The 57,105-nt window shown below is 61.2% G+C and carries 51 protein-coding genes; 27 read left to right on the plus strand and 24 right to left on the minus strand.

Going from position 1 to position 57,105, the window contains the following annotated elements; translation table 11 throughout:
- Positions 1–83 precede the first annotated feature (83 nt).
- The 5 genes from B348_RS0107960 to B348_RS0107980 form a co-directional block, all read right to left on the minus strand.
- Positions 84–542, minus strand: coding sequence for an N-acetyltransferase (locus B348_RS0107960; RefSeq protein WP_017735604.1), 459 nt, complete (start codon positions 540–542; stop codon positions 84–86).
- A gap of 92 nt (positions 543–634) precedes the next feature.
- A complete protein-coding gene (gene eutC / locus B348_RS0107965) occupies positions 635–1,468 on the minus strand; it encodes an ethanolamine ammonia-lyase subunit EutC (RefSeq protein ID WP_017735605.1) in 834 nt (277 codons plus the stop codon).
- On the minus strand, positions 1,465–2,859 hold the full coding sequence (locus tag B348_RS0107970) for an ethanolamine ammonia-lyase subunit EutB (protein WP_017735606.1): 1,395 nt from the start codon (positions 2,857–2,859) through the stop codon (positions 1,465–1,467). Before B348_RS0107970 ends, eutC begins: the two co-directional genes overlap by 4 nt.
- Positions 2,860–2,911: 52 nt before the next feature.
- Positions 2,912–4,345, minus strand: a complete 1,434-nt coding sequence (gene eat / locus B348_RS0107975; RefSeq protein ID WP_017735607.1) for an ethanolamine permease — start codon at positions 4,343–4,345, stop codon at positions 2,912–2,914.
- A gap of 210 nt (positions 4,346–4,555) precedes the next feature.
- The gene (locus tag B348_RS0107980; protein WP_017735608.1) at positions 4,556–6,076 is read right to left on the minus strand and encodes an aldehyde dehydrogenase family protein; all 1,521 of its coding nucleotides are present in this window, start codon (positions 6,074–6,076) and stop codon (positions 4,556–4,558) included.
- A gap of 271 nt (positions 6,077–6,347) precedes the next feature.
- Here B348_RS0107980 and B348_RS0107985 point away from each other — a divergent pair, with 271 nt between their 5' ends.
- The 6 genes from B348_RS0107985 to B348_RS0108010 all read left to right on the plus strand — a co-directional run bounded on the left by B348_RS0107985 (position 6,348) and on the right by B348_RS0108010 (position 15,579).
- Positions 6,348–8,255 carry a sigma-54-dependent Fis family transcriptional regulator gene (locus B348_RS0107985; RefSeq protein ID WP_017735609.1) on the plus strand — a complete coding sequence of 636 codons (1,908 nt, stop codon included), beginning with the start codon at positions 6,348–6,350 and terminating at the stop codon, positions 8,253–8,255.
- Between the two features lie 374 nt (positions 8,256–8,629).
- Positions 8,630–11,893, plus strand: a complete 3,264-nt coding sequence (locus tag B348_RS0107990) for a hypothetical protein (protein ID WP_157356485.1) — start codon at positions 8,630–8,632, stop codon at positions 11,891–11,893.
- A gap of 246 nt (positions 11,894–12,139) precedes the next feature.
- A complete protein-coding gene (locus B348_RS0107995; RefSeq protein ID WP_026136653.1) occupies positions 12,140–13,210 on the plus strand; it encodes a hypothetical protein in 1,071 nt (356 codons plus the stop codon).
- Positions 13,211–13,326: 116 nt separating this feature from the next.
- Positions 13,327–14,676: a UDP-N-acetylmuramate:L-alanyl-gamma-D-glutamyl-meso-diaminopimelate ligase gene (gene mpl, locus B348_RS0108000; RefSeq protein WP_026136654.1), complete on the plus strand. Its 1,350-nt coding sequence runs from the start codon at positions 13,327–13,329 to the stop codon at positions 14,674–14,676.
- On the plus strand, positions 14,673–15,302 hold the full coding sequence (ubiX, locus tag B348_RS0108005; protein ID WP_017735613.1) for a flavin prenyltransferase UbiX: 630 nt from the start codon (positions 14,673–14,675) through the stop codon (positions 15,300–15,302). Before mpl ends, ubiX begins: the two co-directional genes overlap by 4 nt.
- Positions 15,295–15,579 (plus strand): YceK/YidQ family lipoprotein, encoded by a 285-nt coding sequence (locus B348_RS0108010; protein ID WP_017735614.1) that lies wholly within the window; start codon positions 15,295–15,297, stop codon positions 15,577–15,579. The genes ubiX and B348_RS0108010 overlap by 8 nt, the downstream gene beginning before the upstream one ends.
- Positions 15,580–15,718: 139 nt before the next feature.
- Here B348_RS0108010 and B348_RS0108015 read toward each other — a convergent pair whose 3' ends face one another.
- The 3 genes from B348_RS0108015 to B348_RS0108025 all read right to left on the minus strand — a co-directional run bounded on the left by B348_RS0108015 (position 15,719) and on the right by B348_RS0108025 (position 18,669).
- The gene (locus B348_RS0108015; RefSeq protein ID WP_017735615.1) at positions 15,719–16,360 is read right to left on the minus strand and encodes an oxidoreductase; all 642 of its coding nucleotides are present in this window, start codon (positions 16,358–16,360) and stop codon (positions 15,719–15,721) included.
- Between the two features lie 29 nt (positions 16,361–16,389).
- Positions 16,390–18,108, minus strand: coding sequence for a C13 family peptidase (locus B348_RS0108020; RefSeq protein ID WP_017735616.1), 1,719 nt, complete (start codon positions 18,106–18,108; stop codon positions 16,390–16,392).
- Between the two features lie 105 nt (positions 18,109–18,213).
- A complete protein-coding gene (locus B348_RS0108025) occupies positions 18,214–18,669 on the minus strand; it encodes a MaoC family dehydratase (RefSeq protein WP_017735617.1) in 456 nt (151 codons plus the stop codon).
- 160 nt (positions 18,670–18,829) lie between these two features.
- On the opposite strand from B348_RS0108025, the gene B348_RS0108030 reads away from it, so the two are divergent.
- The 3 genes from B348_RS0108030 to B348_RS0108040 are packed head-to-tail and all read left to right on the plus strand — an operon-like array spanning position 18,830 to position 20,508.
- Positions 18,830–19,183, plus strand: a complete 354-nt coding sequence (locus B348_RS0108030) for a CidA/LrgA family protein (protein ID WP_017735618.1) — start codon at positions 18,830–18,832, stop codon at positions 19,181–19,183.
- Complete coding sequence (locus B348_RS0108035) at positions 19,180–19,896, plus strand: LrgB family protein (protein WP_017735619.1); 717 nt, start codon at positions 19,180–19,182, stop codon at positions 19,894–19,896. Before B348_RS0108030 ends, B348_RS0108035 begins: the two co-directional genes overlap by 4 nt.
- Positions 19,897–19,917: 21 nt before the next feature.
- Positions 19,918–20,508 carry an LON peptidase substrate-binding domain-containing protein gene (locus tag B348_RS0108040; RefSeq protein ID WP_017735620.1) on the plus strand — a complete coding sequence of 197 codons (591 nt, stop codon included), beginning with the start codon at positions 19,918–19,920 and terminating at the stop codon, positions 20,506–20,508.
- Here B348_RS0108040 and B348_RS0108045 read toward each other — a convergent pair.
- Complete coding sequence (locus B348_RS0108045) at positions 20,505–21,821, minus strand: bifunctional DedA family/phosphatase PAP2 family protein (RefSeq protein WP_017735621.1); 1,317 nt, start codon at positions 21,819–21,821, stop codon at positions 20,505–20,507. The genes B348_RS0108040 and B348_RS0108045 overlap by 4 nt on opposite strands.
- A 170-nt stretch (positions 21,822–21,991) precedes the next feature.
- Positions 21,992–22,675: a DNA-3-methyladenine glycosylase gene (locus tag B348_RS0108050; RefSeq protein WP_017735622.1), complete on the minus strand. Its 684-nt coding sequence runs from the start codon at positions 22,673–22,675 to the stop codon at positions 21,992–21,994.
- Between the two features lie 175 nt (positions 22,676–22,850).
- Between B348_RS0108050 and B348_RS0108055 the strand changes: the two genes are divergently transcribed.
- From B348_RS0108055 to B348_RS0108115, 13 genes are all read left to right on the plus strand, one after another.
- Complete coding sequence (locus B348_RS0108055) at positions 22,851–24,116, plus strand: glutamate-5-semialdehyde dehydrogenase (protein WP_026136655.1); 1,266 nt, start codon at positions 22,851–22,853, stop codon at positions 24,114–24,116.
- Entirely contained in the window at positions 24,116–24,760 is a 645-nt protein-coding gene (gene nadD, locus B348_RS0108060; RefSeq protein WP_017735624.1) for a nicotinate-nucleotide adenylyltransferase, read from the plus strand. The genes B348_RS0108055 and nadD overlap by 1 nt, the downstream gene beginning before the upstream one ends.
- Before the next feature lie 69 nt (positions 24,761–24,829).
- A complete protein-coding gene (rsfS, locus tag B348_RS0108065) occupies positions 24,830–25,324 on the plus strand; it encodes a ribosome silencing factor (RefSeq protein WP_003176298.1) in 495 nt (164 codons plus the stop codon).
- Positions 25,325–25,333: 9 nt separating this feature from the next.
- Positions 25,334–25,801, plus strand: a complete 468-nt coding sequence (gene rlmH, locus B348_RS0108070) for a 23S rRNA (pseudouridine(1915)-N(3))-methyltransferase RlmH (protein ID WP_003176297.1) — start codon at positions 25,334–25,336, stop codon at positions 25,799–25,801.
- A 15-nt stretch (positions 25,802–25,816) separates the two neighbouring features.
- Positions 25,817–27,715, plus strand: coding sequence for a penicillin-binding protein 2 (gene mrdA, locus B348_RS0108075; RefSeq protein ID WP_017735625.1), 1,899 nt, complete (start codon positions 25,817–25,819; stop codon positions 27,713–27,715).
- 31 nt (positions 27,716–27,746) lie between these two features.
- Entirely contained in the window at positions 27,747–28,850 is a 1,104-nt protein-coding gene (rodA, locus tag B348_RS0108080) for a rod shape-determining protein RodA (RefSeq protein WP_017735626.1), read from the plus strand.
- 17 nt (positions 28,851–28,867) lie between these two features.
- Positions 28,868–29,878 carry a lytic murein transglycosylase B gene (gene mltB / locus B348_RS0108085; protein ID WP_026136657.1) on the plus strand — a complete coding sequence of 337 codons (1,011 nt, stop codon included), beginning with the start codon at positions 28,868–28,870 and terminating at the stop codon, positions 29,876–29,878.
- Entirely contained in the window at positions 29,878–30,876 is a 999-nt protein-coding gene (locus tag B348_RS0108090; RefSeq protein ID WP_017735628.1) for a septal ring lytic transglycosylase RlpA family protein, read from the plus strand. The genes mltB and B348_RS0108090 overlap by 1 nt, the downstream gene beginning before the upstream one ends.
- Positions 30,877–31,055: 179 nt before the next feature.
- Entirely contained in the window at positions 31,056–32,213 is a 1,158-nt protein-coding gene (locus tag B348_RS0108095) for a D-alanyl-D-alanine carboxypeptidase family protein (RefSeq protein WP_017735629.1), read from the plus strand.
- An 85-nt stretch (positions 32,214–32,298) separates the two neighbouring features.
- Positions 32,299–32,574 carry a DUF493 domain-containing protein gene (locus tag B348_RS0108100; protein WP_017735630.1) on the plus strand — a complete coding sequence of 92 codons (276 nt, stop codon included), beginning with the start codon at positions 32,299–32,301 and terminating at the stop codon, positions 32,572–32,574.
- Positions 32,574–33,221, plus strand: coding sequence for a lipoyl(octanoyl) transferase LipB (lipB, locus tag B348_RS0108105; protein WP_017735631.1), 648 nt, complete (start codon positions 32,574–32,576; stop codon positions 33,219–33,221). Before B348_RS0108100 ends, lipB begins: the two co-directional genes overlap by 1 nt.
- 26 nt (positions 33,222–33,247) lie before the next feature.
- A complete protein-coding gene (gene lipA, locus B348_RS0108110; protein ID WP_017735632.1) occupies positions 33,248–34,249 on the plus strand; it encodes a lipoyl synthase in 1,002 nt (333 codons plus the stop codon).
- 150 nt (positions 34,250–34,399) lie between these two features.
- A complete protein-coding gene (locus B348_RS0108115; protein ID WP_017735633.1) occupies positions 34,400–35,317 on the plus strand; it encodes an LD-carboxypeptidase in 918 nt (305 codons plus the stop codon).
- Between the two features lie 125 nt (positions 35,318–35,442).
- Here B348_RS0108115 and B348_RS0108120 read toward each other — a convergent pair whose 3' ends face one another.
- The 5 genes from B348_RS0108120 to leuS form a co-directional block, all read right to left on the minus strand.
- A complete protein-coding gene (locus tag B348_RS0108120; RefSeq protein WP_026136658.1) occupies positions 35,443–36,768 on the minus strand; it encodes a lytic murein transglycosylase in 1,326 nt (441 codons plus the stop codon).
- 61 nt (positions 36,769–36,829) lie between these two features.
- A complete protein-coding gene (gene arfA, locus B348_RS0108125) occupies positions 36,830–36,994 on the minus strand; it encodes an alternative ribosome rescue factor ArfA (protein ID WP_003176285.1) in 165 nt (54 codons plus the stop codon).
- A 215-nt stretch (positions 36,995–37,209) separates the two neighbouring features.
- Positions 37,210–38,247: a DNA polymerase III subunit delta gene (gene holA, locus B348_RS0108130; protein ID WP_017735635.1), complete on the minus strand. Its 1,038-nt coding sequence runs from the start codon at positions 38,245–38,247 to the stop codon at positions 37,210–37,212.
- 39 nt (positions 38,248–38,286) lie between these two features.
- Positions 38,287–38,892: an LPS assembly lipoprotein LptE gene (gene lptE / locus B348_RS0108135; protein WP_017735636.1), complete on the minus strand. Its 606-nt coding sequence runs from the start codon at positions 38,890–38,892 to the stop codon at positions 38,287–38,289.
- Positions 38,893–38,981: 89 nt separating this feature from the next.
- Positions 38,982–41,588: a leucine--tRNA ligase gene (leuS, locus tag B348_RS0108140; protein ID WP_017735637.1), complete on the minus strand. Its 2,607-nt coding sequence runs from the start codon at positions 41,586–41,588 to the stop codon at positions 38,982–38,984.
- Positions 41,589–41,850: 262 nt separating this feature from the next.
- Between leuS and B348_RS0108150 the strand changes: the two genes are divergently transcribed.
- A complete protein-coding gene (locus B348_RS0108150) occupies positions 41,851–42,168 on the plus strand; it encodes a hypothetical protein (protein WP_017735638.1) in 318 nt (105 codons plus the stop codon).
- Between the two features lie 96 nt (positions 42,169–42,264).
- Positions 42,265–43,026, plus strand: coding sequence for a YdcF family protein (locus B348_RS0108155; RefSeq protein WP_017735639.1), 762 nt, complete (start codon positions 42,265–42,267; stop codon positions 43,024–43,026).
- 142 nt (positions 43,027–43,168) lie between these two features.
- Here the strand turns inward: B348_RS0108155 and lnt are convergent, their stop codons facing one another.
- The 5 genes from lnt to miaB form a co-directional block, all read right to left on the minus strand.
- Positions 43,169–44,692, minus strand: a complete 1,524-nt coding sequence (gene lnt / locus B348_RS0108160) for an apolipoprotein N-acyltransferase (protein WP_017735640.1) — start codon at positions 44,690–44,692, stop codon at positions 43,169–43,171.
- A gap of 8 nt (positions 44,693–44,700) precedes the next feature.
- The gene (locus tag B348_RS0108165) at positions 44,701–45,540 is read right to left on the minus strand and encodes an HlyC/CorC family transporter (protein ID WP_017735641.1); all 840 of its coding nucleotides are present in this window, start codon (positions 45,538–45,540) and stop codon (positions 44,701–44,703) included.
- A gap of 40 nt (positions 45,541–45,580) precedes the next feature.
- The gene (gene ybeY / locus B348_RS0108170; protein WP_017735642.1) at positions 45,581–46,039 is read right to left on the minus strand and encodes an rRNA maturation RNase YbeY; all 459 of its coding nucleotides are present in this window, start codon (positions 46,037–46,039) and stop codon (positions 45,581–45,583) included.
- Positions 46,032–47,036 carry a PhoH family protein gene (locus B348_RS0108175; RefSeq protein ID WP_017735643.1) on the minus strand — a complete coding sequence of 335 codons (1,005 nt, stop codon included), beginning with the start codon at positions 47,034–47,036 and terminating at the stop codon, positions 46,032–46,034. Before B348_RS0108175 ends, ybeY begins: the two co-directional genes overlap by 8 nt.
- A 237-nt stretch (positions 47,037–47,273) precedes the next feature.
- A complete protein-coding gene (miaB, locus tag B348_RS0108180) occupies positions 47,274–48,602 on the minus strand; it encodes a tRNA (N6-isopentenyl adenosine(37)-C2)-methylthiotransferase MiaB (protein ID WP_017735644.1) in 1,329 nt (442 codons plus the stop codon).
- Positions 48,603–48,733: 131 nt separating this feature from the next.
- Between miaB and B348_RS0108185 the strand changes: the two genes are divergently transcribed.
- Complete coding sequence (locus B348_RS0108185; protein WP_017735645.1) at positions 48,734–49,060, plus strand: DUF1820 family protein; 327 nt, start codon at positions 48,734–48,736, stop codon at positions 49,058–49,060.
- A 118-nt stretch (positions 49,061–49,178) separates the two neighbouring features.
- Here B348_RS0108185 and B348_RS0108190 read toward each other — a convergent pair whose 3' ends face one another.
- From B348_RS0108190 to B348_RS0108205, 4 genes are all read right to left on the minus strand, one after another.
- Entirely contained in the window at positions 49,179–49,733 is a 555-nt protein-coding gene (locus B348_RS0108190; protein WP_017735646.1) for a tetratricopeptide repeat protein, read from the minus strand.
- A gap of 224 nt (positions 49,734–49,957) precedes the next feature.
- Positions 49,958–51,241, minus strand: coding sequence for a glutamate-1-semialdehyde 2,1-aminomutase (gene hemL, locus B348_RS0108195; RefSeq protein WP_017735647.1), 1,284 nt, complete (start codon positions 51,239–51,241; stop codon positions 49,958–49,960).
- Between the two features lie 17 nt (positions 51,242–51,258).
- Positions 51,259–51,882 (minus strand): thiamine phosphate synthase, encoded by a 624-nt coding sequence (gene thiE, locus B348_RS0108200; protein ID WP_017735648.1) that lies wholly within the window; start codon positions 51,880–51,882, stop codon positions 51,259–51,261.
- Between the two features lie 18 nt (positions 51,883–51,900).
- Entirely contained in the window at positions 51,901–52,698 is a 798-nt protein-coding gene (locus B348_RS0108205) for a hydroxymethylpyrimidine/phosphomethylpyrimidine kinase (RefSeq protein WP_017735649.1), read from the minus strand.
- A gap of 276 nt (positions 52,699–52,974) precedes the next feature.
- Between B348_RS0108205 and B348_RS0108210 the strand changes: the two genes are divergently transcribed.
- Together B348_RS0108210 and B348_RS0108215 are read left to right on the plus strand one after the other, a co-directional pair.
- Positions 52,975–55,347 (plus strand): hybrid sensor histidine kinase/response regulator, encoded by a 2,373-nt coding sequence (locus tag B348_RS0108210; RefSeq protein ID WP_017735650.1) that lies wholly within the window; start codon positions 52,975–52,977, stop codon positions 55,345–55,347.
- Positions 55,348–55,437: 90 nt separating this feature from the next.
- Positions 55,438–57,087 (plus strand): acyl-CoA dehydrogenase family protein, encoded by a 1,650-nt coding sequence (locus tag B348_RS0108215; RefSeq protein WP_017735651.1) that lies wholly within the window; start codon positions 55,438–55,440, stop codon positions 57,085–57,087.
- Positions 57,088–57,105 lie beyond the last annotated feature (18 nt).

Genomic DNA, 57,105 nt, shown 5'->3' on the forward strand with positions numbered 1-57,105 from the left:
GGGTCTGTGAAAGGTACGCTGGCTGGCCCACCGCTATCGCAGGCAAGCCAGCTCCCACAGGGGATTTGTGGTGTTTGGGGGCTTCAGTCCTCGCTGATCGGCAGCACGTAGTTCTTGAACTCCGTGTCCTCACGAAAGCCAATCGACTCATAGGTCTTCTGCGCCACTTCATTGTCACTGCTGGTGGACACCCGCAGCCGCACGGCATGGGTTTCCTTGGCCATTTTTTTCGCCGTGCGCATCAGGTTGTCCGCCACCAATTGCCGACGGGCGTCTTCGGCCACGTAGATGTCGTTGAGAATCCACACGCGCTTGAGCGACAACGACGAAAAGCTCGGATACAGCTGGCAAAACCCGAGCAGCTTCTTGTCATCATCATCAGCCAGGGCCAGGTAGATCACCGACTCCTTGCGCCGCAGGCGCTTTTCCAGGAAGGCCCGCGACGAGTCCGGGAAGGGCAACGCCCCGTAGAATTCGCGGTATTTGACGAATAACGGGGTCAACAGGTCCAGGTGTTCCAGGGTCGCTTGAGTAATCCGCATGCCAGGCCTCAACTTCCAAATGGGGTATGACCACACAAGCGGCCGTGACTCGATGCTGCCTAATGGCGTGAAAAAGCGCAATCATGCAGCGATCAGTCATCCGGTGAACTGAGCAGGAAATTGCCTTTCATCAGGTCCGGATCATCCGATTCGATGGTCTGCACCTGCGCCTCATCCTTGAGGTTGACCCCCGACAGCTGCCGGCGACACGCCTCTCGCATCAAGTAAAGCAGGCGGTGGGCGGCCATGCCGTAGCTCAGGCCTTCGAGGCGGACGTTGGAGATGCAATTGCGATAGGCATCAGTGAGGCCGACCTTGGGGTTGTAGGTGAAATACAGGCCCAGGCTGTCCGGCGAACTGAGCCCTGGCCGTTCGCCGATCAGGATCACCACCATCTTCGCGCCGAGCAGTTGGCCAATCTCATCGGCCACGGCCACGCGGCCTTGTTCCACCAGGATCACGGGTGACAAGGACCAGCCTTCGGCGTGGGTCTGTTCTTCCATGCGTGTCAGAAACGGCAACGTGTGTTTATGCACGGCCAGCGCGGACAGGCCATCGGCTACCACCACCGCCAGATCCACCCCACCGGGATTGGCCGCCGCATGCTCACGCAGCGCCTGTGCCGACTCATCGCTCAAGCGCCGCCCCAGGTCCGGGCGTTGCAGGTAGCTGTGCCGGTCCGTCGCGGCGCTGTGCAGCAGCAGGCTGTCACGGCCGCGCTCGGCCAACTGGCCGCTGAGGCCGGCGTGGTCGAAGGGCAGGTGCACGGCATCGCGCGCCTGGGCGTGGGCGAACTGGAAGTCCAGTTGGGCATTCGTGGGAATACTGGTGCCGGTACGGCCCAGGGCAATGCGCGCCGGGGTCAGGCGGCGCAGCTCCAGCCACGGGTTCTCTGGTAGGTCGAGTTGCACGGGCGGCTCCTTCATCCCAATTGCGCCAAGGCTTGGCGAAACGCCGGTGGCAGGCTGTTGCCGAAGCGCACCTTGCCGTCGGCTTGCGTGAAGATGCCCATTTTCGCCAGCCACTGTTCAAATTCCGGCGCCGGCTTTAAACCCAAGGTTTGCCGGGCATACAAGGCGTCGTGGAACGAGGTGGTCTGGTAGTTGAGCATGATGTCGTCGGAGCCGGGGATGCCCATGATGAAGTTGATCCCGGCCACGCCGAGCAGGGTCAGCAGGGTGTCCATGTCGTCCTGGTCGGCTTCGGCATGGTTGGTGTAGCAGATGTCGCAACCCATCGGCACGCCCAGCAACTTGCCGCAGAAATGGTCTTCGAGGCCGGCGCGGATGATCTGTTTGCCGTTGTACAGGTACTCGGGGCCGATAAAACCGACCACGGTATTGACCAGGAACGGCTTGAAGTGCCGTGCCACCGCATACGCGCGGGTTTCGCAGGTTTGCTGGTCGACGCCAAAGTGCGCATTGGCCGACAGGGCGCTGCCCTGGCCGGTTTCGAAATACATCAGGTTCTGGCCGAGGGTGCCGCGATTCAGGCTCAAGCCCGCATCATAGCCTTCTTGCAGCACATTCAGGTTGATGCCGAAACTGGCGTTGGCCGCCTCGGTGCCGGCAATCGACTGAAACACCAGGTCCAGCGGCACGCCACGGTTGATCGCTTCGATGGAGGTGGTGACGTGTGTCAGCACGCAGGCCTGGGTCGGGATCTCGTAGCGCTGGATGATCGCGTCGAGCATCTCCAGCATCGCGCAGATCGAGGCGATGCTGTCGGTGGCCGGGTTGATGCCGATCATGGCGTCGCCGTTGCCGTAGAGCAGGCCGTCGAGAATGCTCGCGGCGATGCCGGCTGGTTCGTCCGTTGGATGGTTCGGTTGCAGGCGCGTGGATAAGCGCCCGCGTAGGCCCATGGTGCCGCGGAACTGGGTGACCACACGGATCTTCTGCGCCACCAGCACCAGGTCTTGCACCCGCATGATCTTGGACACGGCAGCGGCCATTTCCGGTGTCAGCCCCGGCGCCAATGCCCGTAGGCTGTGTTCGTCGGCTGCGTCACTGAGCAGCCAGTCGCGCAGGCCGCCGACGGTCAGGTGGCTGACCACGGCAAATGCCTGTTTGTCGTGGGTGTCGATGATCAGCCGGGTGACTTCATCGTTCTCATACGGAATCAGCGCTTCTTCGAGGAAGTGTTTCAACGGGATATTGGCCAGCGCCATTTGCGCCGCCACCCGCTCGCCGTCGTTCTGCGCGGCCACGCCGGCGAGGAAATCCCCGGAACGTGCGGGGCTGGCCTTGGCCATCACGTCTTTCAGGCTGTCGAAGCGGTAGGTTTGTGTACCCACCGCGTGGGAAAAGCTTGCCATACAGTGTCTCCTTGACGACGCGGGCAGCCGCCCGCGTCGAGGTTTACGGCAGTTAGTGCAAGGCGGCTTCTGCGGCCTGGATCGCCGCGAATTCCTCTTCGGGCGTGCCTGCTACCAAGTGATGCCGGCTGTAGAAAGCAAAGTAAGCAATTAATACTCCATAGATGATCGCGGCGCCAATCACCACGCGTGGATCCACCAGGAAGCCCGCCACCACGGCCACGCAGGCCAGGACCAAGGCGACGCCGGAGGTGAAGATGCCACCGGGGGTGCGGTACGGACGGTCCATTTTGGGGCGACGGATGCGCAGGGTGATGTGCGCGGCCATCATCAGTACGTAGGAAATGGTTGCGCCAAACACCGCCACCAGGATCAGCAGATCGCCCTGGCCGGTCAGCGACAGGCCAAAACCAATGATGCCGGGGATCACCAGCGCCAGTACAGGCGCTTTGCTTTTATTGGTCTGGGACAGTTTGCGCGGCAGGTAGCCAGCACGGGACAGCGCGAAGATCTGCCGCGAATAGGCGTAGATAATCGAGAAAAAGCTGGCAATCAAGCCGGCCAGGCCGACCAGGTTGACGAAACTGCCCATCCACGTCGAACCGCCGTAGGACAGCGCCAGCGCTTCAACCAGCGGGTTGCCGGATTTGACCAGCGCGTAGGTGCCTGCGCCGCCCGGTGCGATCACCAGGATCAGCAGGGCGAAACTGGTCAGCACCACAATGGCGCCAATCAAGCCGCGCGGCAGGTCGCGTTTGGGGTTCTTGGTTTCTTCCGCCGCCAACGGCACGCCTTCGACGGCGAGGAAAAACCAGATGGCATAAGGAATCGCCGCCCACACACCCACGTAGCCAAAGGGCAGGAAGGTGCTGGCGCCCTTGGCTTCGGTCACCGGTATATCCAGCAGGTTGGCGACATTGAAGTGCGGCACCATCGCCACCAGGAACACGCCGAGGGCAATCGCGGCGACGGCGGTAATCACAAACATCAGCTTCAAGGCTTCGCCGACGCCGAAGATGTGGATGCCGATAAAGATGATGTAGAACGCCAGGTAAATCATCCAGCCGCCAATGCCGAACAGCGACTCGCAATAGGCGCCGATAAACACCGCAATGGCGGCGGGGGCGATGGCGTATTCGATCAGGATCGCGGTACCGGTAAGGAACCCGCCCCACGGCCCGAATGCACTGCGGGCAAAGCCGTAGCCGCCACCCGCAGTAGGAATCATGGAGGACAATTCGGCCAGGGAAAAACACATGCACAGGTACATGGTGGCCATCAGCAATGTGGCGAGGAACATGCCGCCCCAGCCGCCTTGGGCCAGGCCGAAGTTCCAGCCGGCGTAGTCGCCGGAGATGACGTAGGCAACACCAAGGCCCACCAACAGCACCCAGCCGGCGGCGCCTTTTTTCAGTTCGCGTTGTTGGAAGTATTGGGAGTCGACTTTCTCGAAGTCGACGGAAGATCCAGTCGGTTCGCTAGGCATGGGGAAGTACCTTTCATTGTTATTGTTTTTAACTCGGCATCTGTGTGCCGAATGCATGTAAGCAAGTACTTATGAAGATCTAAATGTGGGAGCTGGCTTGCCTGCGATGAGGCCACTACAGCCAATATTTATGTTGAATGACACACCGCTATCGCAGGCAAGCCAGCTCCCACACTTGATTGCATTTCAAGTATGGGAGCGGGTTGTCAGTTAGAAGAACCCCAACGGATTAATGTCGTAGCTCACCAGCAAGTTCTTGGTCTGCTGGTAATGGTCCAACATCATCTTGTGCGTCTCACGGCCCACACCGGACTTCTTGTAACCGCCAAACGCGGCATGCGCCGGGTACAGGTGGTAGCAGTTGGTCCAGACGCGGCCCGCCTTGATCGCCCGGCCGACGCGGTAGGCGCGGTTGATGTCGCGGGTCCACACGCCGGCGCCGAGGCCGAACTCGGTGTCGTTGGCAATCGCCAGGGCTTCGGCTTCGTCCTTGAAGGTGGTGATGCTGACCACCGGGCCGAAGATTTCTTCCTGGAACACGCGCATTTCGTTGGTGCCCTTGAGCAGGGTCGGCTGGATGTAATAGCCGCCGGCCATATCGCCGCTGAGCTTCTCGACCTTACCGCCCGTCAGCAATTGCGCGCCTTCACCCTTGGCGATTTCCAGGTAGGACAGGATCTTGTCGAACTGCTGCTCGGACGCCTGGGCGCCGACCATGGTGTCGGTGTCCAGCGGGTCGCCGCGTTTGATCGCTTCGATCTTCTTCATCACCACTTTCATGAAGTCGTCGTAGATCGACTCTTCCACCAGCGCACGGGACGGGCAGGTGCACACTTCACCCTGGTTGAAGAACGCCAGCACCAAACCTTCGGCCGCTTTCTCGATAAAGGATGGCTCGGCTTTCATGATGTCGGCGAAGAAGATGTTCGGCGACTTGCCGCCCAGTTCAACGGTGGACGGAATGATGTTCTCGGCTGCCGCTTTCATGATGTGCGAACCCACCGGCGTGGAACCGGTGAACGCGATCTTGGCGATGCGCTTGCTGGTGGCCAGCGCCTCACCGGCTTCTTTGCCAAAACCGTGCACCACGTTGAGTACGCCCGGTGGCAGCAGGTCGCCGATCACTTCCAGCAGCACGTTGATGCCCAGCGGCGTTTGCTCGGCCGGCTTGAGCACCACGCAGTTGCCGGCGGCCAGGGCCGGGGCGAGTTTCCACGCGGCCATCAGCAGCGGGAAGTTCCACGGGATGATCTGGCCAACCACGCCCAGCGGCTCGTGGAAGTGGTAGGCGGCGGTATGTTCGTTGATTTCGGCGCTGCTGCCTTCCTGGGCGCGGATGCAGCCGGCGTAGTAGCGGAAGTGGTCGGCGGCCAGCGGGATGTCGGCGTTGAGGGTTTCCCGTACGGCCTTGCCGTTGTCCCAGGTTTCGGTGATGGCCAGCAGTTCGAGGTTCTGTTCGATGCGGTCGGCGATTTTCAGCAGCACCAGCGAGCGGTCCTGCACCGAGGTCTTGCCCCAGGCGTCCGCAGCGGCGTGGGCGGCGTCGAGCGCCTTGTCGATGTCTTTGGCAGTGGAGCGGGGGAATTCGGCGATAGCCTTGCCGTTGACCGGCGAGGTGTTGGTGAAATAGTTGCCATCGACCGGCGCAACGAATTCGCCACCGATGTAATTGCCGTATTTGGCCTTGAACGAAACGATGGCGCCTTCAGTACCGGGGTGTGCGTAACGCATGGTGGGTATCTCCTGGCTTTTATGTTTATTGGAGTGCAGCGCAGCAGCGCTTGATAAAGCGTAGAGCAAAGGTTGGGCCACTGCCGTGGGGGCCAGGTAAATCAAGGGCTTGGACTTTGTTGCAAGGCACTACTGTGGCAGTGCTGGTACAGGCGAAGTGACAGTTTGTGCCATAAACGGTACAGCCTGTGACTGACGGGTCTGCCTGGGATTGCATTGGTCGGGAGGCTGGGGGATGCTGGGCGTTCTCACGCAGGGAGAATAATAAGAAATGCACAACGATCATTTCAGCCGCCATGCCCAGCAAGTGTTAACGGTCACCCGTGGCCAAGAGCGTTCCCAAGGCCCCGCCAGCGACCCGTCCATCGCCCGCTCCTGGCTGCGTTGCCTTGAGGACTATCACCTCGACCCTGCGCAGACCCTCGCGCCCACGGTGCTTGAGCACGGCCGCTTGCTGGAAAGCCGCGAGCGCCTGCAACAAGTGCTGCACATCGCCGGCAGCGAGATGAACAGCCTGCACCAACAGCTCTCGGGCGCCGGCCATGCCGTGCTGCTCACGGATGCGCGCGGGGTGATCCTCAACTGTGTCACCGCGTCGTCCGAGCGCAAGATCTTCGAGCGCGCCGGGTTGTGGCTCGGTGCCGATTGGAGTGAGGCGTGCGAAGGCACCAACGGCATCGGCACCTGCCTGGTGGAGCGCCAATCCCTGACCATTCATCGCGATGAGCACTTTCGTGGCCGGCATACCGGGCTGACGTGTTCGGCGAGCCCGGTATTCGACCCTCATGGCGAACTGCTGGCGGTGCTCGATGTGTCTTCGGCGCGCGAAGCGGTATCGCGCCAGAGCCAGTTCCACACCATGGCGCTGGTGAATCTGTCAGCGAAGATGATCGAGAGTTGTTACTTTCTGCGTCATTTTGAAAACCATTGGTTATTGCGTTTTCACTTGCAGGCGGAGTCGGTGGGCCTGTTCAGCGAGGGCCTGCTGGCGTTTGACGGCGAAGGGCGCATTTGTGCGGTCAACCAGAGCGCGCTCAACCTGCTGGGACAGAGGCGTGGCGGTTTGCTGGGGCAACCGGTGGAAGCGTTTTTCGAGTGTTCGCTGGATCAATTGCTTGGCCGCGCCAGCGTCAATGCCACCGCCAGTTGGCCGTTACGTACCCGCGATGGCAGGCATCTGTTCGCCGCGTTGCGCGGCCAGGTGCCCAGCCTGCCGGCACCCGTGGCGAAGCCCGCAGCCCCGCGTTTGCCGGGGATTTGCCTGGGCGACCCGGCACTGCAAAGTGATTTTCGCAAGGCATTGCGCGTGTTCGAGCGTGATGTGCCGCTGTTGATCAAGGGTGAAACTGGCTCCGGCAAAGAAGCATTCGCCAAGGCGGTGCACCAGGCCAGTCAGCGAGCCCACAAAACTTTTGTTGCACTCAATTGCGCCGCCATTCCAGAAAGCCTGATCGAGAGTGAGTTGTTCGGCTATCGCGGTGGCAGTTTCACTGGCGCACGTAAGGAAGGCATGCCCGGCAAGTTGCAACAGGCCGATGGCGGCACATTGTTCCTCGACGAAATTGGTGACATGCCGCTGGTATTGCAGACTCGCCTGTTGAGAGTCCTGGAAGACCGCATGGTGGTGCCCATCGGCGGCGAACCCCAGGCGGTGGATGTCAGAATCATCAGCGCTACTCACCGCAATTTGCTGGAGCGCGTTCAGGCTGGCAGCTTTCGCGAGGATTTGTATTACCGGTTGAACGGCTTGGAAGTCGCCTTGCCGCCCCTGCGTGAGCGCAAGGACAAATCGCAGCTGTTGGACTTTCTACTGGGTCAAGAGGCCGGCGAGCAGACTGTCGTGTTGGCGGGCGCGGCACGTGAGGCGCTGCTTGCGTATGCCTGGCCGGGCAATGTGCGGCAATTGCGCATGGTCTTGCGTACATTGGTGGCGTTGGCTGAATGCGGACGCGTAACGTTGGATGATGTGCCCGCGTCTATCCGTGAGAGGGCTACGGCCATGGCGTGCGTCGAGGCTTCGCCCCTGCATGCGGCTGAGCGACAAACATTATTGAGCGCTCTTGAGCAGCAGCGCTGGCATATGACTCACACCGCCGAGCAACTGGGCGTCAGTCGTAATACGTTGTACCGGAAACTGCGAAAATATGGCGTTGGATTGCCTGGAACTATAAGACGTTAGTTTTCTTGTTTCGGATTCTCCTTATTGTGAGAAGGTTATTAAGATGTGTGCCGAGTAACGTGTTGCTGGCTCAGTTGGAGTGTTGGAACTTCTGTATGGGGCGTGACCACATAATGGCTTGGAATCCGAAAGATTTATTGTTGAAGTTCGGGTGCTAACTGGGTCGTCTGTTTGTTTTATGGAGTAGGGCTGTTTTATAGGGGGGGCGATACGACTCGGCAGTTTGCAGTGTTCGAATGAACGGTCGTTAGTTTCAGCGCTCATGATGATTGCATGCGCGTTGAACTTTATTGGCTTTTGACATGATCTGTCTGTCGCACGCGCTTTCCATTTGGCGCGAGGACGAGCCGCTCATTAAAGCTGTGAGGTGTTGCATGACTGTGATTAATCGTGGTTTAGCCTATGTCGGGTCTAATAATAACTATCCCAATCAGTTGAAATACGAAGCGAAAAGCGCATTGCCTCCTGTCACTCAGCATTTTCCATCGGCTGACTCCGAGGTTTCTCGAGTAGCCGCCGATGCTGATTTGGCGAAACAGTATGGGGAGGCTCTGTTAACCGGCAAGCCGATTGAGGTGCCAGCCAAGTCCTCATTGGGACGTTGGATTGAGGTGCTGCGAGTATTGGTCGAGTCGCCGGTGTTCAAACAGTTGCTAGCGCTTGTCGGGGAAGCCAACGGCGCCTTCACCATCGACCGTACCAAGGGGGACATTCTATTTGCCAGCGGCAAAAAATTGACCAGCAGCTCTCCAGAACTCGCCAACGTAGTGGGGGGTAAAGAAATATTTGATAATTTCATTTCTACGGCAAAAATAGTTTTTCCTTACGATATTGTTTACAGCCATAAAATGTTTGAGACGGGCGCGTCTGGCGGTGCTCAGGTCGATCAAAGTACGATCCAGCACTTTTATGGTGAGCCTTCGCTCAGGTCGAGTGAGCAAAAGAAAGAGCGCGCAAAAGAGCTCGCCAATCGCCCGATATTCAACGGTCAGGGCGCGTTGCCGGATGACAGAAAACGCGCAGAGATTTTACGCACGGCAGGCGACGCCAATACGATGGTGAATCTGCTCAATGCTTTGAAACAGCAGAGCAAGACGCCCAATGCGAAATGGAATTTGGAGGCTATTTTCGTAACGGTTGCACCCCACTCCGAACTGTGGAGCGAAGAGCAAAAGCAGCCAGTCAGGATGAGTGTCCAACAGTTGCTCACGCACTATGGCTTGCAAGCACCCACCACGCCGGAGGAGGTTGAAAACCTGGAGCGCGCGTTGTCTGCGCCGCCATTGGTTGCCCCCCCTGAGGGGAACTTTGGTGGGTTGCTCGGCAAAACCGTGCCATTGAGCAAAGAGACTCAGGAACAAATCAATGCCACCGTCGGCGACTGGAAATCGCAGCAAACACCGCCGCCGGGTGGCGCGCCGGAGCAAGGGACCACACTGGTCAGTTATCTGGCGCGCTGGGTGCCTAACGCGGTGACGATACAGACCAGTCAGGACCCCCAGGCGTATATCCAAGCCTTGATCAGCACTCCTCAAGCCCGTGCGCTGGGTAAGCAACTACAGGTGGCGATTGGCGCACTCGATACCCCGAGTAGCGTCCAGGAAGTATTGCTGGCCGCGTTAGGGCTTGAGGCAGACCCGAATGGCGGTCAGCAACGAGATAATTTGGCCGGCTATAACCTGCGTCAACCCGATAATTGGAAACGACCACCGGCTGAAATCGTCAGGCGTTTCGAAGCGCACCTAGCCAGTCGCTTTGGCCCGGCGGCGGCGAGAGTGAAGGCCTTCCAATTACTGGCGATGTCATCCCCAGAGTTCCTGGTCAAGGGGATTCCGTCATCTATGGTCTACGGCTCTGTGCAATGGGCCGCGTTCAGCGCGGCTGTAACGCGCCGCGAGTTGGACACCCCCGGATCGTCGGCTGGGCAGAGCTATGACGAGATCATGGCTCGTGACGCCCACGAGCCTATTACAGAGGGCGATCAGCATCATTCACAGATTGCTGCTGCGCAATCATTGATTGATTGGGGGATCGCCAATGGCGTCATTGAGGAAGACAGTGAGGGCAATTACAGCCCCGAGACTATCCAGCGTGCAGCCGCAGCCCAGCAAAAGCAGGTTAACGCCATCATTGACTTCACCGAAGTATTCGCTACCCCAATGCCGACGCGTCGTGAGTTGGCGATAGCTGAATTGACGCGAGTATACGGTGCAGAAAAGGCGCATCTATTTGACAAGCCGGCTTTTAGGCGCATTGGTGTGACTTTTAGAGATACTCAAAAATACTCGTTGTTGGATATTTATATGTCGGGCGAGCTGCACAGTTTCCGCTGGGTGTCTGAGGGGCGCAACGGACTGTCGTTCAGGCAATTCCAAAAACTCTTTGGCGCGCTGAGCAATATAGAGAAAAAACTTGACGAGGCGTTTGACAAGTACACTCAGAATATGAGTAAGGCGGCGGGTGCCAACTACCAGTATCAGGTGTCGCAATTACCGCTTGAAGATCGACATCGGTTTGAACGTGGCCGTGTTGGAATGGAATACCTAGAACCTACTGAAAGTTCTAACTTCCCCACAGGTAGCGAGGAGCATCCGATATTCAAGCTCTTTGGGCAGGGCGCGTTCCTTATTCATACTCAGCTCAATGGGGATAGAGTCGACTATGTCTACTCGCCAGCGTTAGGCAAGATCATCAAGGTGGGCGAGCGGCTTCCTGGTGTCCCCGAGGGATGGGACATAAACGTCAGTGAACGTAAAAAGAATGGTTGGACGAGAACTCGTCACCACTTGATCGTGGGAGGTGAACACTACGAATTAAATATGAGAGCGAACTCGGGTAAAACGTTTGAAGCGTTGCCCCCGCCGCATCCAAAACTACGTACGGATGCAGCGTCGGCTAGGACCGGCGAGATATCCGAGGCCATCACTTCTATTTATGCTGATGCAGTCAATCAGTTCAAGGCGGCGGCCCGTGGAATGACTGAAAGGGAGAAATCAAAGGCCCGGAGTGCATTTTTGGAAAACTTCCTTCTGGGCTTTATTCCTGGTTACAAATTTATTAAAGCCATCATTGATGGTGACAAATATGAAGCGGTGATTGCCGGGCTGTTTGATCTGATCGGCTTATTGGCGCCTCCACTGAAAGGCGGTTTTCAAGCCCTTAGAGCAGGTGCCAAAGGGCTCAGTGCCATCGCGGGTTTCCTTAAAGGCTTTGCCAGGGGCGGGGTAAAAGGGCTGAACACGTTCGGCAGTTTTTATGATGCAGGCAAGGGTGTTTTCAAGTTAGGCAAGACGGTATTGAAAACAATGCCCAACTTAAAATCTTCGGTGATTTACTTTGGTAGCGCTCGTCACCTAACCGGGCAAAGCGGTAGTCGGCACGTCCCTCTCGGTGAATACAAGCAGATTATCGCCGAAGGAACTTACCGCTCCCCGAGTACGGGGGGCAAAGATGTACCCGTCGTGGCGGTGCAACGCGATGGCAAGTGGTATGCCTTCGACACACATACCAAGGCACCCTATGGTCCTGAGTTGAAAGATTTCAAACCCAGCATCGCACAGGGAGTACGTAACCCGACTTCTAATGTCGAACCGTCGGTAAACACCTACGCCGAACATCAGGCCATTCAAGCCAGCTAGGGACCGTCTAGCCTCTCCTCGCCAGGCGTGGAGAGGCACTCCCAGGACCCAATGGAAAGAGTGGGGCCAAGTGTAAGAACGGAAATGTGTTGTTGTCAGCTGAACCGTGTTTTCCGGATCGTGGTGAACCTGTCATACACGTTGTAGTGGCGTGTTCTGTTGGAACGGCTGGGGAGTTTTTGCGCACTTAATAGAGGCAACAACTTCCAGTGTTTCCAAACAACAAAAACCATGGCGGTGAACACGATGAACATTACAACACCTGCACTTAGTTTTACTCCTCAACCCCTCTCGCCCACGGAGGCGCCGGCTCAGCAATCGGAGTCACCCGGTGCTGCGCCCGATGATCAACCTTTGTCGCGCAGCAAGCGGGCCCTCAAGGGCAACGGCAAGGGTTTCTTTTCATGGTTTGGAAGCAAGCCGCCTGCCTCCACGGTTCCTGTACCCAAGCCCAAACCAGACCTCAAGCCAAAACCACAACCGGATCCCAAGCCCAAGCCGGAGATCAAGCCTGGCCCATCCCCCAAGCCCGAAGGCGGGTTCAAGAATGTTGCGCAGTCAGTCATTGATAAACTCAAGGCCAATGATAAGTCGCTGCTTGAGAACCTGGGCAAGCGCTCCACGATGAGCGTCGCCGAGGTCACCAAGCGGGTCATAGACGCCGAGAGCCTGGTCAAGGCCGGCGTGATCTCCACCACACCCAAGGCCAGCCAGGTGGCGCGTGACGCCTTTATCAGCGCAGGTATTACCGGGTTGGTCAGTGCGCCGATGAATGTGGCGGCTTATGCGGGGTCTGTTGCCAGTGGGGAGGCGATCAAGGCGAACTATGCGCCGGGCGTGTTGCCGCCGCCGTTTTTACCGGGGGCGACAAGCCAGGGCAAGGCGGCGGATGCCACGGCCAGCCAATCCACGCCCGTGGCCGACTCAAGCGCAGTGGTGCAGGACTCTATCGGCGAACGTTTGGACGATTTCGAGATGAAGCTACTGGGCATGGCCACCACGGTCATGTTTGTACTGGGCGATACCAGCAAGGTCTTTACCAAGGATGAAAGTTGGCCGGAAGATGAAAACGGGCGTTTAGGTAATTTGGAAAAGTTGTTGCGCGAGTCCGAACAGCAATTAAAGAAAGCCACCCGGCAGAATGGGATCATTTTTAAACCGTATAAACCCGGTGCACCAATACCTGAGGGCGCAAGAGCGCGCTTGGAACTCATTGGACAAAAATATGAACGTATGCTCGAATCGTATGACAAGTTACGTTATCTCGCCGCGATGAAAAACCTCGACAACCAATCTGATACATCAATGACCGCTTGAGTATCAGAACTGCCGAGCGAGTTGCGCCGCACGCACCTTGCTCGGCATGGCCCGCATAAAGAGTGCGATTTCCCCCTTCCTGCGCTAACCTGCCTCGATGTTTTACGAGGTCGATCATGCACATTCATATTCTTGGTATCTGTGGCACTTTCATGGGCTCGATGGCGGTTCTTGCCAAGGAACTGGGTCATCACGTCACCGGCTCCGACGCCAACGTCTACCCACCCATGAGCACGCAGCTGCAGGCTCAGGGCATTGAACTGACCCAAGGCTACGACCCGGCGCAATTCGACCCGGTCCCGGACCTGGTGGTGATCGGCAATGCCATGGTGCGTGGCAATCCGGCGGTCGAATACGTACTCAATAAAGGCTTGCCGTATGTCTCCGGCCCCCAGTGGCTGGCGGACCATGTGCTGCAAGGCCGCTGGGTACTGGCCGTCGCCGGCACCCATGGCAAGACCACCACCAGCAGCATGCTCGCCTGGGTGCTGGAACATGCCGGCATGAGCCCGGGCTTCCTGATTGGCGGTGTGCCGCAGAACTTCTCGGTGTCGGCGCGCCTGGGCGATACACCGTTCTTCGTGATTGAAGCCGATGAATACGACAGCGCGTTCTTCGACAAGCGCTCCAAGTTCGTTCACTACCGTCCGCGCACGGCGATCCTGAACAATCTTGAGTACGATCACGCCGATATCTTCCCCGATCTGCCGGCTATCGAGCGTCAGTTCCACCATTTGGTGCGTACCATTCCGAGCGAAGGGCTGGTCATCCATCCGACCACCGAGCCAGCCTTGCAGCGTGTGATCGACATGGGCTGCTGGACCCCGGTGCAAACCACCGGCGAAGGTGGGCAATGGCAAGTCCGGCTGCTCAGCGAAGACGGCTCGCGGTTTGAAGTGCTGTTTGACGGCGAGGCCCAAGGCATCGTCGACTGGGATATGACTGGCCAACACAACGTTGCCAATGCCCTGGTGACCCTGGCGGCCGCACGGCATGTTGGCGTGGTGCCATCCATGGGTATCGCGGCATTGAGCGCGTTCAAGAGCGTGAAGCGGCGTATGGAGAAGGTCGCCGACGTGAATGGGATTACCATCTACGACGACTTTGCCCACCACCCGACGGCGATTGCGACCACGTTGGATGGCCTGCGCAAACGCGTAGGCGATGCGCCGATCATTGCGATTGTCGAGCCGCGTTCCAACTCCATGAAGCTCGGCGCCCACCGCGATGGCTTGCCGGAAAGCGTCAACGACGCCGACCAGGTGGTCTGGTATGCACCGGCCAACCTGGGCTGGGATCTGCCGGCGATTGCCGCGCTGTGCACCGTGCCGTCAACGGTCTGCGACTCCATCGAAGGCATCATTGAACACGTCAAGCAGCTCGCCAAGCCTGGCACCCATGTGGTGGTGATGAGCAACGGCGGCTTCGGCGGCCTGCACGGTAAATTGGCCGAGGCGCTGAAATGAGCGGCCCGGAACGCGTGACCCTGGCGATGACCGGCGCGTCCGGCGCGCCTTATGGCCTGCGCCTGCTGGATTGCCTGGTGCGCGAAGACCGTGAAGTGCACTTCCTGATCTCCAAGGCCGCGCAGTTGGTGATGGCTACCGAGACCGACGTCGCCCTGCCGCCCAAGGTGCAGATGATGCAGGCGTTCCTCACCGAGTACACCGGTGCGGCGGCGGGGCAGATCAAGGTGTACGGCAAGGAAGATTGGATGTCGCCGGTGGCTTCCGGCTCCGGCGCGCCGGCAGCGATGGTGGTGGTGCCGTGTTCCACCGGCACCTTGTCGGCGATTGCCACGGGCGCGTGCAACAACCTGATCGAGCGCGCGGCGGATGTGACCTTGAAGGAGCGTCGCCAGTTGATCCTGGTGCCACGCGAAGCGCCGTATTCGAGCATCCACCTGGAGCACATGCTCAAGCTGTCGAACATGGGCGTGACTATCTTGCCGGCGTCGCCCGGCTTCTATCACCAGCCGCAGACCATCGATGATCTGGTGGACTTTGTGGTGGCGCGCATCCTGAACCTGCTGAATATTCCCCAGGACATGCTGCCGCGTTGGGGTGAGCACCATTTGAGCAGCGATGAATAAGGCGCTGCTGTTGGTGCTTGTGCTGCAACTGACCGGCTGCGCCACCGCGCGCACGCTGGATGCGGCGCAACCCGGCGCGCCGGTGGTGTATGCCGGCACGCGCCTGGATCTGTATGCAATGAATGGCGGCTGCTGCGCCAAGGATCGGTTTGGGGCTGAGGCGCCGAGTTATCCGGGGGTGGATCTGCCGGCGAGTGCGTTGCTCGATACCTTGTTGTTGCCGTTGTCGGTGTTGACGGTGTTGGGGGTTGGCTTCAACGCCACGGGCGGCCTGTAGCGGTGTATTGCCTGGGCTGGCTTCATCGCAGGCAAGCCAGCTCCCACATTTGACTGTGTTCACAAATAAAGACTGTGTTCACCCATCAAAATGTGGGAGCGGGCTTGCCCGCGAAGAGGCCGGCCCAGCCACCGCAAAATCACTTGCCGAGCTTGCGCAACTCATCCGACTCCACCACCCGCACTCCATCCTGCTCTTCCAGCGCCAGGCGCCACATGGCCCGGGCCAGTTCGCACACCTCGATGCCGCGGTACTTGCCAGGAATCAGCTTTGACAGCGGCCCGGCCAGTTGCTCGGCCAGGCGTGGTTCCAGGCGCTCACCCAGCAACAGCGACGGCCGCACGATGGTCAATTGTGGCCAGTCCTGGGCTTTGAGCGCCTGTTCCATTTCGCCTTTGACGCGGTTGTAGAAAATCGACGATTTCGGGTCGGCGCCAATCGCGCTGATCACGATCAGGTGCCGCGCGCCCATCTCCCGCGCACGCTTGGCGAAGGCCACCACCATGTCCAGGTCAACCGCGCGGAACGCAGCTTCCGAGCCGGCCTGCTTGATGGTGGTGCCCAGGCAGCAGAAGGCGATATCCACGCGGCCGCTCAGTTGTGGCAGGAACACGGCCGGGGCGCCCACCGGGGTTTCCAGGTGCGGGTGTTCGGCCAGTGGTTTGCGGCTGGGTGCCAGGACGCGGGTCACGGTGGGTTCGTTGAGCAGGCGGTCAAGCAGGTGCTCGCCGGTAAGGCCGGTGGCACCGGCCAGCAGGATATGTTGAGGCGTCAGGTACATGGTGTTTCCCCCCTGTTACACGTTACAGCTTAGTTGCCTTTGGCTTCCTTGCTATTCATTGAGACGCTTTCGAGCGCCTTTCGTGCCTGCTGTTTGCGTAATAATTGCCAGTGGGCGATCACCCCTTTGGGGGCCCAGATCTGCGGTTCAGAGGCTTCGAAGCTGTCGGCCTGTTCGCGTTCGGCCACGTGCAGTTGCGCCAGTTTGAAGGCTTGCTGCAAGTCGTCGGTCTGGTTGAAGGCTTGGGCGAAGAGGGCGTCGCCGAAGTAGGTGAAGTCGGCCTCTTCGGAGCAGCCGAAGGACACGCGGTCGGCGCGCGAGGCGGTCATGATCAGGGTGCGTTCGTCTTTCAGCGCCGGGATAAAACCACCGGAGTAACAGGCGGAAATCACGATGATCTTGTCGCGGTTTTTCAGCGGTGCGAGCACGGCGGCCAGCTCATCGGCCGGCAGGTCGGCCAGCTCCATGCGCGGTTGGTCCAGCACCAGCTCGTGTTCGTGGGTGCCGTGGCTGGTCATGTAGATGAATACCAGGTCTTCCGGCCCGGTGCGTTCGGCCAGGGTCAACACGGCGTGGCGCAGGCTTTCGCGGGTGGCCAGGGGGCGGTCGGCGATGTGGTCGCGGTGGTTGACCAGGCGGATCTGCCCGCGCGCGCCGAAACGGGTGGCAAGCATGTTGCTGACGTAATCGGCTTCGCGCAGGAACACGCTTTGTTTGCCATCACCGGCCAGCACCAGGCTGTACAGCTCGACGGCGGGGGTCGAGGCGGGCACGGCCGCGAGCGCGGCATCGAGCAAGTGGCCCTGGGCCAATACGCCGGTCTCCAGCGGGTCGGGCAGCAGCTTGCCGTCGGCGTCACGCACACGCATGCCATTGACCCAGGTGCCGGCCTGCACGGTGCCGTCGGTGAGGACGAGGGTGCCGCGGCCCTGGTAGCTGTCGCTGTCGAAACCGCCGATATAGAAGCTGCCGTCGGTGAGGTTCAGGCGACCTTCACCGGTGAAGCGCCAATCGCTGAACTGGCCGACGTAGTGGCTGCCATCGACGCCGATCAATTCGCCTTTGCCGCTCAGCGCACCTTCCTTGAACTGGCCGATCCACACGTCGCCGTCGGCATTTTCATAGCGGCCCTTGCCGTTGAGCTGGTTCTGTTTGAACTGGCCGACATAGATGTCACCGTCGGCGCTGTTGAAGGTGCCGTTGCCTTCAAGCTGGCCATCGACGAAGTGGCCGCTGAACTGGTTGCCGCTGTCGTCGTTGCGCTGGCCTTCGCCATTCGGCTTGCCGTGGGCGAACTGGCCCTGGTATTGGCTGCCGTCCGCCAGTTCCAGGCGGCCGAGGCCGGAATACTGGTCGGCGTTGAATTCACCGCGATAGGTCATCTGCCCCTCTTTGAGGGTGCCTTCGCCGTTGCGCCGGCCGCGCTTGAAGCCGCCGACATAGCTGCTGCCCGGTGTGGTCAGGCTGCCCTGGCCATCGAACAGGCCTTGCTGGAACTCGCCTTTATAGACCTCGCCGTTGCTGCCATGCCATTCGCCCTGGCCGTGCCACTGGCCCTTGTCGAACTGCCCGGCGTACCAGCTGCCGTTGGGGTAGTCCACACGGCCCTGGCCTTGCAGCAAGCCGTTGACCACATCACCCCGGTAGCGGCCGCCATCGGGCAGGCGCGCATCGGGCGGCAACAGCGATTCGCCGTCTCCGCAAGCGGTGAGCAACAGGGCAAGGGCAAGGGGAGCGAGTGGGCGCATAGCGGGATCCGGGTAATTGAGCGCCGAGTATGCCGCAGCCGCGAGGTTCATACATAAATTTACATACCCTGTGGTGAGTTTCAGTGCCTCACCACAGGGCTGGGCTTACACGAAGCAGAGTGACAGCGACTCGGCGATGTAGGCGGGTTTTTCCTGGCCTTCGATTTCCAGGGTGGCGGTGGCCTTGAACAGCCATTGCCCGGGTTTCTTCTCGGTGACGTCGGTCAGCGTCACGTTCAGGCGCACCTTGGAGTTGACCTTCACCGGCTGGATAAACCGCACGCTGTCCAGGCCGTAGTTGACCGCCATCTTCAGGCCCTCAGGCATGATCAGGATGTCTTCCATCAGCTTGGGCATCAGCGACAACGACAGGAAGCCGTGGGCAATCGTGCTGCCAAACGGGGTTTGCGCGGCCTTGACCGGATCGACGTGGATGAACTGATGATCGCAAGTGGCCTCGGCGAACAAGTTGATCCGCGCCTGGTCGATGGTGAGCCATTCGGAACGTCCCAGTTCCTTGCCGACATAATCTTTGAGCTGCGCTACAGGTACATAGGGCATTGCGTCTCTCCTTGGTTCATCGGTTTTTATAGGTGTGCGAAATCCATCTTAGATCATCATGGGCAACAGGCCCGGTCAACCCACCATGCTTTTGGCGAATGCCGAAGCATAGGGCTGGCGTGCTTATAATGCGGGCGAGTTTTGACGGGGGGGAGAACGCATGCTGTTACGTGGGCTGACATGGCTGGTGCTGTTCCAATTGATCGGTACGGCGCTCAATCATTTGCTGCTGCCGATATTGCCGGGGCCGATTATCGGCTTGTTGCTGATGCTCGGTTTTCTGATCTGGAACGGCGAGGTCGGCGAGCCCCTGAGCCTGGCGGCCAGCAGCCTGTTGCGTTACCTGCCATTGCTGCTGGTGCCGCCCGCCGTCGGGGTGATGGTGTACGCCAAGGACATTGCGGCGGACTTCTGGGCCATCGTCGGCGCGCTGGTGCTGTCGCTGGTGATTGCCATGGGCTTTGTCGGCGTGTTGATGCAGCAGATGGTCAAGCGCAAGGAGAAGGACCAATGATCTTCGACTGGCACGGCGCGTGGACCGCGGTGATTCATCACCCCTTGTTCGGCATCGGCATCACCCTCGGCGCCTATCAGTTGGTGCTGGCCGGTTTCGAGAAAACCCGCTGGATCTTCCTGCAGCCGGTGCTGGTGTCCATGCTGCTGGTGATCGGCGTCTTGCTCACCTGTGGCCTGAGCTACGCGGAGTACCGCAAGAGCACGGAGATCATGGGTATCCTCCTCGGCCCCGCGACCGTCGCGCTGGCGGTGCCGCTTTATCTGAACCTGCGGCGCATTCGCCAATTGTTCTGGCCGATTTTTACTACGCTGGTGATAGGCGGGGTGTTGGCCACTGGCCTGTGTGTGTTGCTGGGCTGGTGGTTTGGCGCCGAACACATGATGCTGATGACCATGGCGCCCAAGTCGGTGACATCGCCAATTGCCATGCTGGTGGCCGAACAGATCGGCGGGGTGGCGGCGTTGGCGGCGGTGTTTGTGCTGATCACCGGGGTGGTGGGCGCAATGGTCGGCCCGGCGCTGTTGTCCCGCCTTGGCGTGCACAGCCCCGAAGCGCGTGGCATGGCGCTGGGCATGACGGCCCATGCCGTCGGCACCTCGGTGGCCTTGCAGGAAAGCGAAGAGTGCGGCGCCTTTGCGGCGCTGGCCATGAGTCTGATGGGCGTGGCCACGGCAGTGTTCCTGCCGCTGGCTGTGTCGGTGATCGTTTAAATCGGGTTTAAGGAAACCTTTATGAGTCTGGCGCTGTTTCCGCTCAATACCGTGCTGTTCCCTGGCTGCACCCTCGACCTGCAACTGTTCGAGGCGCGCTACCTGGACATGATCAGCCGCTGCATGAAAAAGGGCGAAAGCTTCGGCGTGGTGTGCATCCTCGACGGCAGCGAGGTGGGCATGGCCCCGGATGGCTACGCGTTGATCGGTTGTGAAGCGCTGATCCGTGACTTCAAGCAGCAGGACAACGGCCTCTTGGGGATTCGCGTCGAAGGCGGGCGCCGTTTTCGTGTGCGTGACGCCGGGGTGCAGAAGGACAATTTGCTCGTAGCCGACGTGCAATGGCTTGAAGAACTGCCGGACCAGGCGCTGGAAGAAGAAGATGCCGACCTGCTGGCGTTGCTCCAGGCCCTGGCCGAGCACCCGATGGTGGCCTCGCTGGACATGGGCACCCAGGCCGAGGGCCAGCAATCCTTGGGCAACCAACTGGCCTACTTGCTGCCTTTTACCGAGGCCGACAAGATCGACCTGCTGCAACTCGACGATCCGCAGCAGCGGCTGGATGCGATCCAGATGTTGCTCGACGAGTTGCAGGGTGAGCTGTTCACTTAATAGGCGTAACGCAGCAGGGCGTGGGACGTGCCGGTGAGGGCGATAAAGCTCAGCACCGCAACGATTGCCGGCAGCAGCAACCACCAGGTTTTTTGCGGCAGGGCCGGCATCGGGCTGCGGGATTGGCTGAGGGTCAGGCTGAACGCGCAAACCGCCATCGCCAGCAGGGTGCCGGCCAGGATGTCAGTCGGCCAGTGCGCCCCCAGGTAGACCCGCGACAAGGCAATGAACGCCGCCGGGATACAGCCCAATAGCAGCCACGTCATGCGCAGGCGTGTCGGTTGCCCCAGGCCGGCCAGCACGGCCAGCGCCAGAAAAAACGCGAAAGAGCCGGACGCATGCCCGCTGGGCATGCTGAAGCTGGTCAGAGGGTCTGTAAGAATCTCCGGGCGGCCACGGGCGAAAAACAGCTTGGTCCCGGTGTTGATCACCGCGGCGCCGCCCAGCGTAGCGCCGACAAATACAGCCTGGCGCCATTGTCGCGCCAGCAACAGCAGGCCCGTGAACACGGCGCTGGCGACGAACATCTTCTTGAACTCGCCCAGTTGGGTGATGCGCACCATCACTTCGTCCAGCCACGGGCTGCGATGTTCTTGCACCAGGGCGATCAGGCCATGGTCGAAGTTATCCAGATGGTGATAGCCGATAAACAGGGCGATCAACAAGGTCAGGCTGGCGCAGCCGATCCACAGGGTAGCGCGACGATGGCCGCGCAGGCTGCTGTTCAAACTCAAGCCCAGCAACACAGCGATAGCAGCCGTGACCACCCCGGCCTCCGGCCAGAAGCCTTCCGGCAACGGCAGGCGGAACGCCGCGCCGGTCGCCCAGCCTGGCAGCAGGTAGGCCACCGACCAACCCGCGCCCGCCAGCAGGCTCACCGCGGCGAAACGCGGGAAAGGCATGTCGCACATACCCGCGACCATTGGCAGCATGGGGCGCAAAGGTCCGATGAATCGTCCCACCAATAGACTGGCAATGCCGTACTTGTGGAAGTAAGTCTCCGCGCCGTTCATCCATTCTGGATGGTGGCGCAGGCCGGGCAGGCGGCGGATGTTCTGGTGGAAGTGGCGGCCGAGGAAGTAGGAAATACCATCGCCCAACAAGCCGCCGAGAAAGCCCAGCAGCAGGGTTTCGCTCAATGACAGCGCGCCGCTGCCGGCCAGTGCGGCAATCGCAAACAGCATCACCGTGCCCGGTACGATCAGTCCCGCGATGGCCAGGCACTCTACGCACGCGACGATAAACACCGCCACCGCGAGCCATTCGGGGTTGAGGGTCAGCCAGCCGGTGATGCTATCGAGCCATTGGCCCATATAAATCCACTCCCTCTATGCAATACAGAACCTGAAACAGTGAAGATCAGTTGTGGGAGCTGGCTTGCCTGCGATGGCGGTCTATCAGCCAACCTCTCATGGACTGAACCACCGCTATCGCAGGCAAGCCAGCTCCCACATGGGATCGGCTGTGTTGCAGGTCTCAATGTTCAAATCAAAAAATAGTCGCGGCCTTCGACCTGGCCCCGGCGCAGCGGGTTCCGTGTGCAATAGGGCGCATAACCAGCATCGACGAAGCGGTACATCAGGTGTTCGTCGCGACCGCTGGGAATGCCCAGGCGAGTGGTCTGGATAATGTGCGTCGGCACCTGCCCCACGTCTTCAACAAAGAGCCACTCCGGGTCAAAGCGCTTGGCATCCCACATCGGCACCTTCAACCCCAGCGCCTTGCACAACAACGTCTGGCCAGCGCAAAGCTTTTGCGAAGGGCGAGGGTGACCATTGGCATCTGGATTGTTCAACAGCATCTGCGCCAGGCTGGCCGGGCCGGACAGTTCATCGACCCACGGATAAGCCGATTTGATCAGCACGGCATTGCCCGGCCCCTGGGCGCTGAAGTTCAGCGAATCACCGCCACGGGCGTAGTACATGTAGATGTGGCCACCGTCCAGAAACAAAGCCTTACGCTTTTCTGTGTAGCCGAGTGAAGCGTGGCTGCCTTTTTCGGCCACGTAATAGGCTTCGGTTTCAATAATTCGCGCCGAAAGCCAGAGTTCGCCGACGCGATGGCGTATGACTTTTCCGAGCAATTCTCGCGCAACAATCTGTGCGTCACGGTCGAAGAAGCCGTCGGGCAGGGCGCTGGCGGGGTGTCGGGGCGAAACGCTGGGCATGGTGGCCTGGGGTTATTACGGCTAAATGTGACCGAATAATAACAACTCCCACCTTAATTACCGCTGAACCCCAGGTTTTTACAGTTCATTTCGACCATCCGCCCCTCACCGCTGTCAGTCGAGCGGCGTCACAGCTATAATCTGCCGCTTTCCTCCCTGCCAAGACTCCCTGACCATGACTGAGTCCGTTCTTGACTACATGACCCGCCTGGGTCGCGCTGCCCGTCAGGCCTCGCGGTTGATCGCCCGTGCGAGCACTGCGCAGAAGAATCGCGCCCTGCTGGCGGCCGCCGACGCTCTGGATGCCTCGCGCTCCGAGCTGACCGCCGCCAACGAGCTGGACCTGGCCAACGGCCGCGCCAATGGCCTGGAGCCGGCGCTGCTGGACCGCCTGGCGCTGACCCCGGCACGTATCGACGACATGATCGAAGGCCTGCGTCAGGTGGCCAAGCTGCCTGACCCCATCGGTGAGATCCGCGATATGCGTTACCTGCCGTCCGGCATCCAGGTCGGCAAGATGCGCGTGCCCCTGGGCGTGATCGGCATCATCTATGAGTCGCGCCCGAACGTGACCATCGACGCCGCGAGCCTGTGCCTCAAGTCTGGCAACGCCACCATCCTGCGGGGCGGTTCCGAGGCGATCAATTCCAACCGCGCCATTGCGACGTGCATTCAGCAAGGCCTGGCCGTGGCCGAATTGCCTGCCGAAGTGGTGCAAGTGGTGGAAACCACCGACCGTGCCGCCGTTGGCGCGCTGATCACCATGCCGGAATTCGTCGACGTGATCGTGCCGCGCGGTGGCAAGAGCCTGATCGAACGCGTCAGCCGCGATGCCAAGGTGCCAGTGATCAAGCACCTGGACGGCGTGTGCCACGTTTATATCGACATCGCTGCCGACATCGACAAGGCGATCCGCATCGCGGACAACGCCAAGACCCACCGCTACGCGCCGTGCAACACCATGGAAACCCTGCTGGTGCACGTCGGCATTGCCGAGCGCGTGCTGCCGCCGCTGGCTGCCATCTATCGCGACAAAGGTGTGGAATTGCGTGGTTGCGAGCGCACTCGTGCGCTGCTGGGCGCGGACGTGATCGAAGCGACCGAGCTGGACTGGTACACCGAATACACCGCGCCGATCCTGTCGATCAAGCTCGTCGATGACCTGGATGAGGCCATCGAACACATCAACACCTACGGCTCCAAGCACACCGACGCCATTGTCTCCGAACATTTCAGCGATGCGCGGCGTTTCCTCAACGAAGTGGATTCCGCTTCGGTGATGATCAACGCCTCGACGCGGTTTGCCGACGGCTTTGAGTATGGCCTGGGCGCAGAGATCGGTATTTCCACCGACAAGCTGCACGCCCGCGGCCCGGTTGGCCTGGAAGGCCTGACCAGCGAGAAGTACGTGGTGTTCGGCGACGGTCATGTGCGCACTTGATGGGTAAACGCATCGGGCTGCTCGGCGGTACCTTCGACCCCGTGCACATCGGCCATTTGCGCAGTGCCCTGGAAGTCGCGGATGCCCTCGCGCTGGATGAATTGCGCGTGATGCCCAACGCCCGGCCGCCCCATCGCGATACGCCGCAAGTGTCGCCCCGGCAGCGCCTGGAAATGGTGCGCCTGGCGGTGGAAGGCATTGCACCCCTGGTGGTGGACGACCGCGAGCTCAAGCGCGATAAACCGTCCTACACTGTTGACACCCTGGAGCTGATGCGCGCCGAGTTGGCCGCGGATGACCAGTTGTTTCTGCTTTTGGGCTGGGACGCATTTTGCGGCCTGCCCTCTTGGCATCGCTGGGAGGAACTCCTCCAGCACTGCCACATCCTGGTTTTGCAACGCCCGGATGCCGACAGCGAACCGCCGGATGCCTTGCGCAACCTGCTGGCCGCGCGGTCGGTAAGTGACCCCTTGGCCCTGACCGGGCCGAACGGGAATATTGCATTCGTCTGGCAGACCCCGCTTGCGGTGTCCGCCACCCAGATCCGTCAACTGCTGGCCAGCGGTAAGTCGGTACGTTTCCTGGTGCCTGACGCGGTCCTGGCCTACATCGATGCGCACGGGCTTTACCGTGCGTCGAACTGAAAAGGCGCGCTTGAACGTACGAACATTCGTGCAGCAAGCGCCCGAACATACGAGCAAAACGAGTTTTATATGACGAACAAAGACGTAAGCAAAGTTAAGCGCAAAGGCACCTTCAAAAGCGCGCCGCTGCCGGTTGAAGCCCACGTTGGCCCGGAACTGGCTGGCGAAGAGCTGGTAAAAGTCGCCGTGGCGGCCCTGGAAGATGTTAAAGCCCAGGACATCCAGGTGCTGGACGTACGTGACAAGCAAAGCATCACCGACTTCATGATCATCGCCACCGGTACCTCGAACCGCCAGATCGGCGCGATGCTCGATAAAGTCCGTGAAGCCGTCAAAGCCCAAGGCGTGAAGCCGCTGGGTGAAGAAGGCAAGGGCGACAGCGACTGGGTGCTGCTGGACATGGACGACGTGATCGTTCACATGATGACTTCCAACGCCCGCCAGTTCTACGACCTGGAACGCCTGTGGAAAGGCGCCGAGCAGAGCCGTGCCGCCGATGGCAAGCACCACAGCCCGGAAGTGGGCCACGCGCACTTCGACAAGCTCAACAAAGACCAGGAATAAGGAACGGCTGTGCGCCTGCGTCTGATTGCTGTCGGTTCACGCATGCCCAAGTGGGTGGAAGAAGGCTGGCACGAGTATGCCAAGCGTCTGCCCGCCGAGCTGTCGCTGGAACTGGTAGAGATACCGCTCAACACCCGGGGCAAGAATGCCGACGTGGCGCGCTTTATCCGTCAGGAAGGCGAAGCCATGTTGGCCAAGGTCGGCCCCAACGAGCGCATCGTCACCCTGGAAGTGCACGGCAAACCCTGGAGCACCGAGCAGTTGGCGGTGGAACTGGATCGCTGGCGCCTGGATTCACGCACGGTCAACTTCATGGTCGGCGGCCCCGAAGGGCTGGCGCCGGAAGTCTGTGCGCGGGCCGACCAGCGCTGGTCGCTGTCGGCGCTCACGTTGCCGCACCCGTTGGTAAGGATTCTGATCGGTGAACAGCTGTATCGCGCCTGGACAGTCCTGTCCGGGCACCCTTACCACAAATAGTCTGCGCCCCTCCCGATGACCCAGCCGATCCGCATCAAGGACCACGAGAAAGACGCACGTCTGGTACGCGCGCGCGTAGTCTTTGGCGCGTTTTTGGTGGTGGGATTGATCGGGGTGTTGATTGCGCGCCTGTATTTCCTACAGGTGATCCAGTACGACTATCACTCCACATTGTCGGAAAACAACCGGGTGCATGTGCAGCCGATTCCACCGACCCGTGGCCTGATTTTCGACCGCAATGGCGTGGTGGTGGCGGACAACCGGCCCAGCTTCAGCCTGAGCATGACCCGCGAACGCTCCGGCGACTGGCAGCAGGTCCTCGATGTGATCGTCGAGGTATTGCAGCTGACCCCGGAAGATCGGGTGATCTTTGAAAAGCGCATGAAGCAGGGGCGCCGGCCATTCGAGCCAGTGCCGATCCTGTTTGAGCTGACTGAAGAGCAGATCGCGCGGATTGCGGTGAACCAGTTCCGTTTGCCAGGTGTGGAAGTGGTGGCGCAGTTGGTGCGGCATTACCCGCAAGGGCCGCACTTTGCCCACTCCGTTGGCTACATGGGGCGGATCAACGAGAAAGAGCTGAAGACCCTTGATCCGGTGAACTACAGCGGCACCCACCATATCGGCAAGACGGGCGTGGAGCGTTTCTACGAGCCCGAGTTGCACGGCCAGGTGGGTTACGAAGAAGTCGAGACCAACGCCCGTGGCCGTGTGCTGCGGGTGCTCAAGCGCACCGATCCGGTGCCGGGCAAGGACATCGTGCTGAGCCTGGACATCAAGTTGCAGGAAGCGGCCGAGATGGCCCTGGGCGGGCGGCGTGGTGCCGTCGTGGCACTGGACCCGACCACGGGCGAAGTGTTGGCGATGGTCAGCCAGCCGAGTTTCGACCCCAACCTGTTCGTCACCGGCATCAGCTTCAAGGCCTACGCCGAGTTGCGCGATTCCATCGACCGGCCGCTGTTCAACCGCGTGCTGCGCGGCCTGTATCCGCCGGGCTCGACGATCAAGCCAGCGGTGGCGATTGCCGGCCTGGACGCGGGCGTGGTCACGGCCTCCAGTCGAGTCTATGACCCCGGCTACTACATGCTGCCCAACTACGATCACAAATACCGTAACTGGAACCGCACCGGTGACGGCTATGTCGATTTGGACACCGCGATCATGCGCTCCAACGACACCTATTTTTACGACCTGGCCCACAAGCTGGGGATCGACCGACTGTCTGCCTACATGGGCAAGTTCGGCCTCGGTCAGAAAGTCTCCCTGGACATGTTCGAAGAATCCCCGGGCCTGATGCCGTCGCGGGAGTGGAAGCGCGCGACCCGTCGCCAGGCGTGGTTCCCGGGTGAAACCCTGATCCTCGGGATCGGCCAGGGCTACATGCAGGCCACGCCGCTGCAACTGGCCCAGGCCACGGCGCTGGTGGCCAACAAGGGCATCTGGAACCGTCCGCACCTGGCCAAGACCATCGAAGGCGAAAAGCCGGTGGATGAGAACCCGATCCCCGACATTGTGCTGCGCGACCCGTCGGACTGGACCAAGGTCAACCACGGCATGCAGCAAGTGATGCACGGCGCCCGAGGCACCGCGCGCAAGGCGGCGATTGGCGCGCAGTACCGCATTGCCGGCAAGAGCGGTACCGCCCAGGTGGTGGCGATCAAGCAGGGCGAGAAATACGACCGCACCAAGGTTCAGGAACGCCACCGCGACCACGCCTTGTTTGTCGGCTTTGCACCGGCCGACGACCCGAAAATCGTGGTGGCGGTGATGGTCGAGAACGGCGAGTCCGGTTCCGGCGTCGCGGCCCCGGTGGTGCGCCAGATCATGGACGCCTGGCTGTTGGCCGACGATGGCCGACTCAAGTCCGAATATGGCGGCCCCCCTTCAAGCACCGAGGTTACGGCCAGTGAAGAGTAATTTTGACCGCATCCTCTCCAGCGAGGATGTGATGCGTCGCCGTGCGACGTTGCTGCAACGCATGCACATCGATGGTCCGTTGCTGATCCTGCTGCTGACCCTGGCGGCCGGCAGCCTGTTCGTCCTTTATTCGGCCAGCGGCAAGAACTGGGACCTGCTGATCAAGCAGGCCTCGTCGTTTGGCCTGGGCCTGTTGTCGATGGTGGTGATCGCCCAGCTGGAGCCGCGCTTCATGGCGCGCTGGGTGCCCCTCGGTTACGTCGCCGGCGTGTTGTTGCTGGTGGTGGTGGACGTGATGGGTCACAACGCCATGGGCGCGACCCGCTGGATCAACATTCCGGGGGTGATCCGCTTCCAGCCGTCGGAATTCATGAAGATCCTGATGCCGGCGACCATCGCCTGGTACCTGTCCAAGCGCACCTTGCCGCCACAGCTCAAGCACGTGGGCGTGAGCCTGATCCTGATCGGCATACCGTTCATCCTGATCGTGCGCCAGCCGGACCTCGGCACCTCGTTGCTGATCCTCGCGGGCGGCGCGTTCGTGCTGTTCATGGGCGGCTTGCGCTGGCGCTGGATCCTCAGCGTGCTCGCCGCCGCCGTGCCGGTGGCCGTGGCCATGTGGTTCTTCTTTATGCATGACTACCAGAAGCAGCGGATTCTGACCTTCCTTGATCCTGAGAGCGATCCGCTGGGCACCGGCTGGAACATCATCCAGTCGAAAGCCGCCATCGGTTCCGGCGGCGTGTTTGGCAAGGGCTGGCTGCTGGGCACCCAGTCGCACCTGGACTTCCTGCCGGAGAGCCACACCGACTTCATTATTGCGGTGATGGGCGAAGAGTTCGGCCTGGTGGGCATTTGCGCGCTGTTGCTGATCTATCTGTTGTTGATTGGTCGCGGGCTGGTGATCACCGCCCAGGCGCAGACGCTGTTCGGCAAATTGCTTGCCGGCGCCCTGACCATGACTTTTTTTGTTTACGTTTTCGTCAACATCGGTATGGTCAGTGGCCTGCTGCCGGTGGTTGGGGTGCCGTTGCCATTCATTAGCTACGGCGGAACTTCGCTGGTGACATTGCTGTCAGCGTTTGGGGTTTTGATGTCGATTCATACGCATCGCAAATGGATCGCACAGGTTTGAATAAGGTGAAGATGTCAATGCAAGTAATGCGCGGCTGGGCGACTCGGCACGCGTCCTGGATGGGCCTGATTGGCCTGCTGGGCGCAACGCAAGAGGCGCAGGCCGGTGACTACGATGGTTCACCCCAGGTCGCCGAATTTGTCGGTGAAATGACCCGCGACTACGGTTTCGCCGGTGAACAGCTGATGGGTGTGTTCCGCGAGGCGCAGAAAAAGCAGGCGATCCTCGACGCCATCTCCCGCCCGGCGGAACGGGTGAAGCAATGGAAGGAATATCGCCCGATGTTCCTCACCGACGCCCGCGTGGCGCGGGGTGTGGATTTCTGGCGCCAGCACGAGGCCGTACTGGCCCGCGCCGAGCAGGAATACGGGGTGCCGGCCCAGGTCATCGTCGCGATCATTGGCATCGAAACCTTTTACGGGCGCAATACCGGCAGTTACCGGGTGATCGACGCCTTGTCGACCCTGGGTTTCGATTACCCGCCGCGCGCCGAGTTCTTCCGCAAGGAGCTGCGTGAATTCCTCCTGCTGGCCCGCGAAGAGCAGGTCGATCCACTGACGCTCAAGGGGTCCTACGCCGGAGCGATGGGCTTGCCGCAGTTCATGCCGAGCAGCTTCCGCGCCTACGCGGTGGACTTTGACGGCGACGGCCATATCAATATCTGGAGCAATCCCGACGACGCCATCGGCAGTGTCGCCAGCTACTTCAAGCGCCACGGCTGGGTTGCCGGCGAACCGGTGGTGATCCGCGCCGATGTGGCCGGGGAGCGCGCCGATGAAGGCCTCACCCAGGGCATCGAGCCGGTCAAGACGGTCGGGGAGTTGCGGGCGCTGGGGTGGTCGAGTCAGAATGCGCCACGCGATGACATGCCGGTCACGGCGTTCCGTCTCGAAGGCGAAAACGGCCCGGAATACTGGATGGGCCTGAAGAATTTCTACGCAATCACGCGTTATAACCGCAGTGTGATGTACGCCATGGCCGTACATCAGCTGTCAGACATGCTGGTCCAAGCACGGGGCAACAAGTAATGCGGGTATCGCCGATCCAAAAACCGCTCAAGCTGGTGGCGTTTGCCGCGTTGTCCTTGTTGGTAGTCAGTTGCTCCACCAGCCGTGGTCCGGCGCAGAAGTCCGGGGGGGCGGTGGTCCGTTCCCAGCCGGGGCTGGACATCAACCGTGCGCACAAAGATGGCGCGCCGTGGTGGGATGTCGATGTGTCGAAGATCCCGGATGCCACGCCAACCCTGCACACCGGGCCGTACAAGGCCAACCCGTATACGGTGCTGGGCAAGAATTACTTCCCGCTGCAGGAATCCAAGACCTACGTGCAGTCCGGCACGGCGTCCTGGTACGGCACCAAGTTCCACGGCCAGAACACCGCCAACGGCGAAGTGTATGACCTGTACGGCATGAGCGCGGCGCACAAGACCCTGCCGCTGCCCAGCTATGTACGGGTGACCAACCTGGACAACAATCGCACGGTGATCCTGCGGGTCAATGACCGTGGGCCGTTCTATTCCGATCGCATCATCGACTTGTCCTACGCTGCCGCCAAGAAACTCGGCTATGCCGAAACCGGTACGGCGCGGGTGAAGGTCGAAGGTATCGACCCGGCACAATACTGGGCCCAGCGCGGCAAGCCGGCACCGTTGATGCTCAACGAGCCGACCAGCCAGCAGCCGCAGGTGAACGCATCGGCCGGCAAGATCGAACAATGGACACCGCCGCCGCAACAGCACGCACCGGATACCGTGGTGGTGCCGCGTGCCGCGCCGGGGGCTTCGATGGCGGGCGGGCAATACCTGCAGGTCGGCGCTTTCGCCAACCCGGATGCGGCAGAGCTGCTAAGGTCGAAACTCAGCGGCATGGTCAGCGCGCCAGTCTTTATCAGCTCCATCGTGCGTAACCAGCAGACCCTGCACCGTGTACGCATGGGGCCGATTGGCACGCCGGGTGAAGTCGCGCAAGTGCAGAACAGCGTGCGCATGGCCAACCTGGGGCAACCCAGCGTGGTCACCGCCGAATAACAAAAGATTGAAGGTCCGGGCCCGAATGTGGGCCTGAACCCTGGTTGTTGGCTCGTTGAACAATAAAACCCAGGGGCAAGGGGTGAGCGGGCAACCGAACACGCGACAGTCTGGCAACGGCCTGTCTGAATAAGTTTTGCCCGCGAGGGCAAGTTTCCATAAGCAATTTCGAGAGACGGATGAACATCACCTCCTTAGCCAAACGCACGTGCCTGCTCCTTTCGCTGATCATCACCCCGGCCGCCTGGGCGGTTGAAATGGTGCCGGCTTCCCCGCAACTGGCCGCCAAGGCCTGGGTCCTCATGGATGCCGCCAGCGGCAACGTGCTGGTCGAGAGCAATGGTGACCAGCGTCTGCCCCCAGCCAGCTTGACCAAGCTGATGACCGCCTACATCGCGACCCTGGAAATCCGTCGCGGCCAGATCGGCGAAAACGACCCGGTGACCGTCAGCGAAAACGCCTGGCGCACTGGCGGTTCGCGGATGTTCATCAAGGTCGGTTCGCAAGTGACCGTGAGCGACCTGCTGCACGGCATCATCATCCAGTCCGGCAACGACGCCAGCGTAGCCTTGGCCGAGCACATCGCCGGCAGCGAAGACGCCTTCGCCGACATGATGAACAAAACCGTGGCTGACCTGGGCATGACCAACAGCCACTTCATGAACCCGACCGGCCTGCCAAACCCTGAGCACTATTCGTCGGCTCACGACATGGCGATCCTGGCGCGCGCGATCATTCGTGTCGATCCGGTGCACTACGCGATCTACTCCCAGAAGGAATTCTTCTGGAACAACATCAAGCAGCCTAACCGCAACCTGCTGCTGTGGCGTGACAAGACCGTTGATGGCCTGAAAACCGGCCACACCGACGAAGCCGGCTACTGCATGGTGTCGTCCGCCGTACGTGATGGCCAACGCCTGATCGCCGTGGTCTTCGGCACCAACAGCGAGCAGGCCCGTGCGGCCGAGACGCAAAAACTGCTGACCTACGGTTTCCGCTTCTTCGAAACCCAGACCTTCTACCAGAAGGGTGCTGAGCTGGCGACCGCGCCGGTGTGGAAAGGCGCGACCTCCCAAGTCAAGGCCGGCCTGGCTGAAGACCTGACCCTGACCATGCCTAAAGGCCAGCTGAAAAAGCTCGCGGCCAGCATGACCATGAACCCGCAATTGGTTGCACCAATCGCCAAGGGTGACGTGATCGGCAAGGTCGAAGTGAAACTGGACGACAAGGTGGTGCACAGCGCCGACCTGATCGCGCTGGACGCCGTCGACGAAGGTGGTATCTTCCGCCGCGTGTGGGATAGCATCCGTCTATTCTTCTACAGCTTGTTCAACTGATAAGTGTGCACCTGCACAGCCCCGCGTTGATCCGACGCGGGGCTTTGCCCGTCGCCACGGCTTACGCTTACGAGGCCGTTACGCCATGACCGATACCGAAGTAAAGGCGCCAAAGATCGAATTCCCAGTGACGGATTATCCCGTCAAAGTGATCAGCGATACCGGCGTGGGCAACAAAGACAAGATCATCGATATCGTGCGCAAACACGCGACGATCAACGACAACCGGGTGGACGAGCGTTCGAGCACCAACGGTAAATACACCACGATCCAGTTGCACATCGTTGCGACCGGTCAAGACCAGCTCTACGACATCAACAGCGAACTGCGGGCCACCGGCTTCGTGCACATGGTGCTGTGATGTCAGGCGTCCTGGGCTTTCGCGAGCTCGGCCAGATGGCCTACGAGCCGGTCTGGCATGCGATGCAGCGGTTCACCAACGAGCGCGGTACTTCGGCCCCGGACGAGATCTGGCTGGTGGAGCACCCGCCGGTGTTCACCCAGGGCCAGGCCGGCAAGGCGGAGCATCTGCTGTTGCCGGGGGATATTCCGGTGGTGCAGGTCGACCGAGGTGGCCAAGTGACTTACCATGGCCCGGGGCAACTTGTCGCATACCTGTTGCTGGATGTGCGCAAGCTGGGTTTTGGCGTACGCGACCTGGTCAGCCGCATGGAGACATGCCTGATCGAGCTGCTGGCCAGCTATGGCGTGACCGCTGCGGCCAAGCCCGATGCACCCGGCGTGTACGTGGATGGCGCGAAAATCGCCTCCCTGGGCCTGCGCATTCGCCACGGTTGTTCCTTTCACGGCCTGGCCCTGAACGTGGACATGGACCTGGCGCCGTTTCGTCGGATCAACCCGTGCGGCTATGCCGGGCTGGCGATGACCCAACTGAGCGACCACGCCACACCGATTAAATTTGCCGAGGTGAGTGCCCGGCTGCGTGCGCAGCTCGTCAAACACCTCGACTATGCTGAGCAGACGACCCTTACGGGCGGAATCGACTGATTATGACTACTGATGCAGTGCAAACCATGATCCCGACGGTGGACGTTACCGATCGTCCGGCCCCGGCCCCGCGTGCCAAGGTGGAAGCCGGCGTCAAGCTGCGCGGCGCCGAGAAGGTTGCACGCATCCCGGTGAAGATCATTCCGACCACCGAACTGCCGAAGAAACCCGACTGGATCCGCGTGCGCATCCCGGTTTCGCCGGAAGTCGACCGTATCAAGGCCCTGCTGCGCAAGCACAAGCTGCACAGCGTGTGCGAAGAAGCCTCGTGCCCGAACCTGGGCGAGTGCTTCTCCGGCGGCACCGCCACCTTCATGATCATGGGTGACATCTGCACCCGTCGTTGCCCGTTCTGCGACGTGGGCCACGGCCGACCGAAGCCACTGGACGTCAACGAGCCGGAAAGCCTGGCCATCGCCATCGCCGACCTGCGCCTCAAGTACGTGGTGATCACCTCGGTAGACCGCGATGACCTGCGTGACGGCGGTGCCCAGCACTTTGCCGACTGCATCCGCGAGATCCGCAAGCTGTCGCCGAACGTGATGCTCGAAACCCTGGTGCCGGACTACCGTGGCCGCATGGACGTCGCCCTGGAAATCACCGCCGCCGAGCCGCCAGATGTGTTCAACCACAACCTGGAAACCGTGCCACGCCTGTACAAGGCCGCGCGCCCGGGTTCGGACTACCAGTGGTCGCTGACCCTGCTGCAGAAATTCAAGCAGATGATGCCGCACATCCCGACCAAATCCGGCCTGATGCTGGGCCTGGGCGAGACCGACGAAGAAGTCATCGAAGTCATGAAGCGCATGCGCGAACACGACATCGACATGCTGACCCTGGGCCAGTACCTGCAACCGTCCCGCAGCCACTTGCCGGTGCAGCGTTTTGTGCACCCGGACACCTTTGCCTGGTTTGCCGAGGAAGGCTACAAGATGGGCTTCAAGAACGTCGCGTCGGGCCCGTTGGTGCGTTCGTCGTACCACGCTGACGAGCAGGCCAAGCTGGTCAAGGCGAGCCTGGTTTCGTAAATACCGCTGCTCAGATCCGGGAGCGGACTTGTGTGGGAGCTGGCTTGCCTGCGATAGCATCACCTCGGTGCGACTGATACACCGAGGTGATGCTATCGCAGGCAAGCCAGCTCCCACATTTCGTTTTGCGTTAGTTAGGGAGAGATGTGCATGAGCATTGCCGTACCTGCATTGCGCCCCGAAGGCACCATCGGCCTGATTGCCCCTGCTGGCCCGGCCACCCTGGATGTGGAAAAAGCCGGCCAATGGATGCGCGCTCGCGGCTACGACCTGCGAATCTTCCCCGGTGTCTACGAGCGCGACGGCTATCTCGCCGGCAGCGATCAAAGCCGTCTAGACGACCTCCACCGTGCGTTCGCCGACCCCCACATCGACGCCATCTTCTGCCTGCGCGGCGGCTACGGCACACCGCGCCTGCTTGATCGCCTGGATTTCGACCTGCTACGGCACAACCCCAAGCCGTTCGTCGGCTATAGCGACATCACTGCCCTGCATCTGGCCATCAGCCGCTATGCGGGTTTTGTGACCTTCCACGGGCCGATGCTCAATGCCGACCTGTTGGGCGACAAGCAGCCTCCGACCGAGTCTTCTCTGCTCGGCATGCTGCGCGGCGATCTCGGCGCTGGCAGCGTGCTGGCGCATCCACTGGCCTACCCGTTGACCACAATTGCCCCAGGCATCGCCTGTGGGCGCTTGCTGGGGGGCAACCTGTCGATGATCGCGGCGGTGATGGGCACGCCTTTTGAGATCGACGCCGAAGGCATCATCCTGCTGATCGAGGACGTCAACGAGCCGATCTACCGTATCGACCGCCTGCTCACGCACCTGCGACTGGCGGGCAAGCTGGCGCAGGTTGCCGGTGTGCTGGTGGGGGATGTGGCAGGTGTGGACCCGACGGCGTTGGAGCGCTTGCTCAAGCAGACCTTCGAGCCGCTGTGCATTCCGGTGCTGGCGGGGTGGCGCAGTGGGCATTGTGATCCGAACCTGACGCTGCCGATGGGCGCGTTGGTGCGGCTGGATGCGGGGGAGCAGCGGTTGGTGTTGGAGCAGGATGTGGTCTTTAGATAGTTGGTGCTTGTGATGGCGTCATCGCAGGCAAGCCAGCTCCCACATTTAACCGTGTACATCCTTTGGAATGCGGTCGAATGTGGGAGCTGGCTTGCCTGCGATAGCGGCAGTAGCCATAAGCAGACTTATCGGTTTTGCAAAGACTCCAACAGCTTCACAGTAGGATACCCATCCGCCGGCCACCCCAACGACTGCTGCGCCGCCCGAATCGCCTTGCGCGTATTGGCGCCGATAATCCCGTCCGGGTTGCCGGCCTCATAGCCCTTGGCGTTCAGCACGGTCTGCAAGTCGATGCGCTGGGAACGACTCAGCGGCAGTTCATCCTTCGGCCAATCGCCACGAATCACACCACCGCCACCAAACCGTTCCGACAGCAGGCCGACCGCCAGCGCGTAGGACGACGAGTTGTTGTACTTGAGGATCGCGCGGAAGTTATCCAGCACCAGGAACGCTGGCCCACGGTAACCCGCCGGCAGTAGCAGGGCGGCGGACAACTGGTCGACGTTCGGCGGCATGCTCGCGCCAGGTGGCAACTGGATGCCCAGTTTCAGCCAGTCGGCGACGGTCTTGCGCACACCCCCATCGGCCAGGGCGTAATCGAAGTCTGCTGGCAGTCGATTGACCTCAAACCCCCACGGCTGGCCTTTCTGCCAGCCGGAGCTTTGCAGGTAGTGCGCGGTGGAGGCGAGGGCGTCGGCCGGGCTGTTCCAGATATCGCGGCGACCGTCGCCATCGAAATCCACGGCATGGGTGTTGTAGGTGGTCGGGATGAACTGGGTCTGGCCCATGGCGCCGGCCCAGGAGCCTTTCATCTGATCGGCCTGGATATCGCCGTGCTGGATGATTTGCAGCGCCGCCAGCAGTTGCGCCTGGGCAAACGCCGGGCGACGGCCTTCATAGGCCAGGGTCGCCAGGGAACGGATCACCGAGTTGTTACCCTGGAACTGGCCGAAGTTGCTTTCCATGCCCCATACCGAGACCAGGGCCTGGCGATCCACGCCATAGCGCTCTTCGATGCGTTGCAGGATGTCGGCGTACTTGATCAGCAGTGCCTGGCCATTGCGCACACGCAGCGGCGACAGGGCGCCGTTGAGGTATTCCCACACCGGCCGGGAAAATTCCGGCTGGCTGCGGTCGGCGCGGATGACGGCCATGTCTGGCGTGACGTTGGCAAAGGCATTGTCAAAGACGGCAGGCGTGATCCCGGCTTTCAGGGCTTGCTCGCGAAACCCGGCCTGCCATTCGGCGAAGGTCTGGGTCGGCTGGATATCCAGGTTGTCCACGGCCAGGGGCGCCACGACAGCGGGGGCCACGACTGGAGCAGTCTGGAGTTTCGGCAGGGGTTGAGCGTCGGCGGCGGTCGGTTTCTCCGCACAGGCGACGAGCAGAATGAGGCTGGAGGCAGCGATCAATTGGCGAAGGTGCCAACGACGGGAGAGACAAGAGGGCATGCACAGGTCCAGGGATTACAAATCAGGTGCAGACCTTATCATGCCAAAGGGGCGCTTGCCTTCAGGCAGCCAGAAAGTAAGAAGCCTCCCAGCTATTAGACTGGAAGGCTTCGCGGCGGTAGCTGCCTTTGCCCTTGCCGGCGCGTTCCTGACGGCTGCGGAACAGTGGCTGGGCGATGATGGACTTGGCCTTGTTGGGGCCATGCTTGGATGGCTTTTTGCTCATGGTGGGTACTCTCTGGGTGGGTTGGAACGGGGCAAATCATCTGCCGAAGTTTGGCCGCTGTAAAGGCTGGCACCTCTCAGAAATTGTAAATGCGATCAAAAATGTGGGAGCTGGCTTGCCTGCGGTAGCGGTGGGTCAGCTGGCATCTCTGCCACTGATACACCGCTATCGCAGGCAAGCCAGCTCCCACAGGGAAGTGCAGTGTCTGGAGGGGTTTATTCGGCAGGCAGTGTCAGGCGCTGGCCGGCCATCAACAGCGACAGGCGGCTCAAACTCATCCACGGCGAGCCCGCGGCCTGGCCCTTGATCTGCGCATCGATGCGCTGAGCTTCCAGCAACAGCTGCGCCCAGCGTTGCGCCGAGTGCCGTTGCAGGGCTTTGCTCATCAGGGGTTTGCGCTTGTCCCACACCGGTGGCCGGGCCTGGCTGAAGCATTTGTCCAATGGCGTGCCCTGGCTGTATTGCAGGGCAATATTGGCCAGCACCCGCAGCTCACGGGCCAGGGCCCAGAGAATCACCGGTGGCTCCACGCCTTCGCCGCGCAGGCCTTCGAGCATGCGCAAGGCGTGGGCGGGTTCGCCGTTGAGAATGGCATCCACCAGCCCGAACACGTCAAACCGCGCACTGTCAGCCACCGCACCTTGCACGGTTTCGACGGTGATCTGCCCGTCCTCGGCCATCAGCTTGAGCTTTTCGATCTCTTGGGCGGCGGCCAGCAAGTTGCCTTCTACCCGCGCGGCGATCAGTTCCACAGCATCTTGCGTCGCCGACAGCCCTGACTGGGACAGGCGCTGACGAATCCATTGCGGCAACTGATTGCTGTCCACCGGCCAGATCTGGATGAACTGGGTCTGCGCACCCTCCACCAACGCCTTGCCCCACTTGGTTTTCTGCGCACTGCCGTCGAGCTTGGGCAGGCTGATCAACAGCACCGTGTCTTCGGCCGGGCGTGAGCAGTATTCCATCAGGGCTGCAGCGCCCTTGTCACCGGGCTTGCCGGACGGCAGGCGCAGTTCCAGCAGGCGTTTTTCGGCGAACAGCGACATGCTCGCCCCAGCTTGCAGCAGCGTGCCCCAGTCGAAACTGGCGTCGGCGCTGAACACTTGGCGTTCATCGAAACCTTGCTGGCGTGCGGCGGTGCGGATGGCGTCGGCGGCTTCCTGGCACAGCAGCGGGTCATCACCACTGACGATATAGACAGCTGCAAGGCCACCTTGCAGGTGTTTGGCGAGTTGGGCGGGGGCGAGTTTCATAGGCGGGGCGAACGGGGCGCCTGGGGCGCCCCGTCTGGCTTACTCGACAGGGACTTCAACAGGCGATTGTTTCGGCGTGTTGTCTTCGTACTCTTGCGCGGCTTTCAGGGCGTCGGCGTCAGCCTTGGCCTTGTTGTCGGCGGCTTGCTGCAAGGTTGCGAGTTTTTCCGGTGTGAGCATCTGCAGGCGCAACATCACGCGCTGTACCAGTTCGCGACGGATTTCCTTGCGTACCTGGATGGTCTCGGAGTCTGAGCCGACCAGGTTGTTGCCATCGTGGCTGACGATTTTCTGCACGACGATCTTGTCACCCATCAGCGGCAGCTGATCACGGCCACGGACTTCGAAGGTCAGCTCGGTGGCCAGTTCAATGTCCGATGCGCGGCCAGCACTGGCGTAGCTCAGGTTGCGCTGGGTATCTTTCTCGTTGGCCAGGAACAGCTTGTAGGTCGCGCCGGTGTAGACGTGCACGCCGCTGCTTTCCAGAACCTGGCGCAGCTGGGTCACGGTATCGCCGTAGGCGTCGCGTGCGCTGACATCCAGTTCCTTGATCGTCAGGTCATTGGTGCCGGTACCGCGCAGCTGGAAGCCGCAAGCGCTCAGCAGTACGGCAAGGCCCATCACCAGCAGATTGCGTTTGATCATTGTGTTGCTCCCCTTGAAACCAGGTGGGCCTTATCGAGGCCCTGAAGGTTTTGTTCGGCGCGGGGTTCGAACCCCGCGCCCGATCCGATTTAGCTGGCGACGATATTGACCAGTTTGCCAGGCACGACGATCACTTTGCGGATCGTGAGGCCTTCGGTGAAGCGCAGCACGTTCTCGTTGACGCGCGCGGCGGCTTCGACGTCTTCACGGCTGGCGCTGGCCGGCATGTCGATCTGGCCACGCAGCTTGCCGTTGACCTGGATCACCAGTTGCAGCGTGTCCTGGACCAGTGCGCTGTCATCCTGCTTTGGCCAGGCCGCATCAATGACCGCGCCGTCGTGGCCCAGTCGGTTCCACAGGTCGTGGCTGATGTGCGGTGTGATCGGCGCCAGCAGCAGGGTGACCGTTTCCAGGCCTTCCTGAATCAGCGCGCGGTCCTGTTCGGTCGCCTGCGGGGCTTTTTCCAGCACGTTCATCAGCGTCATCACCTGGGCGATGGCGGTGTTGAACTTGTGGTTCTGGCCCACGTCCTGGCTCGCTTGGCGGATGGCCAGGTGCGTGCTGCGACGAATGACTTTCTGCTCATCGCTCAGGCCGGCCACGTCCAGTTTGCCCGGCAGGCCCTGGCTGATATGGGCGTGCGCCAGGCGCCAGACGCGCTTGAGGAAGCGGTGCGAACCTTCGACGCCGGAGTCGGACCATTCGGCGCTCATGTCCGGCGGCGAGGCAAACATCATGAACAGGCGGCAGGTGTCGGCGCCGAACTGGTCGATCATCGACTGTGGGTCGACGCCGTTGTTCTTCGACTTGGCCATCTTCTCGGTACCACCGATTTCCACCGGCAGGCCGTCCGAGATCAGCTTGGCGCTGATGACCTTGGCTTTGCTGTCACGCACCAGCTCGACGTCCGCCGGGTTGAACCAGGTGTAGGCACCATTGGCTTCACGACGGTAGTAGGTCTCGGCGATCACCATGCCTTGGGTCAGCAGGTTCTTGAACGGCTCGTCGGAGCTCACCAGGCCTTCGTCGCGCATCAGCTTGTGGAAGAAGCGTGCGTACAGCAGGTGAAGAATGGCGTGTTCGATACCACCGATGTACTGGTCCACCGGCAGCCAATGGTCGGCTGCGGATTTCTCCACCAGGCCACCCTCGTAGTGCGGCGAGGCGTAGCGGGCGTAGTACCACGAGGACTCGACGAAGGTGTCCATGGTGTCGGTTTCACGCTTGGCCGGCTGGCCGCATTTCGGGCAGCTGCATTCGTAGAACTCAGGCATGCGCGCCAACGGCGAACCGGCGCCGTCCGGCACCACGTCTTCCGGCAGGACGACCGGCAGTTGGTCTTCCGGTACGGGCACGTCACCGCAGGTTTCGCAGTGGATGATCGGGATCGGGCAGCCCCAGTAGCGTTGGCGGCTGATGCCCCAGTCGCGCAGGCGGAATTGGGTGCGCGAGGCGCCCAGGTTTTTCTTGATCAGTGCCACTTCCATGGCGTCGAACGCGCCCTGGAAGTCCAGGCCGTCGAACTCGCCGGAATTGATCAGCGTGCCGTGCTCGCCGTAGGCGTCTTGCCACGGGGCCGGGTTGGTCTCGCCGGAGCTGGTGCGCACCACGGACTTGATCGGCAGGGCGTACTTGGTGGCGAACTCGAAATCACGCTCGTCGTGGGCCGGCACTGCCATTACAGCGCCATCGCCGTAGTGCATCAGCACGTAGTTGGCGACCCACACCGGCAACTTCTCGCCAGTCAGTGGGTGCTCGACGAACAGGCCAGTCGGCAGGCCTTTTTTCTCCTGGGTGGCGACGTCGGCTTCGGCCACGCTGCCGCCTTTGCATTCGGCGATGAACGCCTGCAGCTCAGGGTTGTTCTGTGCGGCTTGAGTGGCCAGTGGGTGCTCGGCGGCCACGGCGACGTAGGTCGCGCCCATCAAGGTGTCTGGACGGGTGGTGAAGACTTTCAGTGCGCCAGCAACGCCGATGGAATCGACGTTGTACGGGAACTGCACTTCCATGCCCTTGGACTTGCCGATCCAGTTGCGCTGCATGGTCTTGACCTGTTCAGGCCAGCCCGGCAGGTCGTCGAGGCTCGACAGCAGTTCATCCGCGTAGGCGGTGATCTTGAAGTAGTACATCGGGATTTCGCGCTTTTCGATCAGCGCGCCGGAACGCCAGCCGCGACCGTCGATCACCTGTTCGTTGGCGAGTACGGTCTGGTCGATCGGGTCCCAGTTGACGGTGCCGCTCTTTTTGTAGATCACGCCTTTTTCGAACAGGCGCGTGAACAGCCATTGTTCCCAGCGGTAGTAATCCGGCTTGCAGGTGGTCACTTCGCGGGACCAATCCACCGCCAGGCCCAGGCTGCGCAGCTGGGTCTTCATGTAGGCGATGTTTTCGTAGGTCCACTTGGCGGGCGCTACGTTGTTTTTCATCGCGGCGTTTTCTGCCGGCATGCCGAAGGCGTCCCAACCCATGGGTTGCAGGACGTTCTTGCCGAGCATGCGCTGGTAGCGCGAGATGACGTCGCCGATGGTGTAGTTGCGCACGTGCCCCATGTGTAGCTTGCCGCTGGGGTAAGGGAACATCGATAGGCAGTAGTAAGTCTCCTTGCCTGGCTGTTCACTGACTTCAAAGGACTTTTGCTCGTCCCAGAAGGTTTGGGCGGCATTTTCGATTTCACGGGGCTGATATTGTTCGTGCATGGCTACTTTTGAACTGAATAGGGGTGGCCTAATCCTCTTCGGTGCAACGTTCAGGTTGATCGACACCAAAAAGCGGCGCGTCCGTGCCCAAACCCTGCGGGAAGTGGAGTTACAGGAAGCGCCGTAGCATACATGACCCCACTCTATCGAGGGAAACCCTGATTGCGCAGCAGGGGCCGTCTGTCGCGGCACCAGGCAGGTGCAGCCACGAGGGCTACGCTGTTTATTGGGGAGCAAGACTTTTCTTCAATGAGGTGAGGGGATGGCTGAATCGCAGCGAACTTTAACGAAACCGCAGTTGTACGAAGGACTGATCGACCGTTTGGGTCGTGCATTGGATGCAGCAAAAACAGCGGGCCGATTGTGTGATGAGCGGCCTGAGGAGCTGGAGTTGCGTGGCTTGAGCCAGGCAGAGCTTGAACTGATCAAGGTTTTCCTGGAGTCCAATCACCACCGCGCATCGTTTGGGCAGGCCTCCCCGCTCGCCCAAGAGTCTTTGCGCTCGGCCAAGGTGGTTTGGCTGAAAGACTTGCCTGCCGCTCGCGGCCCGGAAAAGCTTCGGGCCGTACGGTGCAAGTGATGCACAGCGTTATCTGTAAACCTTCTTAATTGTGCTGGTAAAGATTGTCGCTAAATCCCGTTGCATCTAGGCTTCGGGCATCTTTGGAGATGCCCGATGCCTTTTCGTTATTTCATCAAGCAACTGTTATTGCCCCCCGGTCTTTTCTTGCTGCTGCTGGCGCTTGCCTGGTGGTTGCGTCGCAGCCGCCCGCGGCTGGCCGGGTGCTGCTTTGCGCTGGGGCTGGGCGGCATGTGGTTGATGAGTTTGCCGGTGATGGTGGAGTGGGGCGCTCACACCCTTGAGACTGAGCCGCCGTTGGTGCGGGAAGAGTGGGCAACCCTGGCGCAACGCGCCGACGCCATTGTGGTGCTGGGTTCGGGGCGTGAGCGCGGCGATCCGGCGTGGGGCGCCGATCAGCCCACCGGCATCGGGCTTGAACGTGAGCGTTATGCGGCACGCCTCGCCAAGGCATCGGGGTTGCCGGTGTTGACCAGCGGAGGGTTGCACTATGGCACGCCACCCAGCGAGGGCGAGTTGATGGCGGTGTCGATGAAGGATGACTTTGGCGTTACGGTGCGCTGGAAGGAAGAGCGCAGCCGGACCACTTGGGAAAATGCGCAGATGAGTGCTGAGATTTTGCTGCCCGAAGGTATCAAGCGCGTGGTGGTGGTTACCCAGGCCTGGCACATGCCGCGTTCGGTGTGGAGCTTTGAGCAGGCCGGCTTCACGGTGGTGCCAGGGCCGGTCGGTTTCCTTGGTGTGGACAATGCCCGGCCGTTGGGCGGCTGGATGCCGGAATTCAAGTCGATCTGGCAAAGCGGGCAGTTGATCAATGAGGCGGTGGGGCAGATAGGTTACCGATTGTTCTACCGATAACCCGCAGCACAGCAGATCAAATGTGGGAGCTGGCTTGCCTGCGATGGCATCACCTCAGTACAACTGGTACACCGAGGTGTCTGCATCGCAGGCAAGCCAGCTCCCACACAAGCGAGTTCCCACATGGGTTTTGTGGTGTCCCTTAGACCGTCTTGGCCATTCGACCGGCCAGCAGCGCCCAGCCAAACAGCAGCACACACACAATAATCAACGGCCATGACCGCCATTGCAGGTACGGGGTGAGGTTGTGCATCGGCACCACTTCGCCATACAGAATCCCGCGCTCGAACTGCGGGATCTGCGCCGTGATCTGCCCGTACGGGTTGATCAGGCCAGTCACGCCGTTGTTGGTGGCGCGGATCATCCAGCGGCCGGCTTCCAGGGCACGCATCTGCGCCATTTGCAGGTGCTGCAAGGGGCCGATGGAGGTGCCGAACCAGGTGTCGTTGCTGATGGTCAGCAACAAGTCGCTGCGGGCGGAAAGGCCAGCGGCGAACTCCGGGTACACCACTTCGTAGCAAATGAACGGCGCAATCTGATAGCCCTTGGCCTGCAACATCGGCTGGTCTTCCGGGCCGCGGGCGAAGTCCGACATCGGCAGGTCGAAGAAGGCAATCAGCCCGCGCAGCATGTCCTGCAACGGCACGTACTCGCCAAACGGCACCAGTTTCTGCTTGAGGTAAGTGCCTTCGCCTTCGCCGACCACGGTGATGCCGTTGAAGTAACGCTTCTGGTGATGCACTTCCTGGCGGATCGGCACGCCGGTGATCAGCGCGCTGTGCCGGTCGGCGGCGAACTTGCCCATCATCCCCAGGTAGCCTTCAACCGACTCCTTGAGTACTGGCACGGCGGTTTCCGGCCAGATCAGCAGGTCCACCGGCTTGGAGGCGAAGCTCATGTCGCGGTATAGCGCCAGCTGCGCATTGAGCTGCTCGGGGTCCCACTTCATGCTTTGTTCGACGTTGCCCTGGATCGCGGCGACGGTCAGCGGTGCGCCGGACGGCGAGGTCCAGGCGTGATGCTTGAGTGCCAGGCCGATGGCCCATGGCGCCACCAACAACACCAGGCCCGCGCCGATAAAGGCGTTGCGCTTGCTCGCCAACAGGCGCGGCAGGTTGCACAGAACAGCGGCGGTCAGCGCCAGGGCGAAGGAGATCAGCCACATCCCGCCGACTGGCGCGAGGCCAGTCAATGGGCCGTCGAGCTGGCTGTAACCGGAATAAAGCCACGGGAAACCGGTGAGGAACCAGCCGCGAAACGCTTCCTGGCCGACCCACAAGGCTGCAAAGGTCAGCGCATCGGCCAGCGGCGCTTCATTGCGGCGCAGCCAGCGTGCCCACAACCAGGCGGGCAGGGCGAAGAACAGGGCGATGGCGGCGGTAAACGCCAGCATCAGCAAGCCCGCCAGCAGCACCGAAGCGCCGCCGAAGTGGTGGATGCTGTAGTAGATCCAGCTGGTACCGGCGCCAAACAGGCCGAAACCAAAGCACCAGCCACGCCCCAGGGCTTGGCGTGGGCTCAGTTCCCGCAGGCCGATATAGAACAATCCGACGGCGATCAGCGCAAACGGCCATAGATCGAACGGCGCCAGCGCCAGGGTGGTGATGGCGCCGGCCACCACGGCCAGCAAATTACCGGGCCAGCCGGGGCGGGTTAGGCGCTGCATGTCATTCCTTAGCGGGCAATAGGTGTCAGGCGGATCAGATGGATACGACGGCTGTCCGCGTTGAGGATACGGAAGCGATACGCGCCGATCTCGGTGGTTTCGTTGCGTTTTGGCAGATGGCCAAACGCATTCATCACCAGGCCGCCAACGGTGTCGAATTCATCATCGGAGAATTCGCTGTCGAAGAACTCGTTGAAGTTTTCGATCGGCGTCAGCGCCTTGATCAGGAAGTCACCGCTGGGCAGGGGCTTGATGTAGCTGTCTTCCTCGACGTCGTGCTCGTCTTCGATGTCGCCGACGATCTGTTCCAGCACGTCTTCAATGGTCACCAGGCCGGCCACACCGCCGTATTCGTCGATCACGATGGCCATGTGGTTGTGGTTGGCGCGGAACTCGCGCAGCAGCACATTCAGGCGCTTGGACTCGGGCACGAAGGTGGCCGGGCGCAGCAAGTCCTTGATGTTGAAGTTGTCGCCGTTCTCCTTGAGGATCAGCGGCAGCAAGTCCTTGGCCAGCAGGACGCCCATGACGTCGTCGTGGCTTTCACCGATCACCGGGTAGCGCGAGTGCGCCGAGTCGATCACGGCCGGGAGGAATTCCCGTGGGGTCTGGGTCGCCTTGATGCTGATCATCTGCGAGCGCGGGACCATGATGTCACGTACTTGCAGGTCAGCGACCTGGATGGCGCCCTCGACGATGGCCAGCGCTTCGCTGTCCAGCAATTTGTTCTGGTGGGCCTCGCGCAGCAGCTCCAGCAGCTCCTGGCGGTTTTTCGGCTCGTGGGCAAAAGCCTGGGTCAGTTTACCCAGCCATGACTTCTGCCCGTTGCTCGATCGGTCTTCGCTCATAGCGATTACTCTAAATCCTTTGTTGTTTCAGTTGAGTGTCTTAGTTTTCGTCATCTGCGTAAGGGTCTGGATGACCCAATTCGGCAAGCAACGTTTGTTCCAGTGTTTCCATTTCCTCGGCTTCGTCATCGTCTATATGGTCGTAACCCAAGAGATGCAAGCAGCCGTGGATGACCAGGTGTGCCCAATGGGCTTCCAGTGCCTTGCCTTGTTCCTTGGCCTCGCGCTCGACGACTTCGACGCAGATCACCAGGTCACCCAGCAGTGGGATGTCCAGTAACTCATCGGGCACGTCGGCGGGGAAGGACAGCACGTTGGTCGCGTAATCCTTCTGGCGCCAGGTGTGATTCAGTTCGCGGCCTTCGGGCTCGTCCACCAGGCGGATGGTCAGTTCCGAGTCGGCGGTGCGCTGGCGCAGGGCCAGGGCGCACCATTGACGGAACTGCTCTTCACTGGGGGCGGGCGCTTCGGTGGCCAGTTGCAGGTCTAGCTCAAGCATCGCGGCGAGCGTCCTTGGACAAACCATCGTCACGGTGTTCGAAGCGCTCATAGGCTTCGACGATGCGCTGCACCAGCGGGTGGCGCACCACATCCTTGGGCGAGAAGTGCGTGAAGCTGATGCCCGGCACGTCCTTGAGCACTTCAATCACATGGCTCAAGCCCGACTTGGTGCCCTTGGGCAGGTCAACCTGGGTGATGTCGCCGGTGATGATGGCCGTGGAGCCGAACCCGATACGGGTGAGGAACATCTTCATCTGCTCGACCGTGGTGTTCTGGCTTTCGTCGAGGATGATGAAACTGTTACTCAAGGTGCGGCCGCGCATGTAGGCCAGCGGGGCGATCTCGATTACCTGGCGTTCGATCAGCTTGGCCACGTATTCGAAGCCAAGCATCTCGTACAACGCGTCGTAAAGCGGGCGCAGGTACGGGTCGATCTTCTGGGCGAGGTCGCCGGGCAGGAAACCGAGCTTTTCGCCCGCTTCGACCGCCGGGCGCACCAGCAGGATGCGGCGCACTTGCTCGCGCTCAAGGGCATCCACCGCACAGGCCACAGCCAGGTAGGTCTTGCCGGTACCGGCGGGGCCGATGCCGAAGTTGATATCGTTACCCAGGATCGCCTTGACGTACTTCTGCTGATTCAAGCCTTTTGGGCGAATCATGCCTTTCTTGGTACGCAGGGCCACGCTGGCTTCAGCTACTGGATTGTTGGCCAGGTCTTCCACAGCCGATTCCTGCAAATACAGGTGCACGGTTTCTGGCGACAACTCGCTACCCTTGGTTTCGCGGTAGAGACGGCGCAGCAGGTTTTCTGCAGATTTAGTGGACTGGGTTTCACCAATGAGCTCGAACTGATTGCCGCGGTTGCGGATCTCGATGCCCAGGCGTTGTTCGATCAGGCGCAGGTGCTCGTCGAACTGTCCGCACAGGTTGGCGAAACGGCGAGCCTCAAACGGCTCGAGGAGAAAATGATGGGGTTCTACGATGGGTGCGTTCAAGGTCGCTTTTAGCCGCCCTTTGGCTGTTGAGGTGAAATAGAGAATAACGCCAGTGGCCGGTGTGCGAAAGCACTTAAATGGGCTGGCTTCACTCTCCAGACCAATGAAGAACCCCTGTGGGAGCTGGCTTGCCTGCGATGAGGCCGGCACATCCAAAATAGAGACTGCCTGTTACACCGCTATCGCAGGCGAGCCAGCTCCCACATTTGCTCTTCATTTGTCTTCGGGTTTTTGCGCTCAGTTGATCAACGAGCCCCGCAACGAGTGCGGTTGCGCCGCGTCGATGTGCACGTCGGCAAACTGGCCGATCAGGGTCGGATTGTCGCAACGGAAGTTGACGATCCGGTTGTTCTCGGTGCGGCCTTGCAGCTCGCCCGGGTCCTTTTTCGAATAGTCGGTGACCAGGATGCGTTGGGTGGAACCGACCATTTGTCGGCTGATCTCGAACCCCTGCTGGTTCAGCCGGTGCTGCAACGCGTTCAGGCGCTCTTTTTTCAGTTCTTCCGGGGTTTCGTCCAGCAGGTCGGCGGCCGGTGTGCCGGGGCGCTGGCTGTAGACGAACGAGTAGGAAAAGTCGAAACCGACGTCTTCGATCAGCTTCATGGTCTGCTGGAAGTCTTTCTCGGTTTCGCCGGGGAAACCGACGATAAAGTCCGAACTGATGCAGATGCCCGGCACGGCCGCGCGCAATTTGCGCAGTTTGGATTTGTATTCCAGGGCCGTGTGATTGCGCTTCATCGCCGCCAGGATACGGTCCGAGCCCGATTGCACCGGCAAGTGCAGGTGTTTGACCAGCTCCGGCACTTCGGCGTGGGCCTGGATCAGGCTGTCGGAGAATTCCAGCGGGTGCGAGGTGGTGTAGCGGATGCGCTCGATGCCATCGACGGCGGCGACCACGCGGATCAGTTCCGCCAGGTCGGCCAGGCGACCGTCATGGGTCAGGCCGCGATAGCCGTTGACGTTCTGGCCCAGCAGGGTCACTTCACGCACGCCGTTTTCGGCGAGGTGGATGATTTCCGACATGACATCGTCAAACGGCCGGCTGACTTCTTCGCCGCGGGTGTAGGGCACCACGCAGAAGGTGCAGTATTTGCTGCAGCCTTCCATCACCGACACGTAGGCGCTCGGCCCGTCGATGCGCGGTTCGGGCAAGTGGTCGAATTTTTCGATTTCGGGAAACGACACATCGACCTGCGGCAGCTTGGTGATGCGTGCGGCGTCGATCATTTCCGGCAAGCGGTGCAGGGTCTGCGGGCCGAAGACCACATCGACATAGGGCGCGCGGTCGCGGATCGCGGCGCCTTCCTGGCTGGCCACGCAACCGCCGACGGCGATCACCATCTCCGGGTTGGCCAGTTTCAGTTCGCGCCAGCGGCCCAGCTGCGAATACACACGGTCCTGGGCCCGCTCGCGGATCGAGCAGGTATTGAGCAGGATCACGTCGGCATCTTCGGCGCGGGCGGTGACTTCCAGGGCCTGATGTTCGCCCAGCAGATCGACCATGCGCGAGCTGTCGTACTCGTTCATCTGGCAACCGTGGGTTTCGATGTAAAGCTTCTTGGCCATGGGGATCGTCAACTGGTGGTAAAGAACCGCGCATTATAGGGGGCATGCCCATTGGTTCCTAGCGTTGTGCATCGGGTGCCATGCTATAGTTCGCGCCCTCTTTTATATCCCCGATGTGTTGCTCGCCCACCATGACCAAACGTGAAGCTCCAATCTACAAGGTGATTTTCCTCAACCAGGGCCAGGTGTTCGAAATGTACGCCAAGCAGATCTATCAGAGCGATCTGTGGGGTTTCCTGGAGGTGGAGGAGTTCGTCTTTGGCGAGCGCACCCAGTTGGTCGTCGACCCGGGCGAAGAGAAGCTCAAGGCGCAGTTCGAGGGCGTGGTGCGCAGTTTTGTGCCGATGCATTCGATTGTGCGCATCGATGAAGTCGAGCGTTTGGGCACGCCGAAGATCAGCGAGGCGCGGGGCATGGGCAATGTGATGCCGTTTCCGATGCCGATGCCTGAGAAGTAAGGCTTAAGACCGCGTCGCGGCCATCGCAGGCAAGCCAGCTCCCACATTTTGATTTGTGAACACGTTCAAGTGTGGGAGCTGGCTTGCCTGCGATAGCGATAGAAGGGTTTAGATGAATTCAGGGCAGGGGTGAGAAGGGCGAACGCCCATCCGCACTCTGCAATTCCTGCAAATAATTGCGAAAGATCTGCCCCAGCACCTGGGTCGCCACTTCCAACTCATCGCGCTGCATGTGCTCGGCCACTTCGTCAGCCGTATCCAGCGCATCCTCTGCACCGTTGACCGCCGCCATCTTCAGCACGATATACGCCTGGACGTTGTTGGCCGGCACGCCTTCGCCATGAAAGAACATGGTGCCCAGCTTGAATTGGGCTTCAGCATGGCCCTGCAACGAAGCTTTCTCGAAGTAGCTCAAGGCTTTGTTGAGGTCGCGGGCGGGGTTCTTGCTGTCGTGGAAGTACTCACCCAACTCGTATTGCGCTTGCGCATCCCCGCCGTCGGCCTGTTTCTGGCACGCGCTCAGGGCTTCGGCCTGGCTGTCTGGCTGGGTATTGAGGGTGCAACGACCCATCGCTGGGATTAACAACGAGTTGCCGCCTGCTTGTGCATGTGCCAGCAGCGGCTGAAGGAGCAACAGGCAGCCCAGAACCAGGGTGCGGCCGGTGCGTTTCATGGGAATCGACTTACCTCTGACGGGGCGCGCGGACCCTCAGGGGATCCAATAAGCGCGCATTATGAAATAAGCAGGCCTCTGCTTACAAAGTCTTTACTCGTTTTTCTGCTGGTTGGGCAACTTATCTGCCGGATTGCAGGTGATTTCTCGAAAAAAGCAGGAAAAGTCTGTAAGCAAAGTGGCAAATCTGACGCTGCCGGGGCAACGTCAGAATCTGCATGGGCTTATTTCAAGGCAGCGAAGGCGCGCTCGGCGGCATCCAGGGTCAGTTTCAGCTCGGCCTCGCCATGGGCGATCGAGGTGAAGCCGGCTTCGAATGCGCTTGGCGCCAGGTACACGCCGCCTTCCAGCATCAGGTGGAAGAAGCGTTTGAACAGGTCGGCATCGCTGCCCATCACGTCATCAAAGGTGACGATATCGTCGGCACCGCTGAAGTACAGGCCGAACATGCCGCCCGCTTGCGTGGTGACAAACGGGATACCGGCGGCGTCGGCACGTTGTTGCAGGCCGTCGAGCAGGCGCGTGGTGTAGTCGGTCAGTTCGGCGTGGAAACCCGGGCGGCTGATCAGGCGCAGGGTGGTCAGGCCGGCGGCCATGGCCAGTGGGTTGCCGGACAAGGTGCCCGCCTGGTACACCGGGCCGAGCGGCGCGATGTGGTGCATGATCTCACGCTTGCCGCCGAAGCAGCCTACAGGCATGCCGCCACCGATGATCTTGCCGAAGGTACTCAGGTCCGGCGTCACGCCGTAGTGCGCCTGCGCGCCGCCGAGGGCCACACGGAAACCGGTCATCACTTCGTCGAAAATCAGCACCACGCCATGCTTGTCGCACTGTTCGCGCAGGCCTTCGAGGAAACCCGGCGCCGGCGGTACGCAGTTCATGTTGCCGGCCACCGGCTCGACGATGATGCACGCCACGTCCTGGCCCACTTCATTGAGCATCTGTTCGACGGCGGCGATGTCGTTGAACGGCAGGGTCAAGGTGTGTTTGGCGAATGCGGCCGGTACGCCGGCCGAGCTTGGTACGCCTTGGGTCAACAGGCCGGAACCGGCTTTCACCAGCAGGCTGTCGGAGTGGCCGTGGTAGCAGCCTTCGAACTTGATGATGCTGTCGCGGCCAGTGAAACCACGGGCCAGGCGGATCGCGCTCATGGTGGCTTCGGTGCCGGAGCTGACCATGCGCACCATTTCCATCGACGGCACGATCGAGCAGACCAGGTCGGCCATCTCCGTTTCCATGGCTGTCGGCGCGCCGTAGGACAAACCGTGTTGCAGCTGCTGGTGCACGGCGTCGAGCACGTCCGGGTGGCTGTGGCCGAGGATCATCGGGCCCCACGAGCCAACGTAATCCACATAACGCTTGTCATCTTCGTCGGTGACGTAGGCGCCTTCGGCATGCTTGAAGAACAGCGGCGTACCGCCCACGCTCTTGAACGCACGCACGGGGGAGTTCACACCGCCGGGGATGTGTTTCTGGGCATTGGCAAACAGCGTTTCGGAACGGGACATAAGGGGGCTCTCTGCAATCAGATCTTAAGAAGGGCGTTGAAGGCGCGGGCGCGGCGCGTGACTTCCTGGGTGCTGTCGGCACCGAACAGGCCGTGGACCACTGCCAGCAGGTCGGCGCCGTGGGCCACCAGCGGTGCGGCGTTCTCCAGGGTGATGCCGCCGATCACGCAGATCGGTACCTGCAGGCGCGCGCGGGCCTGGGCCAGCATCTCGACGGTGGCCGCCGGGGCGCCGGGCTTGGTGCTGGAATTGAAGAAGCGACCGAAGGCGACGTAACTGGCGCCCTCGTTCGCGGCCTGCTCGGCCAGTTCGATCTGGCTGTGGCAGGTGCTGCCGATGATCGCCTTGGGGCCGAGCAATGCGCGGGCGGGCGTCAGCGGGCCGTCGGTCTGGCCCAGGTGCACGCCGACGCCCAGGCGCGCGGCCAGTTCGGCGTCGTCGTTGATAATCAGCTGGGTCTTGTAGCGCGAGCACAGCTCCCGCAGCTTTTCCGCTTCGCGCAGGCGCTGGGCTTCGTCGCTGCTTTTGTCGCGGTACTGCAACAGGGTCACGCCACCGTCCAGCGCCGCTTCGACGTAGGCGAGGAATTTGCCGGCCAACAGTTGGCTGTCGGTAATGGCGTAAAGGCCACGTAGTTTCATCGGGCAAGCCCCTTGGTCTTACGAGCAGAAATCCAGCGGCAGGCGGCGCGGTACGAACTGGCCCTGGCCGAGTTGTTCGGCGTCACGCAGGGTGCGCCAAGTGTAGTTGAGGGCCGATTGCACGGCGCTGACCAGGCCTTCGCCCTGGGCGATTCGCCCCGCCAGCGCACTGGCCAGCGTACAGCCCGAACCGTGATAACTGCCCGGCAGACGCTGGCAGGTAAAGGTCTGCTGCGTGCCGTCGCGGCTATATAGACGGTTGTGCACTTCATGCTCATCGCCATGCCCGCCGGTGATCAGCAGGTGCTTGATATACGGCAGCAGCTTCGCGGCGCATTCGTCTGCGGTGCCGTCAGGCAGCTCGGCGAGGATGCGCGCTTCGGGCAGGTTCGGCGTGGCAATCAGCGACAGCGGCAACAACCGCTCGCGCATGGCATAGCCAACTTCATCCTTGCCCAGGCTGCCACCGCCACCGGCGCGCAGCACCGGGTCGCACACCACCGGCAGGTGCGGATGCGCCTGCAGCAGCTCGACCACGGTGTCGACCATGGCGGTGGAGCCGAGCATGCCCAGCTTGACCGCCGCGACGTCGGAGTCGCCCAGCACGGCATTGGCCTGGGCCAGTACCCACTCGCGGTCGAGCACGCGGAAATCGCTGACATTGACGGTGTTCTGCACGGTCAGCGCGGTGACGGCCGGAGCCGCATGGCAACCCTGGGCAAGCAGGGCTTCGATATCTGCCTGCAGGCCGGCGCCACCACTGGGGTCATGGCCGGAGAGACAGAGGACAACGGGGCGAGAGCTGTAGATATTCATGGTGCGCGAGCTTACCACCAAACGCTTTTTGCGTGGCTGTCTGGCGATGGTTGAATTTTGCCCCGAGTGTGGCACTTTTCTGGCGCTTGCCGACTGCATGGAATCGCTCTGAAAGTGCCGTTCTAGAGCCTTCGTAAAATTTATTTACATGGCTTCTAGTGGCCTTTAGCAGCTATGCTAGAGTGGATCCAAATTACTAACAGTATTGCCGGTATACGTCTTCTCAAAAGGAATGGGGACTTTTTGACATAACCGGACAGGCCACGCTGGGGCTCTATGCGCTATTTTTTGATCTTACTGTTGTGCGGGCTGCCGCTGCTCGCCAACGCCATCGGGTTCAACCAGGACACGCGAAGCCTGCCCCTGGGCCGCGTGATGCAAGTGCTCGAAGACCCCACCGACGCCCTCACCATCGCCGAAGTCAGTTCCCCCGCGTACGCCGCCCAGTTCAAGCCCCACGACAAAGCCACCCTCAATGCCGGTTATTCGCGTTCGGTGTTCTGGCTCAAGATCGACCTGCATTACCAGGCCAAGGACCCTCGCGCGCCACGCACCTGGTTTCTGGAGTTGGCCTACCCGCCGCTCAATCACCTGGACCTCTACCAGAGCGACAGCACTGGCGCCTATCGCCTGAGCACCCGTACCGGCAGCGCGCTGCCGTTTTCCAGCCGGGAAGTGCGCCAGAGCAACTACCTGTTCAAGCTCAATTTCGTCCCCGACCAGCAGGAGACGATCTACCTGCGCCTGCAAAGTGAAGGTTCGATCCAGGCACCACTGACCCTGTGGGCCGGCACCGCCTACCTGGAGCAGCAACCGCTGCGCCTCTATGTATTGGGCGCGATCTACGGCGTCTTGCTGGGGATGTTGATCTACAACCTCTTCATCTACCTGAGTGTGCGCGACACCAGCTACCTCTATTACATCCTCTATATCGCCTCGTTCGGTTTGTACCAACTGGCGGTCAACGGCGTGGCCGTGGAGTACTTCTGGCCGAACAGTCCATGGTGGACGAATGCCGCGGTGCCGTTCCTGATCGGCTCGGCGGCGCTGTTCGGCAGCCTGTTCGCGCGCAGCTTCCTGCATACCGCGCAGCACAGCCGTTGGATCGACCGCATCTTGCTCGCGCTGGCCGCCTGCGGTGCGCTGGTGATGGCGCTGGCGCTGCTGACCAGCTACGCCGTGGCCCTGCGCCTGGCGACCGGCCTGGCGCTGGTGTTCACCGTGACCATCTTTATTGCCGCGATCAAAGCGTGGTTGTGTGGCCAGCGCATGGCGCGGTATTTCATCATTGCCTGGTCGGCCTTCCTGCTCGGCGGGGTGGTGAACACCATGATGGTATTGGGCTACCTGCCCAACGTATTCCTCACCATGTACGCCAGCCAGATCGGCTCGGCCATCGAGGTGGCGCTGCTGTCCCTGGCCCTGGCGGATCGCATCAACGGCATGCGCGAGCAACAGGCGCAGATCCTGTTCGATGCCAGCCAGAAACTCGAAGTGCTCAACCAGCAACTGGCCCGCAGCAACCGGCTCAAGGACGAATTTCTCGCCACCCTGACCCACGAACTGCGCACCCCGATGAACGGCGTGATCGGCTCCCTTGAACTGATGCAAACCGTTCACCTGGACGACGACCTCGCGCAATACCAGCAGACCGCCGCCGGTTCGGCACGGGACATGATGCGCATGGTCAACGGCATCCTCACCCTCACCGAGCTGCAAGCCGGGCGCCTCACCGCGCAGCCGCAGGTGTTCAGCCTGCGCGGTGTGCTCGACACCTTGCGCCAGCAATTCAGCGCCAGTGTGCAAAGCAAGGGCCTGGAATTTTCCATCGATGTGGCGGATGAACTGCCGGACCGGATGATCGGCGATGCGGACAAGCTGACCCAGTGCCTGGATTGCCTGCTGGACAACGCCTTCAAGTTCACCCACCAAGGCGCGGTGCGCGTGCGTGTGGTCGGTGTGCCCGATGGCGCAGGTGTGCTGCGCCTGAGCTTTATCGTCACCGACAGCGGCATCGGCTTCGCCTTTCTCGACGAAGCCACGCTGTACCAGCGTTTCTTCCAGCTCGACGGTTCAACCACCCGTGAATACGGCGGCCTGGGCATTGGCCTGGCGATCTGCCGGCAGTTGATCGAGTTGTTGGGCGGGCGTCTGACCCATCATTCGGAACCACGCAAGGGCAGCCGCTTTCAGTTGGAAGTGGAGGTCAAGCCGGTGCCGTCCGAACCGAAAGCCGCGGGGCCGAGCCCGCAGCGCGCGCCGCAGGACTGCGCGGTGCTGATGGTGGATGACAACAGCGTCGGCCAGTTGGCGGTGCGCGGCATGTTGCTCAAGCTCGGTTACCGGGTCAGGACCGTGGACAGCGGCCCCGCGGCACTGGCGGCCTTGCAGGGGGAAACTTTCGAGGCGGTCTTGCTGGATGTGCCGGAGGGCGGTTTCTCGTTGTGTTGTCAGATCCGTGCCTTGCCTGGCTGCGGTGAGCTGCCGGTCATCGCATTGAGTTCATCGCTGAACACGTCAGACCGTGAGCGCTGCCATGGCATCGGCATCACCGAGCGGCTGGCCAAGCCCGTGCGTTTCGAGGCGTTGCAGGCGGTGCTGGAGCGTTGTGTGCTGTGCCAGGTCGAGGGCGAAAGCGCCGGACATTAGGCGCCTATGCCACTTTTTTAAGCGCAGTGCCGGTGCTTAACTGAAATTCAGGCCGCCAATGACCGTGGCCTTTTTTCCAGGAGGCCCGTCATGAACCTGCATCAGTTCGCCGAAACCCACGACGTCACTAACCAGCCGCCGTCCCTGGACGGCACCAACCTGTATCGCATCGACGTGCCCTTGCAAGAGTGGTCGCGGCGCTTCGGCGCTGGCTGGGCCGAGGCGCGCCTGCATGCTTATGGAGCGCTGGCCGGTGGCCCGCTGATGGCGGCCGGGTTCCTGGCGAATCAAAACAAGCCGGTGTTTAGCAGCCACGACCGTTATGGCCATCGCATCGACCTGGTGGAATTCCACCCGGCCTACCACGAGCTGATGCGCACGGCGGTGGAACACGGCCTGCCGTCGCTGCCCTGGGCGCATCCGCAGGCGGGCGCCCACGTGGCCCGCGCCGGCTTGACCTACCTGCACAGCCAGGCCGAAGCCGGCACCGGTTGCCCGCTGACCATGACCTTCGCCTGTGTACCGGCCCTGCGCCTGCAACCGGATCTGGCTGACATCTGGCTGCCGAAAATCCTCAACACCGAATACGACCCGCGCAACGTCGGCATCGCCCATAAAGCCGGGGCCACCATCGGCATGGCCATGACCGAGAAGCAGGGCGGCACCGACGTGCGCGCCAACACCACCCGCGCCTATCCGGTGGGCGCCGGTGGCCCCGGTCAGGCGTATGAGCTGGTGGGGCACAAATGGTTCTGCTCGGCGCCGATGTGCGATGCGTTCCTGACCCTGGCCCAGACCGACAAGGGCCTCACCTGTTTCCTACTGCCCCGGCACCGCCCGGACGACACGCGCAACGAGTTCTATATCCAGCGCCTGAAAAACAAGCTCGGCAACTGCTCGAACGCCTCCAGCGAAGTGGAGTTCCGTGGCGCCCTGGCCTGGATGATCGGCGAAGAAGGCCGGGGCGTACCGACCATCATCGAAATGGTCGCCATGACCCGCTTCGATTGCATGGTCGGCTCCAGCGCCCTGATGCGCCAGGCGCTGACCCAGGCCAGCCATCATTGCGCCCATCGATCGGTGGGCGGTCGTGTGCTCAGCGAGCAACCGCTGATGCAAAACGTGCTCGCCGACCTGGCGCTGGAAAGCGAAGCCGCGCTGGCGTTGAGCATGCGCATGGGACGCGCGCTGGATCATCTGGGGGATGAACAGGAAGCCAAGTTCGCTCGGCTGGTGACGGCGGTGGGCAAGTATTGGATCTGCAAACGCGCGCCGGCAATGATCAACGAAGCCGCCGAGTGCATGGGCGGTGCGGGCTATGTCGAAGACAGCATCCTGCCGCGCCTGTACCGTGAGGCACCGGTGAATTCGACGTGGGAAGGTTCCGGCAATGTGCAGTGTCTGGATGTGCTGCGCGCGTTGTCGAAAGAGCCGGGGGTGTTGGAGGCGTTGTTCGTCGAACTGGGGGATGGGCACGGTGACAAGTCGCTGGCGCGGCATATCGAACAGTTGAAATCCGTGTTTATGGACACCCAGGACATCCAGTACCGGGCGCGGCAACTCACCGAGGACATCGCCGTGGCGTTGCAGGCCAAGTTGTTGCTGGAAGCGGGGAATGGGGCGGTCAGTGATGGGTTTATTGCCAGTCGCCTCGGCGAATCGTCCGGCCGGGTGTATGGCACATTGCCCCGTGGCGTCGATGTGGAAGCTATCGTCGCCCGCTCAACACCAACCCTCTGACTACACTCGATCAAAATG

Origin of the sequence: Pseudomonas sp. CBZ-4 (assembly GCF_000346755.1) — a bacterium.
Lineage (GTDB): Bacteria > Pseudomonadota > Gammaproteobacteria > Pseudomonadales > Pseudomonadaceae > Aquipseudomonas.

Bases quoted from the DNA above. Each gene is read 5' to 3' on its own strand.
- rsfS (WP_003176298.1), top strand. From the start codon at position 24,830: ATGACGAACAAAGACGTAAGCAAAGTTAAGCGCAAAGGCACCTTCAAA.
- leuS (WP_017735637.1), bottom strand. From the start codon at position 41,588: ATGCACGAACAATATCAGCCCCGTGAAATCGAAAATGCCGCCCAAACC.
- B348_RS0107995 (WP_026136653.1), top strand. From the start codon at position 12,140: ATGAACATTACAACACCTGCACTTAGTTTTACTCCTCAACCCCTCTCG.
- B348_RS0108010 (WP_017735614.1), top strand. From the start codon at position 15,295: ATGAATAAGGCGCTGCTGTTGGTGCTTGTGCTGCAACTGACCGGCTGC.
- B348_RS0107970 (WP_017735606.1), bottom strand. From the start codon at position 2,859: ATGGCAAGCTTTTCCCACGCGGTGGGTACACAAACCTACCGCTTCGAC.
- nadD (WP_017735624.1), top strand. From the start codon at position 24,116: ATGGGTAAACGCATCGGGCTGCTCGGCGGTACCTTCGACCCCGTGCAC.
- B348_RS0108155 (WP_017735639.1), top strand. From the start codon at position 42,265: ATGCCTTTTCGTTATTTCATCAAGCAACTGTTATTGCCCCCCGGTCTT.
- eat (WP_017735607.1), bottom strand. From the start codon at position 4,345: ATGCCTAGCGAACCGACTGGATCTTCCGTCGACTTCGAGAAAGTCGAC.
- B348_RS0108035 (WP_017735619.1), top strand. From the start codon at position 19,180: ATGATCTTCGACTGGCACGGCGCGTGGACCGCGGTGATTCATCACCCC.
- lipB (WP_017735631.1), top strand. From the start codon at position 32,574: ATGTCAGGCGTCCTGGGCTTTCGCGAGCTCGGCCAGATGGCCTACGAG.
- eutC (WP_017735605.1), bottom strand. From the start codon at position 1,468: ATGAAGGAGCCGCCCGTGCAACTCGACCTACCAGAGAACCCGTGGCTG.
- rodA (WP_017735626.1), top strand. From the start codon at position 27,747: ATGCGTCGCCGTGCGACGTTGCTGCAACGCATGCACATCGATGGTCCG.
- ybeY (WP_017735642.1), bottom strand. From the start codon at position 46,039: ATGCTTGAGCTAGACCTGCAACTGGCCACCGAAGCGCCCGCCCCCAGT.
- mltB (WP_026136657.1), top strand. From the start codon at position 28,868: ATGCAAGTAATGCGCGGCTGGGCGACTCGGCACGCGTCCTGGATGGGC.
- lnt (WP_017735640.1), bottom strand. From the start codon at position 44,692: ATGCAGCGCCTAACCCGCCCCGGCTGGCCCGGTAATTTGCTGGCCGTG.
- B348_RS0108210 (WP_017735650.1), top strand. From the start codon at position 52,975: ATGCGCTATTTTTTGATCTTACTGTTGTGCGGGCTGCCGCTGCTCGCC.
- B348_RS0108050 (WP_017735622.1), bottom strand. From the start codon at position 22,675: ATGCCCAGCGTTTCGCCCCGACACCCCGCCAGCGCCCTGCCCGACGGC.
- B348_RS0107960 (WP_017735604.1), bottom strand. From the start codon at position 542: ATGCGGATTACTCAAGCGACCCTGGAACACCTGGACCTGTTGACCCCG.
- mpl (WP_026136654.1), top strand. From the start codon at position 13,327: ATGCACATTCATATTCTTGGTATCTGTGGCACTTTCATGGGCTCGATG.
- B348_RS0108215 (WP_017735651.1), top strand. From the start codon at position 55,438: ATGAACCTGCATCAGTTCGCCGAAACCCACGACGTCACTAACCAGCCG.
- B348_RS0108025 (WP_017735617.1), bottom strand. From the start codon at position 18,669: ATGCCCTATGTACCTGTAGCGCAGCTCAAAGATTATGTCGGCAAGGAA.
- B348_RS0108045 (WP_017735621.1), bottom strand. From the start codon at position 21,821: ATGGGCCAATGGCTCGATAGCATCACCGGCTGGCTGACCCTCAACCCC.
- lipA (WP_017735632.1), top strand. From the start codon at position 33,248: ATGATCCCGACGGTGGACGTTACCGATCGTCCGGCCCCGGCCCCGCGT.
- holA (WP_017735635.1), bottom strand. From the start codon at position 38,247: ATGAAACTCGCCCCCGCCCAACTCGCCAAACACCTGCAAGGTGGCCTT.
- B348_RS0108165 (WP_017735641.1), bottom strand. From the start codon at position 45,540: ATGAGCGAAGACCGATCGAGCAACGGGCAGAAGTCATGGCTGGGTAAA.
- B348_RS0108090 (WP_017735628.1), top strand. From the start codon at position 29,878: ATGCGGGTATCGCCGATCCAAAAACCGCTCAAGCTGGTGGCGTTTGCC.
- B348_RS0108205 (WP_017735649.1), bottom strand. From the start codon at position 52,698: ATGAATATCTACAGCTCTCGCCCCGTTGTCCTCTGTCTCTCCGGCCAT.
- thiE (WP_017735648.1), bottom strand. From the start codon at position 51,882: ATGAAACTACGTGGCCTTTACGCCATTACCGACAGCCAACTGTTGGCC.
- B348_RS0108100 (WP_017735630.1), top strand. From the start codon at position 32,299: ATGACCGATACCGAAGTAAAGGCGCCAAAGATCGAATTCCCAGTGACG.
- hemL (WP_017735647.1), bottom strand. From the start codon at position 51,241: ATGTCCCGTTCCGAAACGCTGTTTGCCAATGCCCAGAAACACATCCCC.
- B348_RS0108095 (WP_017735629.1), top strand. From the start codon at position 31,056: ATGAACATCACCTCCTTAGCCAAACGCACGTGCCTGCTCCTTTCGCTG.
- B348_RS0108115 (WP_017735633.1), top strand. From the start codon at position 34,400: ATGAGCATTGCCGTACCTGCATTGCGCCCCGAAGGCACCATCGGCCTG.
- ubiX (WP_017735613.1), top strand. From the start codon at position 14,673: ATGAGCGGCCCGGAACGCGTGACCCTGGCGATGACCGGCGCGTCCGGC.
- B348_RS0108150 (WP_017735638.1), top strand. From the start codon at position 41,851: ATGGCTGAATCGCAGCGAACTTTAACGAAACCGCAGTTGTACGAAGGA.
- B348_RS0108020 (WP_017735616.1), bottom strand. From the start codon at position 18,108: ATGCGCCCACTCGCTCCCCTTGCCCTTGCCCTGTTGCTCACCGCTTGC.
- mrdA (WP_017735625.1), top strand. From the start codon at position 25,817: ATGACCCAGCCGATCCGCATCAAGGACCACGAGAAAGACGCACGTCTG.
- B348_RS0108120 (WP_026136658.1), bottom strand. From the start codon at position 36,768: ATGCCCTCTTGTCTCTCCCGTCGTTGGCACCTTCGCCAATTGATCGCT.
- B348_RS0108190 (WP_017735646.1), bottom strand. From the start codon at position 49,733: ATGAAACGCACCGGCCGCACCCTGGTTCTGGGCTGCCTGTTGCTCCTT.
- B348_RS0108185 (WP_017735645.1), top strand. From the start codon at position 48,734: ATGACCAAACGTGAAGCTCCAATCTACAAGGTGATTTTCCTCAACCAG.
- B348_RS0107980 (WP_017735608.1), bottom strand. From the start codon at position 6,076: ATGCGTTACGCACACCCCGGTACTGAAGGCGCCATCGTTTCGTTCAAG.
- B348_RS0108015 (WP_017735615.1), bottom strand. From the start codon at position 16,360: ATGTACCTGACGCCTCAACATATCCTGCTGGCCGGTGCCACCGGCCTT.
- arfA (WP_003176285.1), bottom strand. From the start codon at position 36,994: ATGAGCAAAAAGCCATCCAAGCATGGCCCCAACAAGGCCAAGTCCATC.
- B348_RS0108055 (WP_026136655.1), top strand. From the start codon at position 22,851: ATGACTGAGTCCGTTCTTGACTACATGACCCGCCTGGGTCGCGCTGCC.
- B348_RS0108030 (WP_017735618.1), top strand. From the start codon at position 18,830: ATGCTGTTACGTGGGCTGACATGGCTGGTGCTGTTCCAATTGATCGGT.
- B348_RS0107990 (WP_157356485.1), top strand. From the start codon at position 8,630: ATGACTGTGATTAATCGTGGTTTAGCCTATGTCGGGTCTAATAATAAC.
- B348_RS0107985 (WP_017735609.1), top strand. From the start codon at position 6,348: ATGCACAACGATCATTTCAGCCGCCATGCCCAGCAAGTGTTAACGGTC.
- lptE (WP_017735636.1), bottom strand. From the start codon at position 38,892: ATGATCAAACGCAATCTGCTGGTGATGGGCCTTGCCGTACTGCTGAGC.
- miaB (WP_017735644.1), bottom strand. From the start codon at position 48,602: ATGGCCAAGAAGCTTTACATCGAAACCCACGGTTGCCAGATGAACGAG.
- B348_RS0108040 (WP_017735620.1), top strand. From the start codon at position 19,918: ATGAGTCTGGCGCTGTTTCCGCTCAATACCGTGCTGTTCCCTGGCTGC.